This is a genomic window from Nostoc sp. DedQUE02, assembly GCF_034531035.1.
Taxonomy (GTDB): Bacteria; Cyanobacteriota; Cyanobacteriia; order Cyanobacteriales; family Nostocaceae; genus Nostoc.
The window spans coordinates 173,015-230,685 of record NZ_JAVRBY020000005.1; the positions used below are offsets into that span (position 1 = coordinate 173,015).

General features: G+C 41.9%; 49 protein-coding genes and 1 tRNA gene (2 of these 50 running past the window's edge). 27 read left to right on the forward strand and 23 right to left on the reverse strand.

Features of this window, described 5'->3' with window-relative positions:
• Positions 1 to 125, reverse strand: the 5' portion of a protein-coding gene (locus RMX98_RS07395; protein WP_322677311.1) for a 1-acyl-sn-glycerol-3-phosphate acyltransferase. 919 nt of this gene lie to the left of the window's left edge; the window shows 125 of its 1,044 coding nt (coding positions 1-125); its start codon is at positions 123 to 125; its stop codon lies off the left edge, out of view.
• 438 nt (positions 126 to 563) lie between these two features.
• On the opposite strand from RMX98_RS07395, the gene RMX98_RS07400 reads away from it, so the two are divergent.
• A complete protein-coding gene (locus RMX98_RS07400; protein ID WP_322677312.1) occupies positions 564 to 881 on the forward strand; it encodes a helix-turn-helix transcriptional regulator in 318 nt (105 codons plus the stop codon).
• 1 nt (position 882) lies between these two features.
• On the forward strand, positions 883 to 4,626 hold the full coding sequence (locus RMX98_RS07405; RefSeq protein WP_322677313.1) for a PAS domain S-box protein: 3,744 nt from the start codon (positions 883 to 885) through the stop codon (positions 4,624 to 4,626).
• Positions 4,627 to 4,661: 35 nt separating this feature from the next.
• On the opposite strand, the gene arsC is transcribed toward RMX98_RS07405, so the two are convergent.
• From arsC to RMX98_RS07460, 11 genes are all read right to left on the reverse strand, one after another.
• Positions 4,662 to 5,057: an arsenate reductase, glutathione/glutaredoxin type gene (gene arsC / locus RMX98_RS07410; RefSeq protein ID WP_322677314.1), complete on the reverse strand. Its 396-nt coding sequence runs from the start codon at positions 5,055 to 5,057 to the stop codon at positions 4,662 to 4,664.
• A gap of 78 nt (positions 5,058 to 5,135) precedes the next feature.
• Positions 5,136 to 6,200, reverse strand: a complete 1,065-nt coding sequence (gene arsB, locus RMX98_RS07415) for an ACR3 family arsenite efflux transporter (protein WP_322677315.1) — start codon at positions 6,198 to 6,200, stop codon at positions 5,136 to 5,138.
• Positions 6,201 to 6,237: 37 nt separating this feature from the next.
• A complete protein-coding gene (locus tag RMX98_RS07420) occupies positions 6,238 to 6,435 on the reverse strand; it encodes a hypothetical protein (protein ID WP_322677316.1) in 198 nt (65 codons plus the stop codon).
• Positions 6,436 to 6,581: 146 nt separating this feature from the next.
• Entirely contained in the window at positions 6,582 to 6,734 is a 153-nt protein-coding gene (locus RMX98_RS07425) for a hypothetical protein (RefSeq protein ID WP_322677317.1), read from the reverse strand.
• Positions 6,735 to 6,986: 252 nt separating this feature from the next.
• Positions 6,987 to 7,310, reverse strand: a complete 324-nt coding sequence (locus RMX98_RS07430) for a metalloregulator ArsR/SmtB family transcription factor (RefSeq protein WP_322677318.1) — start codon at positions 7,308 to 7,310, stop codon at positions 6,987 to 6,989.
• 29 nt (positions 7,311 to 7,339) lie between these two features.
• Positions 7,340 to 8,551 (reverse strand): aspartate aminotransferase, encoded by a 1,212-nt coding sequence (locus RMX98_RS07435; RefSeq protein ID WP_322677319.1) that lies wholly within the window; start codon positions 8,549 to 8,551, stop codon positions 7,340 to 7,342.
• Positions 8,548 to 9,738 (reverse strand): iron-containing alcohol dehydrogenase family protein, encoded by a 1,191-nt coding sequence (locus RMX98_RS07440; RefSeq protein WP_322677320.1) that lies wholly within the window; start codon positions 9,736 to 9,738, stop codon positions 8,548 to 8,550. The genes RMX98_RS07435 and RMX98_RS07440 overlap by 4 nt, the downstream gene beginning before the upstream one ends.
• 724 nt (positions 9,739 to 10,462) lie before the next feature.
• Positions 10,463 to 10,984 (reverse strand): Ycf51 family protein, encoded by a 522-nt coding sequence (locus tag RMX98_RS07445; protein WP_322677321.1) that lies wholly within the window; start codon positions 10,982 to 10,984, stop codon positions 10,463 to 10,465.
• Between the two features lie 113 nt (positions 10,985 to 11,097).
• A complete protein-coding gene (locus RMX98_RS07450; protein WP_322677322.1) occupies positions 11,098 to 11,616 on the reverse strand; it encodes a hypothetical protein in 519 nt (172 codons plus the stop codon).
• A gap of 287 nt (positions 11,617 to 11,903) precedes the next feature.
• Positions 11,904 to 13,262 (reverse strand): O-antigen ligase family protein, encoded by a 1,359-nt coding sequence (locus tag RMX98_RS07455; RefSeq protein WP_322677323.1) that lies wholly within the window; start codon positions 13,260 to 13,262, stop codon positions 11,904 to 11,906.
• Positions 13,244 to 14,086 (reverse strand): hypothetical protein, encoded by an 843-nt coding sequence (locus RMX98_RS07460; protein ID WP_322677324.1) that lies wholly within the window; start codon positions 14,084 to 14,086, stop codon positions 13,244 to 13,246. The genes RMX98_RS07455 and RMX98_RS07460 overlap by 19 nt, the downstream gene beginning before the upstream one ends.
• A gap of 310 nt (positions 14,087 to 14,396) precedes the next feature.
• On the opposite strand from RMX98_RS07460, the gene RMX98_RS07465 reads away from it, so the two are divergent.
• The 5 genes from RMX98_RS07465 to RMX98_RS07485 all read left to right on the forward strand — a co-directional run bounded on the left by RMX98_RS07465 (position 14,397) and on the right by RMX98_RS07485 (position 20,369).
• Positions 14,397 to 15,485 (forward strand): NAD(P)/FAD-dependent oxidoreductase, encoded by a 1,089-nt coding sequence (locus RMX98_RS07465; RefSeq protein ID WP_322677325.1) that lies wholly within the window; start codon positions 14,397 to 14,399, stop codon positions 15,483 to 15,485.
• A 506-nt stretch (positions 15,486 to 15,991) separates the two neighbouring features.
• On the forward strand, positions 15,992 to 16,369 hold the full coding sequence (locus tag RMX98_RS07470) for a hypothetical protein (RefSeq protein WP_322677326.1): 378 nt from the start codon (positions 15,992 to 15,994) through the stop codon (positions 16,367 to 16,369).
• Between the two features lie 289 nt (positions 16,370 to 16,658).
• On the forward strand, positions 16,659 to 17,558 hold the full coding sequence (locus tag RMX98_RS07475; RefSeq protein WP_322677327.1) for an SIMPL domain-containing protein: 900 nt from the start codon (positions 16,659 to 16,661) through the stop codon (positions 17,556 to 17,558).
• Positions 17,559 to 18,561: 1,003 nt separating this feature from the next.
• The gene (locus tag RMX98_RS07480; protein ID WP_322677328.1) at positions 18,562 to 18,969 is read left to right on the forward strand and encodes a VOC family protein; all 408 of its coding nucleotides are present in this window, start codon (positions 18,562 to 18,564) and stop codon (positions 18,967 to 18,969) included.
• Positions 18,970 to 19,463: 494 nt separating this feature from the next.
• Positions 19,464 to 20,369, forward strand: a complete 906-nt coding sequence (locus RMX98_RS07485; RefSeq protein WP_322677329.1) for a bestrophin family protein — start codon at positions 19,464 to 19,466, stop codon at positions 20,367 to 20,369.
• Positions 20,370 to 20,550: 181 nt separating this feature from the next.
• On the opposite strand, the gene RMX98_RS07490 is transcribed toward RMX98_RS07485, so the two are convergent.
• Positions 20,551 to 21,399, reverse strand: coding sequence for a M28 family peptidase (locus RMX98_RS07490; protein ID WP_322677330.1), 849 nt, complete (start codon positions 21,397 to 21,399; stop codon positions 20,551 to 20,553).
• Between the two features lie 317 nt (positions 21,400 to 21,716).
• Here RMX98_RS07490 and dnaK point away from each other — a divergent pair, with 317 nt between their 5' ends.
• Positions 21,717 to 23,789, forward strand: a complete 2,073-nt coding sequence (dnaK, locus tag RMX98_RS07495; RefSeq protein WP_322677331.1) for a molecular chaperone DnaK — start codon at positions 21,717 to 21,719, stop codon at positions 23,787 to 23,789.
• Between the two features lie 190 nt (positions 23,790 to 23,979).
• Positions 23,980 to 24,975 carry a J domain-containing protein gene (locus RMX98_RS07500; protein ID WP_322677332.1) on the forward strand — a complete coding sequence of 332 codons (996 nt, stop codon included), beginning with the start codon at positions 23,980 to 23,982 and terminating at the stop codon, positions 24,973 to 24,975.
• 325 nt (positions 24,976 to 25,300) lie between these two features.
• Here RMX98_RS07500 and RMX98_RS07505 read toward each other — a convergent pair whose 3' ends face one another.
• Entirely contained in the window at positions 25,301 to 26,203 is a 903-nt protein-coding gene (locus RMX98_RS07505) for a DUF3365 domain-containing protein (RefSeq protein ID WP_322677333.1), read from the reverse strand.
• Positions 26,204 to 26,645: 442 nt separating this feature from the next.
• Here RMX98_RS07505 and RMX98_RS07510 point away from each other — a divergent pair, with 442 nt between their 5' ends.
• Together RMX98_RS07510 and RMX98_RS07515 are read left to right on the forward strand one after the other, a co-directional pair.
• Positions 26,646 to 27,167 (forward strand): J domain-containing protein, encoded by a 522-nt coding sequence (locus RMX98_RS07510; protein WP_322677494.1) that lies wholly within the window; start codon positions 26,646 to 26,648, stop codon positions 27,165 to 27,167.
• A 38-nt stretch (positions 27,168 to 27,205) separates the two neighbouring features.
• Positions 27,206 to 27,478, forward strand: coding sequence for a DUF3143 domain-containing protein (locus RMX98_RS07515; RefSeq protein WP_190917285.1), 273 nt, complete (start codon positions 27,206 to 27,208; stop codon positions 27,476 to 27,478).
• A gap of 338 nt (positions 27,479 to 27,816) precedes the next feature.
• Here RMX98_RS07515 and RMX98_RS07520 read toward each other — a convergent pair whose 3' ends face one another.
• The 3 genes from RMX98_RS07520 to lysA all read right to left on the reverse strand — a co-directional run bounded on the left by RMX98_RS07520 (position 27,817) and on the right by lysA (position 30,971).
• Entirely contained in the window at positions 27,817 to 28,566 is a 750-nt protein-coding gene (locus RMX98_RS07520; RefSeq protein WP_322677334.1) for an isoprenyl transferase, read from the reverse strand.
• On the reverse strand, positions 28,563 to 29,486 hold the full coding sequence (gene cdaA, locus RMX98_RS07525) for a diadenylate cyclase CdaA (protein ID WP_322677335.1): 924 nt from the start codon (positions 29,484 to 29,486) through the stop codon (positions 28,563 to 28,565). The genes RMX98_RS07520 and cdaA overlap by 4 nt, the downstream gene beginning before the upstream one ends.
• A gap of 87 nt (positions 29,487 to 29,573) precedes the next feature.
• Positions 29,574 to 30,971, reverse strand: a complete 1,398-nt coding sequence (lysA, locus tag RMX98_RS07530; protein WP_322677336.1) for a diaminopimelate decarboxylase — start codon at positions 30,969 to 30,971, stop codon at positions 29,574 to 29,576.
• Between the two features lie 92 nt (positions 30,972 to 31,063).
• On the opposite strand from lysA, the gene rimI reads away from it, so the two are divergent.
• Together rimI and RMX98_RS07540 are read left to right on the forward strand one after the other, a co-directional pair.
• Positions 31,064 to 31,615 (forward strand): ribosomal protein S18-alanine N-acetyltransferase, encoded by a 552-nt coding sequence (gene rimI / locus RMX98_RS07535; protein ID WP_322677337.1) that lies wholly within the window; start codon positions 31,064 to 31,066, stop codon positions 31,613 to 31,615.
• A gap of 770 nt (positions 31,616 to 32,385) precedes the next feature.
• Positions 32,386 to 34,854, forward strand: a complete 2,469-nt coding sequence (locus RMX98_RS07540; protein ID WP_322648268.1) for an ATP-dependent Clp protease ATP-binding subunit — start codon at positions 32,386 to 32,388, stop codon at positions 34,852 to 34,854.
• Positions 34,855 to 34,948: 94 nt separating this feature from the next.
• Here RMX98_RS07540 and RMX98_RS07545 read toward each other — a convergent pair whose 3' ends face one another.
• Positions 34,949 to 36,337: an ATP-binding protein gene (locus RMX98_RS07545; RefSeq protein ID WP_322677338.1), complete on the reverse strand. Its 1,389-nt coding sequence runs from the start codon at positions 36,335 to 36,337 to the stop codon at positions 34,949 to 34,951.
• Between the two features lie 527 nt (positions 36,338 to 36,864).
• On the opposite strand from RMX98_RS07545, the gene RMX98_RS07550 reads away from it, so the two are divergent.
• The 3 genes from RMX98_RS07550 (at position 36,865) to RMX98_RS07560 (ending at position 37,914) form a co-directional block, all read left to right on the forward strand.
• Positions 36,865 to 37,203 carry a DUF6972 family protein gene (locus RMX98_RS07550; RefSeq protein WP_322677339.1) on the forward strand — a complete coding sequence of 113 codons (339 nt, stop codon included), beginning with the start codon at positions 36,865 to 36,867 and terminating at the stop codon, positions 37,201 to 37,203.
• A complete protein-coding gene (locus tag RMX98_RS07555) occupies positions 37,151 to 37,420 on the forward strand; it encodes a hypothetical protein (protein ID WP_322677340.1) in 270 nt (89 codons plus the stop codon). Before RMX98_RS07550 ends, RMX98_RS07555 begins: the two co-directional genes overlap by 53 nt.
• A gap of 275 nt (positions 37,421 to 37,695) precedes the next feature.
• Complete coding sequence (locus RMX98_RS07560) at positions 37,696 to 37,914, forward strand: cation transporting ATPase C-terminal domain-containing protein (RefSeq protein WP_322677341.1); 219 nt, start codon at positions 37,696 to 37,698, stop codon at positions 37,912 to 37,914.
• 547 nt (positions 37,915 to 38,461) lie between these two features.
• Here RMX98_RS07560 and RMX98_RS07565 read toward each other — a convergent pair.
• Positions 38,462 to 39,382: a DUF3365 domain-containing protein gene (locus tag RMX98_RS07565; protein WP_322677342.1), complete on the reverse strand. Its 921-nt coding sequence runs from the start codon at positions 39,380 to 39,382 to the stop codon at positions 38,462 to 38,464.
• 535 nt (positions 39,383 to 39,917) lie between these two features.
• Between RMX98_RS07565 and RMX98_RS07570 the strand changes: the two genes are divergently transcribed.
• Both RMX98_RS07570 and RMX98_RS07575 read left to right on the forward strand, forming a co-directional pair.
• Positions 39,918 to 41,810, forward strand: a complete 1,893-nt coding sequence (locus RMX98_RS07570) for a serine/threonine-protein kinase (protein ID WP_322677343.1) — start codon at positions 39,918 to 39,920, stop codon at positions 41,808 to 41,810.
• Between the two features lie 394 nt (positions 41,811 to 42,204).
• Positions 42,205 to 43,098 (forward strand): SDH family Clp fold serine proteinase, encoded by an 894-nt coding sequence (locus tag RMX98_RS07575; protein WP_322677344.1) that lies wholly within the window; start codon positions 42,205 to 42,207, stop codon positions 43,096 to 43,098.
• Positions 43,099 to 43,133: 35 nt separating this feature from the next.
• Here RMX98_RS07575 and RMX98_RS07580 read toward each other — a convergent pair whose 3' ends face one another.
• Positions 43,134 to 43,835 carry a peptidoglycan-binding protein gene (locus RMX98_RS07580; protein WP_409881281.1) on the reverse strand — a complete coding sequence of 234 codons (702 nt, stop codon included), beginning with the start codon at positions 43,833 to 43,835 and terminating at the stop codon, positions 43,134 to 43,136.
• 449 nt (positions 43,836 to 44,284) lie between these two features.
• Between RMX98_RS07580 and RMX98_RS07585 the strand changes: the two genes are divergently transcribed.
• The 7 genes from RMX98_RS07585 to RMX98_RS07615 all read left to right on the forward strand — a co-directional run bounded on the left by RMX98_RS07585 (position 44,285) and on the right by RMX98_RS07615 (position 53,324).
• On the forward strand, positions 44,285 to 45,733 hold the full coding sequence (locus RMX98_RS07585; protein WP_322677346.1) for a hypothetical protein: 1,449 nt from the start codon (positions 44,285 to 44,287) through the stop codon (positions 45,731 to 45,733).
• Positions 45,734 to 46,145: 412 nt separating this feature from the next.
• Positions 46,146 to 46,607, forward strand: coding sequence for a ribosome maturation factor RimP (rimP, locus tag RMX98_RS07590; protein ID WP_322677347.1), 462 nt, complete (start codon positions 46,146 to 46,148; stop codon positions 46,605 to 46,607).
• A gap of 225 nt (positions 46,608 to 46,832) precedes the next feature.
• Complete coding sequence (gene nusA, locus RMX98_RS07595; RefSeq protein WP_322677348.1) at positions 46,833 to 48,119, forward strand: transcription termination factor NusA; 1,287 nt, start codon at positions 46,833 to 46,835, stop codon at positions 48,117 to 48,119.
• Between the two features lie 149 nt (positions 48,120 to 48,268).
• A complete protein-coding gene (locus tag RMX98_RS07600) occupies positions 48,269 to 48,538 on the forward strand; it encodes a YlxR family protein (RefSeq protein ID WP_322677349.1) in 270 nt (89 codons plus the stop codon).
• A 483-nt stretch (positions 48,539 to 49,021) separates the two neighbouring features.
• On the forward strand, positions 49,022 to 52,192 hold the full coding sequence (infB, locus tag RMX98_RS07605) for a translation initiation factor IF-2 (protein WP_322677350.1): 3,171 nt from the start codon (positions 49,022 to 49,024) through the stop codon (positions 52,190 to 52,192).
• Between the two features lie 105 nt (positions 52,193 to 52,297).
• Positions 52,298 to 52,918, forward strand: coding sequence for a low-complexity tail membrane protein (locus RMX98_RS07610; protein WP_322677351.1), 621 nt, complete (start codon positions 52,298 to 52,300; stop codon positions 52,916 to 52,918).
• 208 nt (positions 52,919 to 53,126) lie between these two features.
• Positions 53,127 to 53,324: a hypothetical protein gene (locus tag RMX98_RS07615; protein WP_322677352.1), complete on the forward strand. Its 198-nt coding sequence runs from the start codon at positions 53,127 to 53,129 to the stop codon at positions 53,322 to 53,324.
• Here RMX98_RS07615 and RMX98_RS07620 read toward each other — a convergent pair.
• A complete protein-coding gene (locus RMX98_RS07620; RefSeq protein ID WP_322677353.1) occupies positions 53,321 to 53,857 on the reverse strand; it encodes an alpha/beta hydrolase in 537 nt (178 codons plus the stop codon). The genes RMX98_RS07615 and RMX98_RS07620 overlap by 4 nt on opposite strands.
• Before the next feature lie 295 nt (positions 53,858 to 54,152).
• Between RMX98_RS07620 and RMX98_RS07625 the strand changes: the two genes are divergently transcribed.
• Positions 54,153 to 55,844 (forward strand): DUF1565 domain-containing protein, encoded by a 1,692-nt coding sequence (locus RMX98_RS07625; protein ID WP_322677354.1) that lies wholly within the window; start codon positions 54,153 to 54,155, stop codon positions 55,842 to 55,844.
• Positions 55,845 to 56,633: 789 nt separating this feature from the next.
• Here RMX98_RS07625 and RMX98_RS07630 read toward each other — a convergent pair.
• Positions 56,634 to 56,927: a DUF3493 domain-containing protein gene (locus tag RMX98_RS07630; protein ID WP_322677355.1), complete on the reverse strand. Its 294-nt coding sequence runs from the start codon at positions 56,925 to 56,927 to the stop codon at positions 56,634 to 56,636.
• A gap of 33 nt (positions 56,928 to 56,960) precedes the next feature.
• Between RMX98_RS07630 and RMX98_RS07635 the strand changes: the two genes are divergently transcribed.
• Positions 56,961 to 57,032, forward strand: a tRNA-Thr gene (locus tag RMX98_RS07635).
• 466 nt (positions 57,033 to 57,498) lie between these two features.
• Here RMX98_RS07635 and RMX98_RS07640 read toward each other — a convergent pair.
• Positions 57,499 to 57,671 carry the final stretch of a hypothetical protein gene (locus RMX98_RS07640; protein ID WP_322677356.1) on the reverse strand. Its footprint extends 265 nt past the window's final position, so the window shows 173 of its 438 coding nt (coding positions 266-438); the start codon falls outside the window, past its right edge; its stop codon occupies positions 57,499 to 57,501.

Below are 57,671 nucleotides of genomic sequence, written 5' to 3' on the forward strand. Positions count from 1 at the left end.
AATAAAATTAGCCACCCTGGAGGATACCAAAGACAAAACCAATCAAACCAGCTAAATATATAACCTTTAACTGGTAAATTTTCCAGTTGGGTGTTTAGGAGGTTTTCGGAGCGTTGATTTATCAAAATGTTGAGTATTAGGCAAAAATATTATTAAATAAATTTTGATTTTAACTTTATAGTTTTACCATTGATATCTTACCGTAGAAGTAAAATTAACTACAGATTTTGAAACCTGTTTTAAATTGAGTTGCCAAAATTAGCAATTATCTTAGAAAATTTATCAATACAAAATCTTAAACAAAACTTATATATAGAAAGTATTTATACATAACATAAAAAATTCAATTGGGTATGAAGCGTGAGAAGATAACGCGCCACTCATTTTTGGCGTTACGTGATGGCTGAAAATTATCAAATCGCCTTAGATAATACTATTGCAGCATCACATATCAGACAAATTTAATATTTATTTTATAGATGTCTGATCCAACGAACGAGAATCAGCGAACACTGATCAGTAAATATTGATGTTTCGCCAAAAGATAAAATTGATAACAACTAATGATTATTCAAATTCTTCCGAAAGCTGGAGACAAATGGCGAGACACCTGTCTTACTCTTCCTACTATGGAACTAGGAAAGTCACTAAAAATTTCAAATTTAATCCGTGAACTTCGGCAGCAACTCGATCTCTCTCAAGAAAAGTTTGCAGCTAAGTTGGGAGTTTCCTTACGAACAATCAATCGCTGGGAAAACGGATCTACAGTGCCTTCACAGATGGCACTAAAGCTAATTGAAGAAATGTTAGAGAAGATGGGCGAACCCAAAAGACTAGTGAACGAGTATCTCCCAAAATCGGAGCAACGGAAGGACTCTTGAAATGGTGAAAGTACCCGAAAAAATTTTGATGATGCGTTCTCGGTTCGTCGCTTATGGTGTGATGATTTTAGCAGTCATAGCAGCACTGCTGTTGACAAAACTGTTACTGCCAGTCTTTGATCCGAGCGTATTTACATTATTTTATGCTGCTGTGGCAATCAGCGCTTGGTATGGCGGCATGGGGCTTGGAGTATTAGCGATCGCCTTATCTGTAACAATTGCGCTCTATTTTTTAATCGAGCCAATCTACTCCTTCAATTTACTCAGTCAAAACGTTTTGGTACGATTAACCACATTCTCATTAGTATCCTTCTTAATTACTGCACTCTCTTCAGAGTTACGAACTGCAAGACGCAAGGCAGAGACAAGCCTTAAATTGTTGCAAAATAGCGAAATGCGGTTTAGCCGACTAGCAGAATCCAACATCATTGGAGTCATCGTAACTGATATAAACAATGGCTCGATTTTGGAGGCCAATGATGCTTTTCTGAAGATGGTTGGCTATACACAAGAAGATTTGTTAGCTAAACAAATAAACTGGCGCGACATTACTCCACCTGAGTATCTTCTTTTGAGTGAGCGTTCAGTGGAAGAGCTGAAAACTATCGGAGTATGTAAGCCTTTTGAGAAAGAATATATTCGTAAAGATGGCGATCGCATTTCCGTTCTGCTCGGTTCTGTGATGTTAGGAGAGACTCAAGAAACAGTCATTGGTTTTGTTGTCGATTTGAGTAAACGCAAACAAGTAGAAGTGGCATTACAGCAAGCTAACGAGCGATTTGAGTTAGCCGCCTCTGCGGTCAATTGTCTCATTTATGACTGGAATCTAAAGCAGAATACCGTTGAAAGAACTGAGGGGTTAACCCGAATTTTGGGCTATTCCCTCGCAGAAGCTGAACCAACGGGTACGTGGTGGTGTGAGCTTGTCCATCCCGAAGATTTGCAACGTGTACAAGAGGAGGCGAAAATTGCTTTGGCAAATAGCGATCGCTATACTGCCGAGTATCGAATTCGCAACAAAAATAATCAGTACATCCATGTATTGGATCAGGTGATAGTAGTGCAACGGGATGCTGACAAAAACCCGGTACGCTTAGTTGGTAGCACTACAGATATCAGCGATGTCTACGACGAGCTTCGCTTACGCAAGCAGGCAGAAAAGGCAGTCCAAGCAAGCGAAGAACGGCTCAGAAGTTTTGTGAAAGCGAATGTAGTTGGCATCTTGTTTGGTGATGTGAATGGTTGCATCACTGAAGCTAATGACGAGTTTTTGCGAATCGTCGGCTATACCCAAGAGGATATCCAGACAGGTAGATTACGGTGGAATGATATCACACCCTCTGAGTATCTTTATTTAGATGAACTAGCTATCGCCGAGGCCAGAGCCAAGGGAACCTGTACCCCTTATGAGAAAGAATGTATTCGCAAGGATGGTTCCATTGTCCCCGTTGTAGTTGGCTACACCCTTTTAGGAGAATCTCGCGAGAAATCAGTCGCATTCGTTTTGGATATTAGCGATCTCAAACAAGCTAAAAAAGCGCTGAGTCAGAGTCAAGAGCAATTTCAAGCTTTTATGGATAATATTCCCGCCGCCGCATGGATTACCAATGCAGACGGACGTGTAGTTTACCTCAGTCCAACTTATTTGAACACATTTGATTTAGCAACAAATAAGGCGATTAATAAAAATATTTTTGAGCTATACCCAGCCCAAATCGCTCAACCCCTCCTCGATAACATTAGAATGGTTGCCGAGACGAATCAGGTTGTGCAAACGATTGAGTCTATCCCACGCACAGATCGTACCCTTGGCGAATTTTTGATCTATAAGTTTCCCATTGCCGATGCATCTGGCCAACGCCTGGTAGGAGGAGTTGCAATTGACATCACCGAACGCGAACGCATCCTTCGTGAACGTCAGCTTGCAGAACAAGCCTTACAAGAGCGCAGTGAAAGACTTAAACTACTATCGGAAACAACCAGTGATTTGCTTTCAACCGAGCGCCCCTTGGATCTAATGAACAGCTTGTTTAGCAAACTATCGGCGCAGATGGATTTGCATTTTTATTTCCACTATTTAATCGATACGCACGAAAATAAACAGAAACTTCGATTAGTCGGTTGGAATGGGATTACTGATGAAGTCTTTCAAGCAATTGAATATCTGGAATTTAATGAAGAAATGTGCGGACTAGTAGTACAAGAACGCCGTCAAATCGTCGTCAATAATGTGCCGTACTCTAGCTATTCCAAAGCCCACATTTTCCGTGCTTTGCAAATCACAGCCTACGCAGGTCAACCATTAATTGCTCAGGGCAAACTGCTTGGTGTCCTTTCTTTTGCAAGTCGCACCCGTACCTGTTTCACTTCTGAGGAAATTGCTCTATTACAAGCAACCTCCGATCAGGTAGCGGTTGCTCTGGAACGCGCTCAGTTAATGGCTTCGTTACAGCGACGCAAAGAAGAATTGATCAAAGCTAATCGGATCAAAGATGAATTTTTGGCAGTTCTTTCCCACGAACTTCGCACGCCGCTAAACCCGATTCTGGGATGGTCGAAGTTACTGCAAATGAAAAAGTATGATGAAGCAACCACTACTCGCGCTCTCGAAACTATTGAGCGTAATGCCAAGCTTCAAACTCAACTAATTGAAGATTTACTGGATGTCTCTCGCATTCTGCAAGGTAAACTTATTCTGAATATTGCTCCTGTAAATCTGGAAACTGCGATCGCCGCAGCTATAGAAACTGTACGTCTAGCTGCTGAAGCCAAATCTATCAATTTACGATTTACGATCTTAGACTTTCCTGCGGAATCCTACGCGAACGATTTGGAATTAGAAAATCCTCAGAGAAATTTAGAATCTATCGATTTTAACAAGCAACCAGATAATCTCAAATCCCAAATACAAGTTGCGCTAGAAGCACATCAAAGTCGCAACTCCAAATTTCTCGTCACAGGTGATTCTGGTCGCTTGCAGCAAGTTATTTGGAATTTACTTTCTAATGCCATTAAGTTTACACCCCAAAATGGAGAGGTAGAAATCAGTTTAGAGTCTGTTGGTTCTCAGGCTCAACTTCGAGTCAGTGATACAGGTAAGGGAATAAGCCCTGACTTTTTACCATTCGTCTTTGACTACTTCCGCCAAGCTGATGGCGCAACTACGAGAAAATTCGGGGGACTAGGATTAGGGTTAGCGATTGTTCGTCACATTGTCGAGTTACATGGCGGCACAGTTAAGGCAGAAAGTTTGGGTGAAGAACAGGGAGCAACCTTTACAGTCATGCTACCGCTAATTAAAATTCATCTAAATAGCCACCAGATTATCTCTCAACCTGATGATTTGCCCGCCTTAAATGGCTTGAAAGTTCTGCTTGTAGATGATGAGCGTGATACGCGAGAGTTAATTACTTTCATTTTAGAGCAATCTGGCGCGGTAGTAATCCAGGCTGCATCGGCGATCGAAGCACTACGAATTATGCCTCAATTCCAGCCAAATCTGCTGTTAAGCGACATTGGAATGCCGGAAGTAGACGGCTATATGCTGATTCGTCAAATTAGAGCTATGTCACCAGAACAAGGAGGGAGAATTCCTGCGATCGCAATCACCGCTTATGCTGGTGAGGTTGATTATCAACAAGCAATTGCCGCCGGATTTGGGCAGCATATTACCAAGCCAGTAGAGCCAGCTAAATTACTTCGAGCGATCGCTAACCTAATTTATAGTTGTAGTAACCTGCGTTAGATTCCCGACTTTTCGGCAAATTTTGATATTAAAAGTTAATTGAGTTTTTCAATTAACTTTACAACTCGTTCCTTAACTTCATCTCGAACGCGGCGAAAAGTTTCAATTGATTCTCCTGCTGGATCGTCAAGTTGCCAATCTTCAAACACCTCTCTCAACACCCACTCCTGGGGTAAATTAACACCACAACCACATAATGAAATCACAGCATTATAATCATTAACATTGAAATCACTTAAAGGCTTAGAAGTTTGATTGCTAATATCAATACCAATTTCCGCCATAACCTCAACAGTAACGGGATCTACTTGACTTGCTGCTAAACCTGAACTAGCAACAGCAACTTTACTTTCTCCTAATATTCGTGTAAATCCCTCTGCCATTTGCGATCGGCGCGAATTATGCTTGCAAACAAACATCACTTTTTTCATCACTTCTTACCTTTGCTCCTTGTAGGATTTTTGAAAGATTTATCAGCTAATACAGTTCAGTAATCCAAGCATATTGATTTATAAGCTTCTCGATTTAGATGTTGTAAAATAACGTTTTTCAAACCAGAAAGCAACATTCACCAGACCAATCAACACAGGCACTTCCACTAGAGGCCCGACAACAGCAGCAAAAGCAACACCTGAATTAATTCCAAACACCGCAATAGCAACTGCGATCGCCAGTTCAAAATTATTTCCGGCTGCTGTAAAAGCTACACTTGCGGCTCTAGAATAGTCTGTCTTAATTCGCCAAGCCATGTAAAAGCTGACCAGAAACATGATGACGAAGTAGACGATCATCGGAATGGCAATCTTCACCACATCCAAGGGTATGTGAACAATCAAATTGCCTTTCAAGCTAAACATAACCATGATTGTAAATAATAAAGCAATCAGAGTTATGTGGTTGATTTTAGTTATAAATTTCTCGTGATACCACTGCTTACTCTTCGCTTTCACTAAAAAGAAACGAGTGAAAAATCCAGCCAAAAAGGGAATACCAAGATAGATAAACACACTTTTGGCAATCTCGGCAATGCTGACATTTACAATGCTGCCTTTTAACCCAAATAGTGGCGGCAGTACAGTGATAAAAAACCACGCATAAGGACTATAAAAGATGACTTGAAATATACTATTAAAGGCAACCAATCCAGCCGTATACTCTGTATTGCCTCCTGCCAAATCACTCCACACAACTACCATTGCAATACAACGGGCTAATCCAATCAGAATCAATCCCGTCATGTATTCTGGATAATCATGTAAGAAAATAGTTCCCAGAGCAAACATCAAAATTGGCCCAATGATCCAATTCTGAAGTAATGACACACCAAGAACTTTTCCGTTGCGAAATACATCTCCTAACTCTTCGTATCGCACCTTGGCTAGGGGTGGGTACATCATCAGAATTAAGCCGATGGCAATTGGTATATTGGTTGTTCCTACTTGAAACTGGTTGATAAAAGCTTCTACTCCCGGAAAGAAATAGCCCAGGCTTATACCAATAGCCATTGCTAAAAAAATCCACAAAGTCAAGAAGCGATCAATAAAAGAGAGACGTTTTGAAGTCTTTTTGTTCATTACAAAGTTCATGTAGCTGACATTATTCAAAATCTCTTTAGCGATCGCCTACGTTATTCAGATACACTGTGCTAGAACCATCAATCTTAATCGTCGTCACCTTTGTCGAATCAGTGACCTGTGTAACCTTTGACGATCGCTGAGTTTCAATTGATGAATTGGTTGTAGCTGTCCAACTGCTCGCAAAAGCTAACACTCCAAAAAAGAGAGGCAATTTCTTTGCTATTGCGTTCATTGACTTCACCGTTATGGGTAATTTTGAAAGTATATTTATGTCATTTCAACAAAACTTGATGTGTCAATAACAAGCATAGCACCATATAGAAAATTCCATCAAAAAAAGTTGATGTTTTAAGTCAAGAGCGGTAGAATCCAATTTGCTTAATCTTTCTTGGAAATATCAACTAGAGCCTTAAAGCCAACCGGAGCCATTCGGGCGTAGTCATGTCTGAAATCGCTATCCTTTATTGCTAGACCAAGACCAACTACTAGAATTCCAGAAACGATCACTTGAGCAAACAATCTGTTCAGCATCACAAGGGTTCCTATTAGACAGTAAGCAATTTTTTTTAGACGGTGATATTAGCCATCACATCGTTAGTAGCTAAATAAATTCAACGCAAACGGAATCAGTCCTAGTTGACACTTCTAGGGTTTGAACGTATTACCATCGTTGATAACTAAATAAATTAATTCAGCGCAAACAAAATCAATCCTAGTTGACACTTCTAGGGTTTGAAGCTGTGAGATTCTGGTTTCAATGAATTAACTTATCTGAACTCTTTCCTAATCGCAGCAGGGACGTGCAGACGAAATTACACTATTGCGGCTAAAATCTGCCAGATATGACTCTAAAACGTTAAATTGGGGCAAATTCAAACTGTAATAAATCCAACGTCCTTCCTGACGGGAGTTAACTAAGGCAGCTTCCTTGAGGGTTTTCAGGTGAAAAGATAGTTTTGACTGACTTACCCCCAAGACCTCGCACAAATCACACACACATAATTCTCGCTTTCGTAGCAATTGCAATACACTAATCCTGAGTGGATCAGAAAGGGCATGAAAGCCAGCAGGAATTAAATGAGAAATAGTGGCAGCGGGGGTTTGCATGAATTAAATTTCGATAAGAGATTCTATCTCTATTGTGAAGCAGAGACTATGGCTTCAGACTGATAGCGGATGCCAGCTTGCTTAAAGCGATGTAAAACTTCACCCAAGCGATCGCAGTCGGCAATCAAACTGATCCTTACATAACCTTCACCCGCAACCCCAAAGGCATTACCTGGGGTAACAACTACGCCAGTTTGCTGCAATACATTCAAGGCAAAATCCGTGGAACCCATACCCACCGGACACTTCACCCAAAGATACATTGTCGCTTTGGTTCTGGGAATATCCCAACCCAACTCTCCTAACCCGTGAATGAGGAAATCGCGGCGGGTACGGTAACGTTGTTGTACCTCATGCAAATATACATCTGGCAGTTGTAAAGCGGTTTCGGCTGCTGTTTGTAATGCGGCAAAAATACCGTAATCCAAGTTAGTTTTTAGTGTCCGCAAACCTTGAATTACATGGCGATTACCTACGACAAACCCAACACGCCAACCAGCCATATTGTAGGTTTTAGATAAGGTGTGAAATTCCACACCAATATCTTTTGCACCGGGAATTTCTAGTAAGCTAGTGGGTTGATAACCATCAAAAGCTAACTCGGCGTAACACAAATCATGCACCAGCAAGATTTCATATTTGCGGGCAAAGGCGACGATTTCTTCAAAAAATTCGCGGGGGGCGGTGGCGGCAGTGGGATTACTGGGATAGTTAAAATAGAGAATTTTCGCCTGTCTTGCAACTTCGTCAGGAATGGCAGCTAAATCAATTAACCAGTCATTTTCGGGTTTGAGAATTAAACTGTGGATTTTACCACCAGCGATCGCCGGGCCGCGGAAATGTGCCGGATAAGCTGGGGAAGGAACCAGAACTAAATCACCAGGGTTAATATAGGCGATCGCTAAATGAGTTAATCCTTCTTTAGAACCCAGCAATGGCAAGGCTTCGCTATCAGGATCGAGAACCACATCATAACGGCGACGATACCAGTTAGTGATAGCACGGCGGAAACTAGCTGTGCCCTCAAAAGGTGGATAACCGTGATTGCTAGAATCTTTTAAAGCAGCGATCGCCGCTTCGACTACTGGTGCTGGTGTTGCACCATCGGGGTTTCCCATACCCAAGTCAATTAAATCTAACCCTTGTTCCCGTGCTTTAGCTTTCAGTTCATCTAAACGGGCAAATACATAAGGTGGTAGTTTTTGTATGCGTTCTGCTGGGACAATCCAATTTAAACTCATAAAACCTCGTCACTGATTCCCTTAGGCGAAACTCGATTTGTAGTGTCTTTACTATCTATAGGTGCAGTGGTAGAAACCATTGCCGCCATCAATTGTTCCAAAGCGACTTTAAACGGTAGTCGATGGATGTCAGAATTAGGAACTAAAGCCATTTCGGCGGCTGTTTGCAACTCGCCTAATGTAATATTGCCCAATCCCAAATCGCTTAATCTTTGGGGTAGTCCAATTTCTGCATAAAACTTTAATAACTGTTGTCGTGCGGATGCAGCCAGTTGATTGCCTTGTAGCATTTCTTCTAAACGCAGTTGCACTAAAATCCCAAAAGCAACTTTTTCGCCATGAATACTGCCATGTCCTGAAATATGAGTTAAACCATTATGCACGGCATGGGCGGCAACTGTGCGACACTGCGCCCCTCCAAGTCCCCCAACTACCCCGGCAAGTAAAACAGTCGCGTCTACAACTTCTCGCCAAACCTCACTACCTGGTTCTTTCAAGGCTGCGGCTGATTTTTGTAACAAGATATCTCGCAAAACTCGTGCTTGTTGCACTGCGGCAATAATTAAAGTGTCTTGCAAATGTCCACTGCTAACTGAGGCTTCGTACCACTTAGCGATCGCATCACCAATTCCAGCTATTAAAGTGTGTTGTGGTGCAGTTTTAATCAAGTCATAATCGAGTATCAGTAAATCGGGACAACGAGATAGCCCCACGTCATAGAGGAATGCCCCATCTTCCGAATAAACATTTGATAAGGCACTCCAAGCTGCACAGGTAGCCCCTGATGTCGGAATTGTCACCACTGGCAACTGTAACTGCTGCGCGACTAATTTCGCAGTATCTAGGGCTTTGCCGCCACCAACACCGATAATTACATCAGCTTTATGTTCTTTTGCCTTATTCTGTAAAGATTTCAGGCTAGCTTCACAGCAATCTGCACCATAAGAAGCTAGGACAGTATGTAATTGTTGCGCTTCTAAAACTGGTTGCAAATTTTGTTGGCTGATGGCGAGAGTAGACTTACCTGCCACAATCAAGGGACGACTTCCCAAACAGGCGATCTCTGCTGCGGCTGTTTGCAACACCCCAGAACCACGGATTACTTTTGCGGGGGAAACTGTAAGCGTAAATAATGAACTAGAGGTTTGAGTAGACAAAGAAGGTTGGGTAGAAAAATTATTGGGCATATATCTAGTTTGCCAAAACCTTGACATTTCTTAATCAATATAGACTGGTAATCGGGGATACTTGTTGCCAAGCTGGTTTTTGGATGGCTGTAACCCTGCACCCGGCTCATCTAGATTTGAGCCAAGCAATTAAACAAACAAGTTCTGCTGCCGAGTGATTGAGTACTTTGACGACATTGCTTGAATCTATAAATGCCCATTGACCTGAAATTCCGAACTATCAAAATTTTGAATAACCGTATAATTAGTTAACATTAACATTGTCAGATTCTCAAGAAAAGCAATCGAGAATTGATAATGTGTAGGCGATCGTGCTATTTCATGCCATCCTTAGCTCCAGATATATATGTAAAGGTATGCAAATATACGCTCCTACAACCGCTTTATTTGCTGCAAAGAATTTTGAAAATGGTAACAGTGGCAATTAAGACAAAAACTGACAAATCACAGATGTCAGTACCCATTACCCGCGTGCTAATTAACTTTTTCCCACAGTATAACCACTAAAGTGTGAATATCTTAATCTAAAAATAACCATTAATGTATCAGTAAATACAAAATAAATGTTGTCATCCTGATAACAGGTAAATTATTTTTGTTCTTTGGGCATTGGGCACAAGGGGCAGAGGTGCAAAGGGGCAGAGGGAAAAGACTTTCTCCTCTGCTCCCCTGCTCCCCTGCTCCCCTGCTCCCCTGCTCCTCTACTCCCCTACCCCCTTGCCTCTTAAGCAGTAGGTTTTGGCAATTGGGCAAAATTCTCTGTGTAAATTTTGACTGTTACGGGGGAATTTTGATGAGAAACTAGCGATCGCTTGACCTCACCCAAGTAAACTGGTACAGAAATCCCTGCTTCCGGGTGAATAATAGTGCGGGCGCGAACTGTCAAATTGTCATCTTCCCGTGTACCAGAGCGACCATAAGAAAACAGATTACTAGCTGCTTGACGTAAAGTTGCTTCTAATTGTGTGGGTGTAATTTGCGGTGATGTGGCAATTACTGCTTGTGTTGAGCCATTGTCATAAACTAGAGTGTACCGCGCTGCTCCTGGAATCACAGTCCGACTTAAGGGAACTATTGAGAGTCCAAATAAACCAGCAGTCAGCACCAGCATAAAGCCAGTCGTACCCACTAGCCGAAAGCGGATGCCCCATTTGAGAATAAAAGCCAAAACTGTTAAGGCAGCAAATGCCAAGGTTGCTATACCTGACCATTGGGTGTACTGAAGAAAGTTAGCTGTTGTGAGCATAAGCTTGGTTATGGAGGCGTCTTTTTTTCGTTACCGACACACCCATTTTACCGAGAGCTTACACATCTCAAGCTCACCCCACCTGCTATTACTTTTCCAAATTCCTCAGTTATTCAGAACAGTATTGGCTCACTAGAGACGATATGGGGATTTTTAGATGTCTGCAACCTAGTTTGAACACTATCAATTATTGCTAGCCAATCAGCATCTTTGTTCCATTCAGAGTAAATTTTGGTTTTAGTCGCCGCGTCGTAGAGATTACAAAAAACTACATTCTCTTCTCCAGCAGTTGCGGCAAGAATCAGAGGTCTGGAAAAGTCTTGGACTAGCGATACAGCTAAAAGGAAACTTTTAGCAAAGTTCGTTTCTATTCCAGTCCTAACAACATAAATTTCATCCGCTCTAACAACGATGTCTAATTTAATGTTGTCCTTATCTTTAAATTCTTTCGTCGTTAATTTAAGTTCTGATATATAACCAGTCAGCCCTTTCTGCTGCACAGGAATAGTCATTTTATTATTTATATCATAGTTATACCATAAGTAGGATTCTCCACTTAATTCTCCTTTTTTCACATATAAATAGATAGGTTCTGGCGGATTACAAAGACCTAGCTGAATTTTATTAATCATGTTTTATGTTCCTTGATAAAAGATAAAACTTTTTAGATATTCCGTTAAATTCAATATTTTTTAAATTGTGCTTAACTGAAGAAAAATAATAAATATACAAAAGGGCATCTACAAGAGATGCCCGTCATGCAGGAAAACCCCAAAGGGATGTCCCTACACCTTCCCAACAATCAGCAACAGTGACTAATTAGGTATTAGTCACACTCACAGTCACAGACGTGAATATAGCAATATTATTAACTGAAAACTCTAGATGTCCCCAGTGCATACACTGAAAAAACTAATAGCTAATTTTGATGAGATGCAAGCCTACCTTGTTGGTTATAACGATCTATTACTCCACAAATGGCAGCCAAAATTAACCATGAAAGCGCATTCAAACGAAAATCGAAGAGGGTTACATCTACTGTATTCAATAAAATCCATCCAACAAAAGCCAGAAGATAACTGAAAAATATCAATCTGTCTCCTGTATTTATATGTTTTGACTTTTGCAGTAATTGAACAGCTGTAATTAAAATCCAAGCGAGTAAGCCACAAAATAAAAAAGCACTGGGAAAACCAGTTTCAGCAGATAACATCAAAAACAAGTTATGGGGATGACCCAAAGGAATGTGCATCTGGGTTTTGTAAAGTGTACTAAAACTGCGTAACCCCCAGCCAGTCCAAGGATGTTGTTGAGCTAAAGACCAGGCAAACTCCCACTGAGTTTTTCGCATTAAAGCGACTGGTCTATCTGGATACATATCGTCATTTAACCTTGCCCAAAAGAATGTAGGCACTACCCAGCGAAAAATTTGAGCGACTGCTGAGGGAGCAAAAGCTGCCAAAAGCACACTAGAGACGATCGCAGCAACAGCACCTACAAGAATGCGCCAACCTTGGTAGAGTGCATAAGCTAAACAGGCAAAAATCGCGATCGCCCAGCCATTACGCGAGTTGGTAAAAATCAAGGTCATAAAATTTGCAATCACTGTCACGGTTAGAAAGAGAAAGGGAACTGGAGACTGAGCTAGCAGAGGAAAAGTTGCAGTAAGTCTTTTCCCTGTGCCCCTGTGCCCCTGTGCCCATTGTTCCAGCCACAACCCTAGAGCAAGAATGAAAACTATTACTAGATAAGCTGCGAAGGTGTTAGCGTGCAAGAAAAGTGAAGCGATACGACCTGGGGGATTTCCGCCTGGTCTGATTGTCCAACTGAATACAACCCAGACAAACTGGAACTTAAAACTCCAGCCTAAAAATAATTGTCCCAACCCCATAATTATCACTGGCATGGAACCGATCACCAAAGCCCAAGCCATTTGCCGCAATTGGGCAAATGTTTGAATCAGAGCGCTATGAGCGGCGAAAAGCAAAAAAAATGGTAAGAAATTAAATAAGCCGAGGAAAGCTGCTGTTTTGTCTTGAGCAAACCCAGCACTCACGATCAGCAATAGACTCAAAAGGGCAAATCCCCAGTTGAGGGGGCGGCGATTAATTTTGCGGGATTGTTTCAGCCAAGTTATTAATGAGACAAAACCTACAGTCACAGCCCCCACTAAAGGACTCAATGGGAAGATTAACAGTGCCCATAGAGAGTAGTTCCAAGAAGATTGCCAACGAAACTTGAAATAGTCAAAAACCTTGTTCAAGCTGGCTCCCAACATTCCTCACGGGTGAGGCGAATTTGAGCTAAGGCAAAGATGGTAGGAATGATTCGACCATAGTTAGTAGCGATCGCTCTCCACCCTAAATCCGCAAAAAACCAAGTCCACATCATTGGCCCAATCACAGCAAACATGGTGCGGGCTGCCCCATAACGAGCTGCACTCACTGTCATACCCCGTTGCGCCATTTGCATCGCCACATAGCTTTGGAATTGCGTTGCAGCTGCTTCTGAGCCTGTAATTGCCGCTTGTTTGGCTACTTCATAAGTAGCAAAGTGGATGGCAAATTGACGGGCAATTTGCTTAAGCACAAGTGGCTGGAGAAGAGAAGTAACCGCGATCGCACTACCGCCTTTGAAAAGTAACCCCAAGGGGTCAGGCTGCAATAAAAGTGGTAGCGGTTCTTTTAGCTCTGATTTGATCAGGTGACGCTGCACTCGCAGAGTCAATTTTTGTTTTTCCTGTTCAGGTAATTTTTTCCACACCTGTCCTAGCAGATGCAAAAATACTTCTGCTTCTAAATCAATAGTTGCCAGCTGATTAGAATAGGAAATTTTTAGATACTTACATACTTGAACTAAGGCTTGTCGGTAAGTTACCTGGCCTGTGCGTCCCCGTAATACCGTTATCCCATCTGCCGCCAAAAAACGAAAGCGACCCTCTAGTGAATCTAACCAAGCTTTGCGGTCTTGGCTTTGCACTTCGATGGGTTCGGGTGTGTGTACATAGTCTAGGGGATTGAACTTACGACTAAATAGAATTGCCGTTAAGTCTTGCAATTCTTCTTCGGTCGCTAACTCTAGCGCCGCCCTCATTTCATCCAATTTCCCTTCCTCCCTTCCATGCAGCTTCGTGTACCTTATTCTACTATTAGCTTTCAGCAGTCATTAGTAGTAATTTTGTCCTTTGATGATAACTAATGACTATTCAAGAGGCAGGAGGCAGAACTAACCTATGTTTAAAAGCGTGGAACTTTGGCTGTGAAAGCTTTGTATCTCGCTGTACTTTCTGCTCGATACAATTCTTCTTTCTTTTTAAACTAGGTTTTTGACCCAGAACTAAAGTTTTTATTCATACTTCTTTCCTCCTGCCTTCTCTTATAACTAATGACCAATAATTAGGGACTTTTGACTTATGACAGATATTGCAGTGATTGGTGCCGGAATTGCCGGTTTAGTCTGCGCCCAGCAGTTAACTCAAGCTGGATATTCGGTAGTAGTGGTGGAAAAGTCGCGTGGTTTGGGAGGAAGACTAGCTACACGCCGCTTGCATGGAACTTGGGCGGATCATGGGGCTTGTTATCTGAAACCAAAGGGTGAATTGTTGGGACGTTTTGTGGAAATATTGCGTGAGCGCCATATCCTTGAAGTTTGGACAGATGGGGTTTACGAACTCACAGCAGATGTTCCTTTATCTGAACCCAAAAACCGCAGTCCGCGTTATGTTGCACCTGAGGGAATGAGTGCGATCGCTAAATCCCTCGCCCCAGGTTTAGAAATATTACTGAATCAGCGTGTCATCGCTATTACTCCAACTGCTGAAAATAGTTGGTGTTTGACTCTGGAATCTAGTAATGAAGAATTAACTGCAAAAGCTATAGTCCTCGCTATTCCCGCACCCCAAGCTGTAATGCTGTTGTCACCTTTGGGTGAAAGTGTATTGGATGCAGTCTTTTTGGATAATTTGCGTTCTGTAGAATTTTATCTTTCGATTAGTGCGATCGCTGGATATCCTTCTACATTGCAACCCCTCCCTCAATGGAAAGCTCTAACTTTTGTGGATGATGCTGATTTAGCATGGATTGGTTTGGACAGTAGCAAGCGTCCTAACCCTCAACAACCACATTTTGTAGTGCAAAGTAGCGCTGATTTTGCTCAACGTCATCTAGAATCACAGGATTTACAATCTGCTGGAGAGTATATGTTGCAACGAGCAGCTGAATCTCTCTCCCTTCCTTGGCTGAATGCTCCTGAATGGATGCAAGTACATCGTTGGCGTTATGCCTTTCCTAGCCATCCTTGGCACGAAGCTTTTTTATCTGCCGGAACTTCCTCACCTTTAGTTTGCTGTGGTGATTGGTGTGGCGGCAATCTTGTCGAAGGTGCGATGCTTTCTGGATTAGCTGCTGCTGAGGAAATTAATAACCAGTTGCATCATCTATCTTTCGATAATGTGAACTTTTTAAACGTTTTTGCCCGATCATTTAATCTGTCGCTAGACTGATTTTGCACTATAGGTGAGTCGCTATTTTTCTGACTGACTAAATCAAAGTGCAACCAATAAGTTTCTTAGATGAAATAGCAAATTTTGTCGCAAACCTCAAAATTGATGTAAATTACCCAAAAAGCTTAAATTAATGAAAAACTTGTTCCTAATTCAAGTTTTTTATTGCCGTTAATCTTGATCCCCTAGCCTTAATGCTGCATTTTATGTAGATTTCTGCTACAAAAGCAGAAGTTTAAAATAATTAGGATTATAAATATAAAATGTCGGTATACCAGGTTATTGGATGCTATTTTAATAAGTCATGCTAGGAGACAGTATAAACTTTAATTAAAATAAGCCAAGCCAAATGTCTGGCATTGTACCAATAATCAAGGCTAGTTTCAGGGTCTATTGCATCTATCAGTTAAAAGTAGTTTAACTGACTTTTAATGACGACATTGCCATCTAAAAAAGTTATTTTATTCACCAAGCATTGACTTGATTAAAAAAGGAATTTAAAAACCATGAAAACGGTAGTCAATTTCACACAGCAATCAATAGTAGGAGAGATTGAAAGCGTTTTGGATACATATCCATCCCATCCATATCAACAAGCCTTTGCAATTCCTGATTTACGCCAAGAGCTAATTACTTTCGTCCTCAACCGCATTCCCTCCTTTTACAGTGTCATGTCTGATGAACAGATGCCGCTAGCAGAGGCTGAACAAGGAAGCTTGGCTTATTACAAATTGCCTCGTAAACCTTTAGAACAGCAACTACATTTACAAAATTTGATTCACCAAGGCATTTGTTTAATCGTTCAAGAAAAGTCAGATTGGATTAGCGATCATGTTTGTGAAACAGTTGAATCAGCTTGTGAACCTTCCCATTGGTTTGGTTAATAACTATAACAAGATTTGGCTTTCTGCTGAAATATAATCATGTCCGCAGTTAATTTTTGAATATTGGGCCAATCCCACGACTAAAGTCAGTATAAAAGACGTGGGATTAGCTCAATATTTTTTTCAAAGCACACCCTTCTCCTATGGTTGACACTATACGTAAGATTAGGGACGAGGATTAAAATAATTCTTCCCCAACTTTTAGTGAATTATTTAGATAAAGCATTCAGTATATTACTCTTGAGGTGTAAACTTTGACAATGACTAAGTTCAAAGGACATCCCAGGATATGAGAAAAATAAATGCTTTAATGCTGGTAAATATTACTGTGACTATCGGGGTGGTAGCATTAACATCCAAAGTCACTAATGCCCAATTATTTTACCCACCAGCAAGCGATCGCCATTCATTAATGGTAATGGGTCAAGGAGTGGTGAGAGTGCCAGCAGATACAGCAGATATTGAATTGGTATTCAGTAGCGGAGAGAGCAATGATGAGTTACAAACGCAACCATCAGCCTTCCCAGAAACCCGCCGCCTATCCTCACCCTCCAGGTATGCCTCCGGCACGCCAAGGGCGAACGGCAGTCCCTCTTTGTTGGAACAAGACCGGGCTGCCTCACCGACTCTACTTTTAAATTACAAAACAGCAGCAGAACCTTTACCAAACAAAAAATCCCTAACTAAAGCAACTCTTCAGCCTGTAGTGGATAGCCTAGTTGCTAAAGGGATTAGTGCTGATAAAATTCAAGTGCAAATTAACCCTAATTCTAGTGAAAATAACGCCAGGATATTGGTGAAACTGGAAAAACCAACACGCGATCGCGTCCAGGAAATTGTTGCTACAGCGAACAAGTCTACGAGCCAAATTGAAAACCTTTCTGTTAAGAGCGTCGGTGTTGAATACTCAGTTAATGACTGCCAAGCTTTGCAGAGTTCAGTTTATCAATCAGCGATGAAAGATGCTCAAAGCCGCGCTCAAGCTTTAGCAACTGCGATGGAAGTTAAACTTAGTACTCCTTCTGTAGCCGAGCCATTTTACACATTATTTTATCCCTCATGTAATTCTAAAACTGGAGTTCCTTTACCTTCATTTGCTAGTGTTTTATTATCACCAGCTTATAATCCAGATGCTCCGGCAGAAGTTGAAATGAAAAAGGATATTTTTGTGACATATACAACGAAATAAACATTTATATGTAGTGCGATCACACTTTGATATAGTCAAAATTGGAAGTGCGATCGCTTAATTATTTTTACGGCATTCCCACTTAATCAGCTAATTGCCTAATCTCATAATGCTAATTCTACAAATAGGGAATTTTGCTCCAAATGATATTTTGTTTGAATGGAAAAATAACCAAACTGCTGAAGTTTCTTTTAAAGTTTAAGGGAAAATATATAGTACAAAGCTTGAGTTTAAAGATGATTTTGTCGATGATTGTCGACTATTTAGTTTAATTCTACAAGTAGTTGATAAAACTGTGCCTAATGGCGGCATATTTTACCCACTTGATAATGGAAATAATTATATCACTGGGTACATTTTTCTAACCAACGAACAGCGACGATTGCTCAAATCTGAAAGATTGGTTGTACTTTCTCCACCAACTAACTGAAAAAATAGAAATTGAGGTTACTCATTTGAAGTTCTAGTATATCAGGACTTACGCTATTCACTAGAGTCTAGACTAGATTGCAGATTTAAAACTCCAATCATGAAAAAACTCCAGAAATGTTTGTGACAAATCTGGAGTCAGGAAAGATACGCATTTACCTATACCAAATTTTCACCGTGAGAGAATCCTACGTCATCAGGGTATACACTCAAATGTGGATTAAAATGTCTAGTGGCAAACCACTGTGCTTCTTGTTTACTACACCTTCTCTGTTGGAAGTAACGCAAAACAGCCCCAGATAAACTGAGGCTGTTTTGCGAGAGTTGATTGGCAGCAGGGAGGAGGGTTACATCAATAAATGATGTCTGTGTTAAATATAGATAATTCAGTATGTATCCTTATTCAGCCATGTTTTGGCATATCAGGATAATTTAGAAAATTCTGATTGCTTTTTTTAAAAAGAAACTCCAGAATGCTTAAGTGCATCTGGAGCAGTAACAGGTTTCTAACATGAATCAATTTTTACTTATGCGATCGCCCAATGTCGTTAGGGTATATACTTAAATATATTTTATGCCTATTTATCCGGAAATCAACCAACAAATTACCTTCTTTTATACCCATAACCTCAAGACATCTACAGAATTCTACGAGCAAAAACTCGGATTAGAGTTATGGCTTGACCAAGGAAGCTGTCGAATTTATACTATTATTGGTTCTGGATACTTAGGATTGTGTCAAGCAAACGAAAAATCAACTCCCCCAACCAACAAGCAATCAAGTGTCATTTTTACTCTGGTAACACAGCAGGTAGATGAATGGTTTGAATATCTCAAAGAACGTGGCATCGAATTTGAAAAGCCACCCACACTAAATGAAAAGTACAACATTTACCATTGCTTTTTCCGCGATCCTGATGGTTATTTGATTGAAATTCAACGTTTCGAGACTAACGATAAGAAAAAAGACATAACCAAATAAGTTATGTCTAAATGTTTAATTTACAGGGCAGGATTGTTACAGGTTAGAACTTTTAGATTTACTGGGGTACACGATATCAACTAATGCTGTATGGACATTATCGATAGGAATGTACCTTTTCTTCTATATATTTATCGGGATGAAATGTGGAGTTTATGCAGCCACTAAAAAATCGTTACATTTATTTATAATTGCTGTGTATGTCTAGCCAGTTGTAAGCATCGCTCTTGATTTTTATATAATTTCCACCTAATTATTGCTCACAAAAACTTTTTGGATAAGTCCTAATAATAAGTATTTAACCGGACTTGATATTGGATAACAGAAGCTAGAATACAATCACTGCCGTGAGCATATCATGTTCTTTAGCAAAATTACTTTTAAAGTATCTTCTTTACTATTAGTTACTAATTGTGCTACTTTGATAGCGATTATTTTTAAGCTAAAAAATGCTTAAAATATCGGTTCACGAAATATTTTATTAGGGTGACTACATGATAATCGAAAAAATAAAATGGATACACACAGCATTACAACCTAAAGGTTCAGTAATGAAATCAACTTTCAAACATATTTTATGGAGTGGAGCTTTCGGATTTTTAATTTCTCTGCTTTACCATTTTGACAAACCTGTATCCCAACCTATTTTAGGAAGTGTTATTCCTAGTATTGTTTTAGGTTTGTTACTTGTATTTCGGACAAATACTGCTTATGAGAGATTTTGGGAAGGAAGAAAATGCTGGGGATCTATAGTAAATAACGTCCGAAATCTAGCGCGGCAAATTTGGGTATCAGTTGATGAAATTTCACCAGAAGATAAAGCCAATAAAATCACGGCATTAAACTTATTGGCAGCTTTTGCTGTAACAACTAAATTACATTTACGAGGAGAGGCTGTCAATAGCGAATTAGAAGATTTAATGCCATCTACTAAGTATATAAAACTGAAAATTATGAATAATCCGCCTATAGAGGTTGCTTTTTGGATAGGAGATTATTTACAGGAACAGTATCATCGTAATTGCCTTAATAGCTACCAGCTAACATCTATGCAAGAATTATTGAATAATCTTGTGGATAATTTAGGTGCTTGCGAACGGATTTTAAAAACGCCTATGCCATTTGCTTATGCGATTCATTTGAAGCAATTGCTGGTTTTATATTGCTTTTTGCTACCATTTCAGATAGTACAAAGTCTTGGTTGGTGGACAGGTTTAATTTCTGCTTTGGTTGGTTTTACAGTGTTTGGTATTGAAGCCATCGGCTTAGAGATAGAAAATCCTTTTGGTTATGACGCTAATGATTTACCATTAGATACAATTTGCGAGACAATGAAACGCAATATTGACGATTTAATTACTTTGACTCCTAATGCGCGATCGCACAGAGAAAGTATATGATTAAAGTAAACAAATTTTCATTAATCATTTTTAACTACTAACTTTTTATATAGAACTCATATTTGATTTATGAAAAAATTCAGTACAACTCAAAGAGGCTTCTTGACTGTTGCCTCTTGCCTCTTGCCTCCTACGTAAATAGGCTACGCTACCCTGCGCTAACAGAAATCAAATCGGATTGCTATAGACTCCGAATCGCCATCTCTAACCCTTCACATACACGAGTAAGAAAATCTAAATCCAAAGTAGCGATCGCATCACTAACTTTGTGATAATGTGGATTTCGCAAGAATGCCGTATCTGTCACCATCATTGCCGGATAACCCAAATCCCAAAATGGAGCATGATCGCTAAGTCTGGTTTGGGGAACTATTAAACCTCGATTCGGCACGGGTAGCCATTGACTAGATACGCCAGCTTTGCGAATATTACGGCTCATCCCAATTAAGTCAGGTAATGTCCGCAAATTACCAATTAAAGCAATAAAATCACCCGTATCTGGGTAGAAGCGTTCCAGAGGAGGGGGATAACTCTGGGAACCAGGTGTAGAATCCTTGTAGCCCAGCATTTCTAAGGAGATCATTAAGCGTAGCTGTTGCTTTTCTTGATGCAACAGGGCTGCATAGTCAGCACTACCCAATAAGCCGTATTCTTCCATATCGAAAGCAACCAGTCTTAAAGGATATCTGACAGCTTCGGCAGCAAACTTTCTTGCCAATTCCAGCAACACCGCTACACCTGTAGCATTATCATCAGCCGCAGGTGTTCCCGGAACGCCATCATAATGAGCACCAATTAAAATCGGTGGCAAATCCTTTTTTTGCCCTCTAGTTCGGGAAGGTAAATTTAATATCAAGTTATTACAAGCTTTACCTCTAACTTCAAAGGTGTGGATTTCCACACTCCCCCATTGAGAAAATTGCTGGCGGATGTGTTCTTGGACAAAAAAATGTCCAGCGCTTGCGATGTAAGGATCGCGTTCTCGCGCTATCTCACTTAGGGAAGTTTGTAATCGCTCTGTTAAATTCAAATCTTTAAAATAGTGGCAATATTTAGAGTTTTCCGATACTTAAAAAAGCAGAGCAAGTATTATTAAGGTGCATTGACTAACTTGCAGATACCGTAAACAGAAGTAGGCGGATAACTAGAATTGAGGCTGCTTGGGCATAGCAACCATCTCAATGCTATCCTAGTCTTGCAACTATCTCCTCTAGCTGCACTTCTTAGCTTACTGCCTTAATGATGAGTATTATACCATTGAGGTGTTTTTATCTTGTAGCACAAAGCTAGAAGTAGTTCCGCCCAATCATAATAAATATATAAGACACTTTAGGAGAAGAGTAACGCATGGGCAAGGTAGTCGGCATCGACTTGGGTACAACCAACTCAGTAGTCGCCGTTATGGAGGGTGGCAAGCCGGTGGTGATTGCCAATGCAGAAGGAATGCGAACAACCCCCTCCGTAGTTGGCTTCAGCAAAGAAGGTGAAAGGGTGGTTGGGCAAATGGCACGGCGACAAACCGTCCTCAATCCCCAAAATACCTTTTTTGCAGTTAAACGCTTCATTGGGCGCAAGTATGGCGAACTTAATCCAGATTCCAAGCGTGTACCTTATACCATCCGCAAAGACGAAGTAGGTAATATTAAAATTGCCTGTCCTCGTCTGAATAAAGATTTTGCCCCAGAAGAAATTTCGGCAATGGTGCTAAAGAAATTGGCAGACGATGCTAGTCGCTATTTGGGTGAACCAGTCACAGGGGCAGTGATTACAGTACCCGCCTATTTTAATGATTCTCAACGGCAGGCAACCCGCGATGCTGGCAGAATTGCTGGTTTAGAAGTGTTGCGGATTCTCAATGAACCGACTGCGGCATCTTTGGCTTATGGATTAGATCGAGGTGACACGGAAACTATCTTAGTATTTGACTTGGGTGGTGGCACATTTGACGTGTCGATTTTAGAAGTAGGCGATGGGATTTTTGAAGTCAAAGCTACCAGTGGAGATACGCAACTTGGTGGGAATGACTTTGACAAAATAATCGTAGATTGGTTAGCAGAGCAATTTCTGGAAACAGAAGAGGTAGACTTAAGACGCGATCGCCAAGCTTTGCAACGTCTAATGGAAGCGGCGGAAAAAGCCAAAATTGAACTTTCTGCTGTCAGCGTCACCGATATTAACTTACCCTTCATCACTGCCACGGAAGATGGCCCCAAACATCTAGAAACTCGTCTGACTCGTTCCGAGTTTGAAGGTTTGTGTGGTGATTTGGTGGGGCGATTGCGGACACCAGTAAAACGAGCGCTCAAAGATGCCGGACTTTCACCTAGAGACATTGAAGAAGTTGTATTAGTTGGCGGTTCTACACGGATGCCAATGGTGAAGCAGCTGGTGCGGGACTTGATTGGCACAGAACCCAACGAAAATGTCAACCCCGATGAAGTCGTGGGAGTAGGTGCAGCAATTCAAGCAGGTATTCTCGCTGGCGAACTCAAAGATGTGCTGCTTTTGGATGTCACGCCCCTTTCTCTGGGATTGGAAACCATCGGCGGCGTGATGAAAAAACTTATTCCCCGCAACACCACCATTCCAGTCCGTCGTTCTGACATTTTTTCCACGTCTGAAAATAACCAAAATACTGTGGAAATTCACGTAGTCCAGGGCGAACGGGATATGGCAGCAAATAACAAGTCTTTAGGGCGTTTCAAGCTCTATGGTATCCCACCAGCGCCACGAGGAATTCCCCAAGTTCAGGTGTCATTTGATATCGATGCTAATGGGATTTTACAGGTAACAGCTTTAGATAGAACCACTGGGCGAGAACAAAGTATTACCATTCAAGGCGCTTCCACCTTGAACGAGTCGGAAGTGAATCGGATGATTCAGGATGCTCAAAAATATGCCGATGTCGATCGCGAACGTAAAGAGAGAGTAGAAAAGCGGACTCGTTCTGAGGCGTTGATTTTCCAAGCAGAACGACAACTTAGAGAAGTAGCACTGGAATTTGGTATGCAGTTTGCCCGCAGCCGCCGCCAAAGAATTGATAATATTTGCCGACAACTAAAAGAGAGTCTGAAGGAAAATAGCGATCGCGGGATCGATCAAGCCTACGCCGACTTGCAAGATGCTCTCTATGAGCTAAATCGGGAAGTCCGCGAGTCTTATGCTGAAGATGAAGACGACGACTTATTTGGTACTATCCGTGACATCTTTACTGGCGGTGAGAAAGAACGAGAATCTCCCAGAGATACATATCGGGAACGCGACTCATACGGTAAAGATTATGGCAAAGATTACGGTAGAGACTATGGCAGAGACTATAACCGGGATAGTCGTTCCTCTTATGAAAACCGTCCTCCACGCAAATCACGTCCCAGCTACCAAGATAACTGGGATGATGAAGAAGATAATGATTGGTTGTAAGTAGGAGGCAGGAGACAGGAGGTAAAAGCTGCTCAGAAAGCTGATTTCACTGGTTGGCATTTTATGTTAATTCTGTCTACCTGATTAATATTTCTGATAAGAGTTAAGAGTAGAAGTTAAAAATTAAATCTTTCAACTCCTAACTCCTAATTAATCCAAAATCTAAAATCTAAAATTTAAACAACTGACTATGCAAAATTTGCCGAACTTTCGCGATTACTATGAGATTTTAGGAGTATCTAAAGATGCCTCTGGTGAGGAAATTAAAAAGGTTTATCGGCGGTTAGCAAGGCAATATCACCCCGATCTCAATCCGGGTAACAAAGAATCTGAGGAAAAATTTAAAGATATTGGCGAGGCTTATGAAGTTCTTTCCGATCCAGCCAAGCGATCGCAGTACGATCAGTTTAGCCGCTACTGGAAGCAAAAAGGCTTCGCAGGCAACAAACAAACACCCAAAGCTAAAACTTGGCAGAGTGGCGCTAGCGATCGCAACGACAATCAAGACGTAGATCCCAGCCAATTCTCCGACTTTGAAAGCTTTATTAATCAAGTTATCGGTGTCAAAAATAAGGGTGGGGCAAGTAAGCCTAGTAATGGCAATAATAGCGATCCGTTTCGTTCCCCCAGAACAAAAGTTGCTTACACAGTTAATCCCCCACCTCGCGCTACTCGTCGAGATATAGAAGCCAGACTAACGCTACCACTAGAAAAAGCTTATCAAGGTGGTAATGAACGCATTCGTTTAGAAGATGGGCGATCGCTAGAAGTTAATATGCCTCCAGGTATGGTAACAGGTCAAACCATCCGTTTGCGAAACCAAGGTGTTGGTGGTGGCGATCTATACTTAAAAATTACCGTTCAACCTCATCCATTATTTAAGCTAGAAGGTTTAAATATCGTCTGCCAAGTACCAGTTACTCCCAGCGAGGCAGTTTTAGGAGGACAGGTAGAAGCACCTACTCTTGATGGCCCTGTGAAAATGACCACCCCTCCTGGAGTTAGGTCTGGTCAAAAATTTCGATTAGGTAATAAAGGCTACCCCAGCGATGACGGCAAACGTGGCGATCAATTAGTAGAAATTCAAATAGTTACACCGAAAAATATTACTCAAGAAGAACGGGAACTGTACGAAAAATTGCGGCAAATTGAAACCTTTAAACCCCGTGCTGATTTAATCCGTTAAGGATATAGCCCACATTTCATACTTCATTTTTTACTATAAAAATCGATACGAAAATCTGGAAATATCTACTGATTTTTCAGAGTATAAATACTTAATACAAATGATACATTGAAGTTGACAAACAACGCCAAAAGTATCAATAACTACTCTAAAGTTGGAATTTTTTACATCCTATATTTTAGAGTAATACAGTTCAGATAAGCCCAAAACACTTGTAGAGACGGCGATTTATCGCGTCTCGAAAACCCAAAATTTTGCCAGTGGCCCTTAACCCAAGTGCATTGTATTTTAAAGGAAAAAAATGAGAATATTTAGCGCAGCTTTATTAAGAATTGGGATGAGACCTAATTCTTTTCATTGCCATTTCTAAACTTAATTTCATTCGTCTAAAAGCTTTGATAAGATTCCCAATTTCATCATTAGAAGAAACCTGCTCAAAATCAATTTCTAAATGTCCTGTACTCACTTCTTCAGCAATACGAGTTATCCGCTTAAGAGGAAGAATAACTTGTCGATTCAAAAAGATATTGACCAAAAGGATTACCACTATAAAAATAGCAGAGACAAGTCCTACTATTAATAAAGAAGATTGATGAGCTTTTTCGATGATTTTACTTGCTGGTAGAGACACAAATTGAGCTGCTACAATTTCATTTAAGTGCCAACCAAATCCATTGACTGCTCCAAAAAGGTTAATCATAGTTTTTGGAGCAGTCTCAGGAGTACTATGACACTGAAGACAAGCTTGTTGTCTAATTGATAACGGACGGGAAATGTAAAATATGTCGCCACTAGGAAGTGAGCGAAATCCATTCACCTCTTTTAAATCTTTTTCTTTTCTAAAACGCTCTAAAATGTTTGCTTCAAAACTATCAGCTTTATCCCGAAGATTTGTAGGATTTGTTGCTGCTTCTTTATAGAAGAAGTCCTGATATTCTGGTTTTTTTCGTAGAATTTCAAAAACTTCTCGTGCTGAGTATGCGGATACAACTTGGGGCAGAAACTTCTCTTCTAGTTTCAAAGAGAGTTCTGGATAGATTTGGATAAGTGTGTACTCACGTATAGAAGTCATTGTATCAATGAGTGTTAAAGCTCTTGAGGCTATTTCATTTGTCGCATTCTGCCTCAGCAATGCAGAAAGAGCTAACCCACTTGAACTCATAGCTACTATAAGAATTACAAGTAGCAAAATTGTAAATTTTTGTCCCAATTTTAAGTTTTTTAACATACTCCTAGAGTAGGGGGAAATAAAAGTACAAGAGTTATGTCTTATCTATAAGGGCAGGTTGAGGTGGATTTTCATCGAGGAATGTAAATAACTACAAAATAACTTTGTAAAGTTCCAGATTCAGGTTCACATTTTTTTTAAAAAATAGATGCCTTGCGGGGAGACAAAATACCGTGAAAGGGGTCACTGTGCCGAAACGGAAAAATTGTACGTTAAGGAATTGGGTAAACCACGACCAGGCAGATTTGTTGCGCGGATTTCAAAAATCAAATATTAGTCCTATATTTCCACGTATCCTCAATATCTCGCGCTGCTTAAGTAGAAATCCGAAATCGACTCATAGAGAATCGCTGTTAGCCAAATTCCAATTCACAAAGGATTTAAAATATAAAAAATATCTTTGAGCAAAGTGACTCAAACAGATGTGAATCAAAACGGCGCAATGTCACAAAGCAGCGAACCAACTTATTACTCCCTGCTAGGACTGCATCCCTGGGCATCGGTAATTGACATTCGTCGTGCTTATCGGCAACTGAGCAAGCTTTATCATCCTGATACTACAGACTTGCCGACTGCGATCGCTACTCCCAAATTTCAGCAAATCAACGAAGCTTACGCGACCCTTAGCCATCCAGAACGCCGATTAAGCTACGATCTGAAAATTGGCTATTCCCGGTTTGGAGTGATTCAACCACCCCCTGATTTGAATCATCCCGTCTCGCGTCATGACTGGTCAAAATCAGCTTACCTCGATCCTAGCGATCGCCCCCTCTCATCTGGCGAAATTTTTGCTTTATTTATGCTGGTGTTAACATTTGTAGGTTGTCTGATCCTAGCAATTGCCATTGGCTTAACTCGTGGTGAGGCTGCGATCCATTCGCCTTTGCTACAGCCAACTCCATCTGTACAACAGCAAATTAAGCATGTATTGCAACTAATTACCCCTATAGTAATTAAAAACTAAAAAATTTCCTAATCCAAAATCTCAAATCCAAAATTCCTATGCCTCTTCTTCCCTCTGATACCCCGTTATATAATCATCCCCTGCCACAAATTGAACAGTGGTTAAAAGATCAAGGCTGTCAACAAGACGACACACAGAGGCATTGCTGGCACATACAGCGCCCTAGTTGGAAAGCTGAACTATGGCTCGATGTTGAGCAAATCGTAGTGCGATATGTTCAATCTGGGGAAAATGGGCAAGATATCCAACGTTCATTTAAGTATTCTCTCAGTCGAGATGATGTAGAACAAGCGGTGTTTTCTGGGCCATAAATGAAGTGCTGAGCCCAGTTAACCGCCCTAATACCTGCTAAGTTTACCGCGATCGCTATGACTGCTGAATGCGATCGCTAGCCTTGTCTTAACTCCCCATCAAGGACGTACCATTCTTCCAAAGCTCATACTCGCTAAGATCAATCCCCTCATTCCACACAATCCCATAACCCCCTAGCTCTACTTTAAAGTTCTAAAAAAAAGCAGGTTGTCGAACTGAACTGGTTGATTATACCAAAATGTGTAGTTTACCGCCGCAGGCATCGCTCATTGTTTGAGTGCGATCGCCAATCTTGTAGCTTCGCTAACGTATCCTATATACTTTGTAAAGTATTATTTTATACTTTTCCAAATCGCCGTTCGCGTTGTTGGTAGGCACATAAGGCGCGGTGAAACTCAGCCCGGTCAAAATCGGGCCAGAGAGCATCGGTAATGTAAATTTCTCCATAAGCCATTTGCCAGAGCAGGAAATTTGAGAGGCGCATTTCTCCACTGGTGCGGATTAATAAATCTGGGTCAGTAATTCCGGCTGTGTACAAGTGGCTTTCAAATACCTGTTCATCAATTTCATTGGGTTGTAGTAGACCTTGCTGGACTTGTTTTGCGATCGCCTGACAAGCTTGTAATATCTCTTGTCGTCCGCCATAATTAGTTGCTACTGAAAACCGGATACCACCATTATCCTTGGTTGCTTCCATTGAACGGGATATTTCTTGTTGAAGCGATCGCGGCAGGTCTTGCAAATTTCCCACAAACTTGATTTGAACATTCTCTTCGACCATTTCCCGCAGTTCTTGGCGCAAAACTCTTTGAAACAGAGTCATCAAAAAATCTACTTCTTCCTGCGGTCTTTTCCAGTTCTCCGTTGAAAAAGCATAAGCTGTTAGTGCCTGAATTCCCCAATCCTGACAACAGCGAAGTAAATCCTTGAGCGCATCTACTCCTCGCTTATGACCCATAATTCGGGGTAGACCCTGACGTTTAGCCCATCGACCATTGCCATCCATAATCACCGCAACGTGTTGCGGCAATAGTTCTCGTTTTAAGTCAGTAGGCAAATCTTGCAGTTTAGTTTGTTGTGCTGTCATTTTTTATCTCGAGAAGCGGTCGATGGTAATCTGAGTAAACGTGAAACCAGTGCTAGTGTCTTCCCACCTATCCGACGAACAAAACTCAACAGACCAGGAGCAACAGCTTCCCTATCCACGTTTGGGGACAAAAGAGCCTCTAATGACTCTTTCAGTTTCCGAATCGTCAGTGGTCTATTTAGGGTTCCCCGTTCCGCTAAGGAAATAGAACCCGTTTCTTCAGAGACAACAACACAAATGCAATTTTCGACCCGCTCAGTAATTCCCATTGCTGCCCGGTGGCGTGTTCCCAACTGGCGCGAGGCTGTGCGTCCCGAAAGTGGTAAAATTATACCCGATGACACGATCCGTGAACCACGAATCAATGTTGCCCCATCGTGTAACAAAGTTTTCGGCTGAAAAATTGTCTGGATCAGTTCTTTAGAAACTTCCGCATTTAGCTTTACTCCTGGCACAGAAAAATCTCGCTCATCAATTGGCCCTGTGGTTTCCACAATTAGTAAAGCTCCAATGCGGTTTTTTGACAATTCTTTAACAGCCTCAACAATTTCATCAATTACACTATCAGATTTAGGGATTGCCAGACGGTCGGGTTGAAACAGCTGGCGGAATTCGCCACGTCCCAATTGTTCTAAAAACCGTCGAAACTCTGACTGTAGAGCAACTGCCATCGCCACAGCACAACCAATCACTAACTTTTCTAATACAAAACTGAGCAGAGGTAGTCCTAATCTGCCACTTAGGGCTGAAGCTAGCATTAAGATAATGAATCCCCTCACCATCCACAGTGTCCGGCGCTCACTAATAATAACCAGTATCATGTACGTCAGCGCCAGCACTAACACAATATCCAGAGTCCCAAGCAGCAAGGACTGTGACCATCCCAGGTTTGTCAGCCATTGCTTCCACCAATCTCTCATGACATCTGGATTACACTTTTGCCTCTAATTACAGTTAGTCATTAGTCATTAGTCATTAGTTACTAGCTAATGACCAAAGACAAATGACTATTTCTTTAGTCTTTGTGGTAGGCGATCTTGTCGAATTAAATCTTGATAAGTTTCACGTTGCAAAATTAAATTTGCTTCGCCATTAGCGACTACGACTGCTGCCGGTCGGGGCAAGCGGTTGTAGTTAGATGCCATACTGTAATTGTACGCACCAGTTCCCATAACTACGAGAATATCCCCTGGTTCAGTCTTTGGGAGGAGAGCATTTTTAATCAGAATATCTCCTGATTCACAATGTTTACCAGCAATTGTGACTGTTTGGGTTAAAGGTGAAGACATTTTATTAGCAACTACTGCCCGATAAACTGATTGGTAAGTAATCGGGCGGGGATTATCAGACATTCCTCCATCGATCGCTACATAGGTACGAATTTCTGGGATAACTTTGGATGAACCAATAGTATAGGCAGTGACGCAAGCCGTGGCAATTAGCGATCGCCCTGGTTCACTCAGTAATTTCGGCAAAGGCAGATTTTCGGCTGCACAAGCTGCTTGAATTACTTCACAAATCGCCTTCACCCACTCTTCAATACTAGGGGGATCGTCTGATTCTATATATTTAATCCCTAAACCGCCACCAACATTTAACTCTGTAATATTTAAACCATACTTCCCGGCATCCCGGAGCCACTGAACCATAACAGCCGCCAAATCTTGATGCGGTTGGCGCTCAAAAATTTGGGAACCAATATGAGCGTGTACTCCTACGCAATTAAGGGCAGGTTGTTGACTGACAAAGGTAAAAACTTCATCTAAATCATTGGGATCAAAGCCAAATTTACTATCTAAGTGTCCCGTGCGAATATATTCGTGGGTGTGACACTCGATACCGGGAGTAAGCCGTAGCATGATGCGGATTGATTGACCAGGTTGGGCAATTTCCACAAGGGTATGCAACTCATACCAGTTATCCGCCACAACGGTAACACCAGACTCGATCGCTAAAATTAATTCTTCACGAGATTTATTATTTCCGTGAAGGTAGATTTTTTCGGGACTAACACCAGCTTGCAAGGCGGTGTAAAGTTCGCCCCCAGAAACGACATCGATTCCTAAACCTTCGGAGGCGGCGATCGCGCAAACTGCTAAACAATTCCAAGCTTTTGAGGCATACAATACTTGAGATTCACCCTTGTAGTATTGCTTAAAAGCATCTCGATATTGCTGACAAGCCGAACGCAGGGTTTCTTCATCTAAAATATATAAAGGTGAACCAAAGTGCTCAACTAGGGTCGTGACATCACACCCACCAATTTCCAAGAGGTCATGATGATGAACTCTGGCAGTCAAGGGTAAAAGTTCTTGATTAGGTGATGGATTTGTGTTGGTGTCCCAACTTTGAGGTAAATATTGACTTCCAGAATGTTGAACCCCTGTGGGGTGAGTCGATACCATAACTATAAAAGTTTTCCTTGTTCAAATTACGGGCTTTGAGTTTGTCTCCCGATTCCCAGTGTACAAAGGGTTTGTAACGTTATTCAATAAATGTGATCGCATTAGACTTAGAAATTAAATTACTGACACTAGAAAATCTCAGTGCTATTCTGGAACTCGATCAAGCTTGTTTTGGCGGACTTTGGACTCTGGAGGGCTACAAGCGAGAATTGGATAGTCCCAATAGCGATATACTCGGTTTATTTTCCCCCTCTTCCAGCACAAGTTTGCTAGGAATGGGTTGTTTTTGGTCAATTTTAGATGAAGCCCACATTACAATTTTGGCGGTTCATCCTCAATATCACCGTCAAGGTTTGGGTGCGGCTTTATTATATTCACTCATTAAGACAGCTTGCGATCGCAAAATGGAGCGAGCTACCCTCGAAGTCCGAGCTTCCAACTTAGCGGCAATATCTTTATATCAAAAATTTGGCTTTAAAACAGCTGGACGGCGGCGGCGTTACTACCAAGATAACGATGAAGATGCTTTAATCCTTTGGCTTCCAGATTTACAACACCGCAAATTTAAAGCAACTTTAGACCAATGGTATTCCATTGTCAGCGATCGCCTCGAAAAATCCTCTTGGCACTTGCTTTTTAAGTAAGTACATAGGCGAGAAAATTTATAACTATGTCTAAAAATGAATTTAGAGACGTTGCAATGCAACGTCTCTACAAGGGTTTAAGGTAACGCATAATTAATTTCTGGAGATGTCTATTCAATCCGGTTCGGATAAGCATTTTTCATTTTCCTTGTGGTCTGGGGAAAGGGTAAGGGGTAAAGGGTAAAGGATGTATTCAAAACCTTTCCCCTTTTCCCTTTCCCCTTTAACCGAATCGTATTGGATGTCTATTGCGAAAACAGCAAAGCAAAGTCAAGCAATCACACGAATTTTGAAATTTTTACATTTTGTTATATAGTTAGGTTTATTTGCGCCTATCTATTTAGTTAGGTTGAGTTGGGTATGAGTAATTTTGAATTATTGGGGCTTGCGATCGGCTTCAGCAAAAAAATGTAACTTTGCCGCGCCTATTTGTATTCAAATGTTTTATAAAAAATATAAAAGATATAACAAAATTTTATATTAATTATTTTTACTTGATATTAAAAAATATATATGTTAAATATAAATGTTTGGGATTGAGTGAAGAAACTCTCAATGTAAAGTGAACTGTTTGTAATAAATCCCAAAAAGGCTGGTGAACTAAAGCTCCTCAGTACACTAGCCAGATAAGAGTAGTCAATAGTTAACAATTAGCCCATCAACTCAAGTCATAGCTTCAGGATGTCTATAATCTGTTATACAGGCATCCAAAAGCTTTGCCTGTGCTAAAATCAGCATACCGGCACGACCGCAGATGATGGGATAAAGCCATGTTTGAGCGCTTCACAGAAAAAGCCATTAAGGTAATCATGCTGGCCCAAGAAGAGGCCCGCCGTTTAGGTCACAACTTTGTCGGAACCGAGCAGATCCTCCTGGGTCTGATTGGCGAAGGCACTGGAGTGGCTGCTAAGGTGCTGAAATCAATGGGCGTCAATCTCAAAGATGCCCGAATTGAAGTTGAAAAAATTATAGGACGGGGATCGGGCTTTGTTGCCGTGGAAATTCCGTTTACGCCACGGGCGAAGCGAGTTTTAGAACTTTCCTTGGAAGAAGCACGCCAACTGGGGCATAACTACATTGGCACCGAGCATCTGCTGTTGGGCCTAATCCGCGAAGGGGAAGGCGTCGCAGCCAGGGTGCTAGAAAACCTCGGTGTGGATCTATCTAAGGTAAGAACCCAAGTCATCCGCATGTTGGGAGAAACTGCCGAAGTTTCACCAGGCGGTTCATCCGGGCGCACAAAAACCCCGACTCTGGATGAATTTGGCTCAAACCTGACTCAGATGGCAATAGATAATAAGCTCGATCCAGTGGTGGGACGGGCTAAAGAAATTGAGCGGGTGATCCAGATATTGGGTCGCCGAACAAAAAATAACCCAGTACTGATTGGGGAACCAGGGGTTGGTAAAACTGCGATCGCTGAAGGTTTAGCTTCACGCATTGCCACCAAAGATGTCCCTGACATCCTCGAAGATAAGCGCGTCGTCACCTTGGATATTGGTTTGCTCGTAGCAGGAACCAAATACCGGGGTGAATTTGAAGAACGCTTGAAAAAAATCATGGATGAAATCCGCTCGGCGGGTAATGTCATTCTCGTGATTGATGAGGTACACACCTTAATTGGTGCGGGTGCAGCAGAAGGTGCGATTGACGCAGCAAATATCCTCAAGCCAGCTTTGGCTAGAGGTGAGTTGCAGTGCATCGGTGCTACCACCTTGGATGAATACCGGAAGCACATCGAGCGAGATGCAGCGCTAGAGCGACGTTTCCAGCCAGTAATGGTTGGCGAACCTACAGTTGATGAAACAATTGAAATTTTATATGGTCTGCGCGAGCGCTACGAGCAACACCATAAACTGAAAATCTCCGACGAAGCATTAGTAGCGGCGGCGAAATTATCAGACCGTTACATTAGCGATCGCTACCTCCCAGATAAAGCCATCGACTTAGTTGATGAAGCTGGTTCTAGAGTGCGCTTGATTAACTCCCAACTGCCACCCGCAGCCAAAGAGTTAGACAAAGAACTGCGTCAGATATTAAAAGAAAAAGATGACGCGGTGCGCTCTCAAGACTTTGACAAAGCTGGAGAATTGCGTGATCGCGAAATGGAAATCAAAGCCGAAATCCGGGCGATCGCTCAAAGCAAGACCAATGCAACTGGCACAGAACATGAAGAACCTGTAGTTACAGAAGAAGACATTGCTCACATTGTCGCTTCTTGGACAGGTGTACCGGTGAACAAACTCACCGAATCTGAATCTGAAAAGCTGTTGCACATGGAAGATACCTTGCATCAGCGTTTAATCGGTCAAGATGAAGCTGTGAAAGCAGTTTCACGGGCAATTCGTCGCGCTCGTGTCGGTTTGAAGAATCCCAATCGACCCATAGCTAGCTTTGTCTTCTCTGGGCCTACTGGTGTAGGTAAAACCGAGTTGGCGAAATCCTTAGCAGCTTACTTCTTCGGTTCCGAAGAAGCGATGATCCGCTTAGATATGTCCGAATACATGGAGCGTCACACCGTCAGCAAGCTGATTGGTTCGCCTCCAGGTTATGTTGGTTATAACGAAGGTGGTCAGCTAACCGAAGCCGTGCGGCGGCGACCTTACACCGTGGTGTTGTTCGACGAAATCGAAAAAGCACACCCCGATGTATTCAACATGCTGTTGCAAATTTTGGAAGACGGACGGTTAACTGATGCCAAAGGTCGCACGGTGGACTTCAAGAACACCTTGCTGATTTTAACTTCCAATATTGGTTCTAAGGTAATTGAAAAAGGCGGTAGCGGTATCGGCTTTGAATTCTCTGAAGATGCCAGCGAGTCAACTTATAACCGGATTCGCTCCTTGGTGAACGAAGAATTGAAGCAATACTTCCGTCCAGAATTCCTCAACCGACTCGATGAAATTATCGTCTTCCGTCAGTTGAGCAAGCCCGAAGTGACCCAAATCGCCGAAATTATGCTCAAGGAAGTATTTGGTCGTCTAACTGAAAAGGGTATCACCTTAGAAGTCAGCGATCGCTTCAAGGATCGATTGATTCAAGAAGGTTACAGTCCCAGCTACGGCGCAAGGCCATTACGTCGCGCAATTATGCGCCTGTTAGAAGATAGCCTAGCAGAAGAAATTCTGTCTGGCCGCATTAAAGATGGCGATACAGCTTTAGTTGATGTGGATGAAAATGGCGTTGTCCAAGTTAGTTCTCAACAGCGCCGGGAATTGTTACCCCAAGGTGTTGAGTAAGATTTAGAGTTTGGGATTTAAATCTCAAATAGAAAATTAGAAAACGGTAGAGTATTTATTGCTCTACCGTTTTTTGTGTTATTTGATAATTTGCTTATCGAACTTTACGCCAAGCCGAAGTAACAGTTTTAGTTCCTGGTACTAGTTCAATCAGACCCTGCTCTCTAAGTCTATTAAAAGCCGCTTTGATAGTACTTTCAGAATCTACACTGGCGATTTGTCGTGCAATTTTGTTAGTTACATTTTCATGATCATTTAAGTATTCCATAATTGTTGATTCAATGGAAGCAAGGGGTTCATGTCGAATGTAGACAATTACTGAGTTTTCTTGTTCAAGAATAACAGGAACCTTAAGTCTTAAACGAGTCATCGCATCAAAAGCTGTGTTTAAACCCTCACCCACGTCTTTATTGGGTGCTTCAGGAAATCTGTTAATAAGGCGTACTATTACACCATTCCTTGCAAACTGTTCTTTCAAAATGTTATCTATTGTGATATGTCCGGGTAATCTACCGGGACTTTCAACTTCTACACGATTATCAAAGATGCGAATTTGCACGTCTTTTAAAATGCTATAGTCCCTATGAAGCACTGCATTAGTAATAATTTCATGTAAAACCTCATCAGGATATTCAATATGTTGTAACCTTCCTGCTTCCAATTTTGGGATTTCTTCAACTATATTCTTTGTCTTCTTTACTGCCTCAATAATTTGCTCATACAAGCAGCCTTCAATGGTTATCGGATCAAAAGCCAAATTCTCCCTCCGACCTTCTTCATCAGCAGTCTTGTATCTATAGACTTTAACTCCGCATCTTTTCGGTAGTAAAGCTTGTGGTTCCTCAGAGAAAAGAAGAACACCAGCAACAGTTGGCTTTCCATTAATAATCAATTGTTGTTTTTTTAACCACTGTTCTGGCTCTGCTGACGGTATCACACGAAGCATAAAATCAAGAATAGGAAGAGAGTTTGTAATAACTTCCATATCAGCCTTGACTGTAGATGTCTCGAAAGAATCTATACCCTTGTCAAGCTTGAGGCGTGCAAGTTTTTCTTCTGTATCCTGTGGGAGATTTTGTGCTCCAAGTCGCAAATATGGAATAGGCTTGTCTAAAGCTTTAACGATTTCTCGGGTTTTGTTAATGTCTACTTGAAGAACTAGCCCAAAACAACCATCACAGGACAAGAAGGTATAGCTATAGTACTGACCTAGTGGGAATAGTTCCTGAAAAACCTGCAAATGAGCATTTGCATCTTCTTGATCAGCAAAGCCACGCCAAGTACGTTGATTTTTCTTATCAATTTCAGTTTCATCAATTCCAATATAAACTTCACCACCACTAGCATTTGCAAATGCAGATAGAGAGCGAGTTAGTTTTGCTGGCTTTATGTCTATTGATTTCAAGTCTAAAAAGTGGCTTTCCTCAGATGAAAGAATTTGACTAACCTGCTCATAATTAATCTTTTCAACTTTAATTGACATAAGAATTTTTCGGTTACGACTTTAGTCTTAAGCAAGAGTTATAGTACTTGACTATGAGTGTAGTTACTCAGCTGTCGTGTTAGTCTAATACCACAATCAATATTTATGTCAGTTTTATCACATGCTCCTATGCATGTCTTTATCTTCAATCAATCAACCGATTCTGAATCAGATCTGAAGTGCTTTTAAAATGGGATAATATAAAGAATTATTAGGAGGAATCAATCATCATGACTGTGATAGTTGCTAAGTGGACGATTGACGAATATCACCGCATGATTGAGGCTGGCATTTTGAGCGATCGCCTTTTATAAGTAATTTCAGGTAGTATTCACCACTATAATCAGTAAGTAAATCAAGTAAAGTGGATATGAAGCCTACAAACGAACAACGGTAGAGTATTTATTGCTCTACCGTTTTTTGTGTGAAAATATCTGAGTTTGTGATCGTTATATTTTGATCATAATTATGGAATCTAACTATTTTCAGTCTAAATCCTGGAAATACAAAAAACTTAACCCTTAATCATGAGTGGAATTAATCGTCAAATTACCCTTGACGTTAGACAAGTTGCCAAGCACATAGCAGGTACACCTGAAAGTCAAAGGCTTCTCAAACGAGGACTTGCGGCTCATGTATTTAACGATGAACCTACAATGAATAGAGTTACTCAAGCCATAATAGAAAATGGGCAGTTCACCAGAATGATTCGAGGATATGACCGTTATGGGATGTTTTTTAATGAACCTATAGGTTATAGAATCAGTCCAGATGGTAGCCGTATTCTACTTTACTATGGGGAGATAAAAATCAATGCAGACGACCAATACCACGTCATCCCCCGCACAAGACCAAGTGAAGAATAACTGGGAATTTACAGAAGTATGGATAGATCCCATGTTATCCCCTCCATATATTCTTTTATTGCTTTGCAACAGTGAAGATAACTGTCAAATTTATGATCCGGCGCAGGGTTATAAAATTGTATTTTCTAGTAATGACTATAATGCAGCCAAGTTATGGTTACTAGAAGATGAGTATGAACCAATTGAAGGAAGGCTTTTCGCTACGGAATTAGCTTAAGTTACTAGAGAGAATATCACCGCATGATTGACGCAGGCATTTTGAGCGATCGCCTTTCGCAGTGATTTCAGCTATTATTCACCTATATAATGAGTAGGTAAATCAAGTTAAGTGGATATGAAGCCCACAAATGAACAAACTCAGGGACTCTACAGGCTTTGTTATCGACTTACTAATATGAGCTTTCTGTGTTCTTCAGCGTGTTCGTAATGTTACAGTTATGGAATCTGTTCAATGCTCAATGCTTGGGGTTAAAGTAGTCTGCCTTCAAAGGTTTGTCTAAGAATAAAGGATTTGTAGCAATCGCTATCACCATTTTTTTAGGACAGATATTAATTATTCAGTTTGGTGGTAGCGTTTTTAAAACAGTACCTTTGTCCTTGGTGGACTGGATAAGTGTGATTGTTGCAACATTTACAGTGCTTTGGATTGGTGAGCTATGGCGTTTCCTAATGCGGTTGAAATTGAAAAACTATCTGCGAAAATCCTATTAGCTACTGCAAATTTTGGCGATGCTTGGTAAAGCGATGTCAAAAATAGCATAAATAATTTCAATCATAAGGGTTTGAGTAAAATTTATAACTTGGGATTAAATCTCAAATATAAAATTACAAAACGGTAGAGTATCTTAGATACTCTACCGTTTTAGTTAATTGAAGAACCAGAACAAACCCATCAAAATTGGCGACAAAGATTGAGGTATAATCAAGCATTATAATTTTGCCAGGATTTCAGGCGATCGCAACATTGACAAATTGATACTATCTAAGAGTAATTTTCTAACCTAGAAAATCCCAGAATTGCTCCTACTCAACAACATCAATTGTCATGTTATCAGTGCTTCGCAAGCGAACATCTACTAGTGTTAGGTCAACTTAAATTTGATTCCAAATCGAATGAAATAGCCGCAAGAAATTATTGGAGTTGCTAGATATTGTTGGATGTATCATTATTACGTTAGCGAGTTCGTGTACCCTTACAGGTAAGCAAGCTACGCGCAGCGTGTCGCAGATAGACGCTGCGCGAACTTAGAGAACGTCATTAAAAATTATTTGAATCTCCTGTACCTCCCTGAGTACGTTTGATTCTTTTCATTGCCATTTCTAAACTTAACTGCATCCGTTTAAAGGCTTTAGCTAAATTACCAATTTCATCGTTAGACATCTGCTCAAATTCAACTTCCATATGTCCTGTGCTGACTTCTTCAGCAATGCGAGTCATACGTTTGAGAGGTCTCACAACTTGTCGATTCAAGAACAAGTTCACTAACAGGATAGTCGCTATAAATATAGCTGAGACGATCAAAATAATTATTAAGGAAGAGTGATTAGCCTTGCTGATGACACTACTTGCAGGTACTGATACGATCTGAGCGCCAACAATTTCATTAAGCTTCCACCCAAATCCATTAGCTGCACCATAAAGAGAAATCATACTTTGAGGTGCTGCTTCAGGTACACTATGACACTTCAGACAGCTTTCTTCAGAAACTGCTAAGGGACGGGCAATATAAAAGGTATCCCCACCAGGAATTGAGCGAAATCCACTAACTTCTTTAAGGTCTGATTTATTTCTGAACCTTTCTACAATTTCCGTCTCAAAAGCGTCAGCCTTATCCCGAAGATTTGTAGGATTGAGTGTTGCTTCTTTGTAAAAGAAATCACGGTAGTCTGTTGTTTTCCGTAAAATTTCAAATACCTCTCGTGCTGAATATCCAGGCACAGTTTGTGGCAAAAATTCCGTCGCCAATTTATCAACTAGCTGTGGATTCACTTGAGTACTGGTGTATTTACGAACAGAACTCATTGTTTGGATGAGCATGAGACCAGTTGAGCTAATATCTTGTTTTGCATTCTCCCTGAGTAAAGAAGAAAGAGCAAATCCACTCAAGCTCAAACCAAATGTCAAAATTACCAGTAGCAGAATTGTAAACTTTTGTTTCAGATTTAGATTCTTTAGCATAATTTTAGATTACCTACAAGTCAAATTATTATGAGCAAATATAGCTAAAGTTATCGTTTAATCTAACATGAGGAATCAACTCTTATATTTTTCATATTTTGGTGTCAAATAATAGTTTAGCTAAAACTATTAGGGTATATCTCAATACGCTTGAGTTCAGAAAAATTGCTTTGTTGGGTTAAGCAAAATGCAACCCAACAAAGTCCTGGAAATGTTGGGTTTCGTTCCTCAAAGCCACTTACTTCTCCCAGAAGGAGACGCTGCGCCAAGCTAAATCCCGGAAGGGAAGTCGGAAAACTGCAAGGGCGCAGTGGCTCCTCAACCCACATAGTTAAAGGTTTTTGGCGATAACTAGGCTGTCTTTAGGTATATCCAACTTTATACTATTAGTAATTATTGAGGTTAATGGAAATGTTCTCTAAGTAACTAAGATTCCAAAAGCTACAACAGCAATTCCAATGAAATTCCCAAAAATTCGTGTGGGCTGCTCTGATACCGTGCCAAAATAAATACCAGCAATTGTCAAATATTACTAATGGTGTGGAATGCAGGAAAGTCTTTATTCGGGGGACGCTACATTATCGAAAGCCAACTAGGTGAAGGCGGAATTGGCATTACTTATCTTGCCAGAAATCAACGGAATCAACAGCGAGTGATTAAAACCCTCAAAGAAGAAATCCTGAATCACCCCGCCTGGATACTTCACCGAAACAAGTTACGGCAAGACTTTCGTGATGAAGCAGTTCGGCTGGCTGTGTGCCACCATCCTCATATAGTACAGATAGAAACCATCTTTGATGAGGGAAATTTACCCTGCATGGTGATGGATTATATCGAAGGCGAAGACTTAGGACAGCGCTTGAGGCGGATAGGCGTGCTATCAGAAGCAGAAGCACTACTGTACATCCGGCAAATTGGTAGCGCTTTGACCCTAATCCATTCTAAAGGACTACTGCATCGGGATCTCAAACCACGCAACATCATGATCCGCATTGAGAAATCAGAAGCAGTGCTAATAGACTTTGGCATCGCCAGAGAATTTATTCCGAATGTGATTCAAAGGCATACTGTATATCGCACTCCTGGGTTTGCCCCTCCTGAGCAGTATGAAGCAGAAGCGCCACGAGGAGAATACATTGATATCTACGCCCTAGCCGCTACTTTGTATAATTTACTCACCGCAGTTGTACCAACAAGTGCAGATGATAGACGTCACAATATTAATTTAGAACCACCACAATATTTTAATCCCAATATCAGCAACAGGGTAAATCAGGCTATTATGTGCGGCATGGATTTGGAGTCAACCTATCGTCCGCAATCTGTGCAGGAGTGGTTAGATTTATTGGGCACTGATACTGGAGAAAATGTCACAGAAGTATCATCTACTGTAGCGATCAAGCCTAAACGGCAACCATCTCCACCCGTTGTATTAGATCGACAGAACTGGCAATGCGTACATACCCTTAAAGGTCATTCTAGTATGGTTCATGCGATCGCCATTAGCCCAGATGGACAATTTATTGCTAGTGGTAGTAATGACATGACTATCAAGCTTTGGCAAGTGGGTACTGGCAAGCTAGTGCGTCAAATGGGTCGTTGGTTTTCTAGTCATTCCAGTATGGTTGATGCCGTCGCCTTTAGCCCAATGTCTCTAAACTTTCCTTATCAAGGGGATTCTGGCAAATCTGGGGGGGGTGGAAACCTGAACCGAGGAATTTTAGCTAGCGGTAGTTGGGATAACACCATTAAATTTTGGGATGTCAATACAGGCAAAGAAATTCGCACTCTCACTGGTCATACCAACTGGGTGAATTCCGTTGCCTTTAGTCCAGATGGCAAGTTTCTAGCTAGCGGCAGTGCTGACTGCACAATCAAGCTGTGGCAGGTACACACAGGTATAGAAATCCAAACTCTCATTGGTCATTCCGACCCAGTTTCCTCAGTTGCTTACTCTCCGAGAATGCTTGCAACCAATAGTCTGGATAGACATCTGGTGGCTAGTGGTAGTCATGATTACACAATTAAATTGTGGCAGGTATATACCGCGAGAAACATCTATACACTTACAGGTCATTCCTTCTTTGTCAATTGCATTGCCTTCAGCAAGGATGGGGAAATTATCGCTAGTGGCAGTGGTGACAACACGATTAAACTCTGGTATGTAAATACAGGCAAAGAAATTCGTACACTTATTGGTCATTCTGATTCAGTTTGGTCAGTCGCCTTTAGCCAGGATGGACAATTTCTCGCTAGTGGCAGTTGGGACAACACTATCAAACTGTGGCACGTACACAGTGGCAGAGAAATTAGTACGCTTACAGGGCATTCCAATTATGTTAGATGTGTTGCCTTCAGTCCCGATGGCCAAACCTTAGTTAGCGGTAGTGATGACGACACTATCAAGATTTGGCGAAGGGGGTCATAATTTGTAATTCGTAATACTTCGGCTACGCGGTAGTTGAATCTCGACTCACAACGACTGCGCGATAGTTGAATCTCGACTTCGCTCGATTACCGCGTAGTCGAAACTCAGTACAAGTCGCTCGATTACCGCCAAGCGATGCACTGAGCGTAGTCGTTGTGTCGAAACTCAGTACAAGTTCGTAATTCGTAATTTATAATTCATAATTTGTAATTTGTGATGGCGTTCTCTACGTTCGCGCAGGGGTACGCGGACTCGTTAACATAACCTTGAATTGACATCTCTTTGTGGTTAGTGTAATCAGTAACTTTTAAACCTACAGATAGAACTGCGATCGCCTCAAATTTGTGACAATAATGACGGCAACCGTGATTTTTGAACAATAAATTATAATTATATGGGCTTTGGTATTGGTGATATATTCTGGATTTTTCTCCTTCTAACTTCTTTGCAGCCCCTTTGGCAAAAACGTCAAATAGAATATCGGCGTTTGCGTGCTTTACAAGAATTCCAGCAGGAACGCAAAAGCCGAGTAATTTTGCTGATTCACCGCCAAGAGTCCATTAGCTTTCTGGGAATTCCTATATCTCGCTACATTACTATTGAAGACTCAGAACAAATATTGCGTGCAATTCGCCTCACACCTCCAGATGTGCCCATTGACTTAATTTTGCACACTCCTGGTGGTTTAGTTTTGGCTACAGAACAAATTGCCAGAGCATTGATTCGCCACCAAGCAAAAGTCACAGTCTTTGTACCCCACTACGCCATGAGTGGCGGTACCATGCTTGCTCTCGCCTCTGATGAAATTATTATGGATGCTAACGCTGTCTTAGGGCCAGTTGATCCTCAATTGGGTAATTACCCAGCAGCAAGTATCCTGAAAGTAGTTGAAGATAAACCCATCGGTGAGATTGATGACCAAACCCTAATTATGGCTGACCTCTCACGCAAAGCAATACAGCAGGTACAGCGTTTTGTACGAACTCTGCTTAAAGACAGTATACCCAAACAAAAAGTTATGCCAGAAAATATCGAATCGATTATCGAGGCCTTAACAACTGGGCGCGTCACCCATGACTATCCTATCACTATTGAAGAAGCTACAGAAATGGGGCTGCCCGTAACCGTCGGACTGCCCCATTCTATTTATGATCTCATGGATCTGTACCCACAGTCCCAAGGAGGGCGACCCAGCGTACAGTACATTCCTATGCCTTACAATGACCTCCGTCCAATTCTACCTACACCCAAGGGCAGACCCTTAGAAGAACCAAATCAAACGGCTTGAGAGGCTTTGCTTTGGCGTAGGAGTTTTTCTAACGACTAGGGTGTAGCTGTTGGTGTAGCTGTTGGCGTAGCTGTTGGTGTAGCTGTTGGTGTAGCTGTTGGCGTAGCTGTCGGTGTAGCTGTTGGTGTAGCTGTTGGCGTAGCTGTTGGCGTAGCTGTCGGTTTAGCTGTCGGTTTAGCTGTTGGTTTAGCTGTTGGTTTAGCTGTTGGTTTAGCTGTCGGTTTAGCTGTTGGTGTAGCTGTTGGTTTAGCCGTCGGCTGACTCACAACTGTCTTTGCTTCTTCATTCAGCTTTTGGCGGAGTGCTAAATTAGCAATTCCAGTTTCTTGCAACTGATATTTCTTCTGATACTCCTTTACCAATGTTTCCGTGCGGGAACCATAAAAATGATCGCGCGGTAGGGGAGGATTTGGCTTTAGCACTGCATTCAAATTTGTATGCAGAATTTTAACGATATTAGCTGCAAAATCTTGGGTTTTTGGCCCTGCTATCCCATCAACTGGTTTTAGCTTATAACCCGTCTGAAATTCTCGAATTGCCTTTTTAGTTTCCTCGTCCGTCAAAGCAGTATTTGTTACCTTGACGTTATAACCTAATCCCCGCAATACCTCACGGAATTGCTGGGGCGTGTAGCTACGCCCAGGAGCTGCAAAACCAGTATCTGCAATTACTACGCTAGCAGTCATCAGGCAAGTAACAGCAAAAGTTGCGCTTGATTTTCCAAACCCACACCACATACTTAAAACTCCTTTGGATTAAATCAGCAGGATTATAAAGGTTAACAGCTGCATTTTAAGTTTGTTTAATAACTTTTTTCACGATGATTTAATGATTTTTGAATAATTTGTGACTTATTTTTATGAAATTTAATTAAATACACAAAAAGAAGTTTTTGTCATCTATGAAAAGAAGTATCTTATACTAGCAGAGATCCTGCGGCGATCGTTTGAATCGAATACACCCTTAGAACTGGCGATTGATAATTGGGCACTGGAGACTGAACAGATTTGCATAGGGATTAATACCCACAGAAGTCGGTAAAGCCTCGTATAGCTGTGGTTTATGCACTTTGAGCGGGAGTCTACTCAACTGCAAATAGCTGTAATTTTTGGGAAATAGCCGAAAATTAATAAATGAAAGAGCTTATATTCCAAATTATCTCAAAATGTATAATATATGACAAAAAATGAAAAATATAAAATCTTCTAAGCAGCGTAATCTTTGGTTTGAAAGATTTATGGCAATTGTTGCCACCGTAAACTTAGGTTTAGTTTTGTTCGATTTAAGTTACGTACCTTGGCGAGATTTTTATTTGCGAAAACTTCCCCAAATTACCAAGATTTATGACCCAATAAAAGGTATTGAAGCCCATCGAGATACAGAAAACTATCTGAAAACTGTAAACGCATTAAAAGAACAAGTTAGGCAAACCGGGTTACAGTCGCCTCAGGTAAATGGCAGGCTAATACAGATAAGTCGTCTGAGCAGCGAGATGATTGACAGTAACCCGTTTGCGGGAGTGAATAAGAGTGGTACTCTGGAAAAAATCAAAAAGCGGATGCGATCGCACATCGGAAACGAATCTGCAAAACAGTCCTTTGCCACTTTTTGGAGTCAGCCATATCTCTCACGAAATGGCTGGGATCAAGAAATTAATTTTTTTAACGAGAGAATCCGCCCTTTGATTGCCTCTAACTACTACCGCCAAATCGGTGAAAATGGGGAATTTGTTGATAATTTCTGGATTATTGACTTACCTTTTGTCATTTTATTTGGCGTAGAATTGCTGGGGCGTACCTTCATTCTCAGACGGCAGCATCCTGGTTTAAGCTGGTTTGAAGCAGTATTGTGGCGTTGGTACGATCTATTTTTACTACTGCCATTTTGGCGGTGGTTGCGAATCTTACCTGTAGTAGTCCGCCTCGATCAAGCGCAGTTATTGAATTTGCATCCAGTGCGGCGGCAACTTAATCAGGGGATTGTTGCAAATTTTGCCGAAGAACTCACAGAAATCGTCGTGGTGAGGGTAATTAATCAGGTTCAGGGTTCAATTCAGCGAGGTGAGTTAACACGCTGGCTCTCGCAACAGGAAAATTTACGTCCCTACATAGATATTAATAATGTGAATGAAGTGGAAGCGATCGCAGGTCTTTTGGTAAAAACAATTGTCTACCAAGTGCTACCCGAAATCCAACCTGCGATCGTTGCCATTCTGCGCCACAACATCGAAACCGTCTTCCATCAAGTCCCCGTTTACCGCAACCTCCAGAATCTCCCTGGCGTGGGACAGGCCCAAACCCAGTTAAGCGAACAACTGGCGACTCAAATCACAACTAATCTTTACAAAACTTTAGTTAGTGCTGTTGAAGACCCTGTAGGAGCCAAACTCACCAGTCAACTAGTAGAAAGCTTTACTAAAGTATTGGGATCTCAAATCAAGGAAAGACATGTACTCTCAGAAATTCAGAGTTTACTTTTTGACTTCTTAGAGGAAATCAAACTCAACTACGTCCAGCGTTTATCTCAAGAAGACATAGACCAAATTATCGAGCAAACCAGGCAGCTACGAACACAAGCATCTGTTCCGGTGGTAGTGGATAAAGGCACTACTCTCCCAAAAATACGCGAAGGGTAGAGGGATTGGGGATTAAGGATAGACGAGAATTCAGTTCCCACTGCCTGGTAAAAGCTTTGCGTAAAATCATGGTGAATTGAGGATTAAAATTTAAACGCATAGGCGCTTCTCTACGAAACGCTACGCGTAGCTTGCTTCCACGAAGTGGTACGTTTTGCCGTAGGGTAGGGGCGCAGAGGTATAGAGAGAATTATGCTACGAATTAATTGTACTTAGTCCCCAGTCCCCATAACCCCTTATCCCCAGAGGGGGCCCCACCTTCCCCAATCCCCAATCCCCAATGTACGACTATAAAAGAAATGCGCTAAACTCGAATTAGGCGAATCATAATTTGGTTCGTCACAAGACTTCTTGGAAGATATACCTATCGCAGGAAGTGGGTCGAAGCCCACTTTTTTTATTGAATTCTCTCATGGCTCATCCTTTAGTTCCACAAATTATTGATTTGGCGACACCAGTGGCAGAAGAACTGGGATTGGAAGTGGTTGGCGTAGTTTTTCACACTAACCAAAGTCCACCAGTGTTGCGGGTAGATATTCGTAATCCTGAGCAAGACACCGGTTTGAATGATTGTGAGAGGATGAGCCGTGCTTTAGAAGCCTCCTTAGATGCTGCGGAAATCATTCCAGATAAATACGTCTTGGAAGTGTCTAGTCCTGGTATTTCGCGGCAACTGGTAACAGACAGGGAGTTTATTTCCTTTAAAGGATTTCCTGTCATCATCTCCACAACGCCCCCCTACGACGGACAACAAGAGTGGACTGGTCAGTTAATTCGCCGGGATGAGACAGCACTTTACTTAAACCAAAAAGGTCGTGTAGTCGAAATTCCCCGCTCCCTAATTACTAAGGTGCAGCTAGACGAGCGCCGATAAACAAAGGGTTAAGGCTTAGGAGTTAGAGACTAGAGCGCTTTGCTCAAGGCTAGAGATTAGGAACCAAGAGCTAAAGGTTAGAGGCTACGGGCTAGAGATTAGAGATTAGTGTAAAGCTATTCTCTAATCCCTGGCTTTAATGCGTAGTTTTCAGTCCTCAGTCCCCAGTACAGATGCGATTAATCGCGTCTCTCCCCACTCCCTAATTTTTAAAGGAGATTGCTTATGTCAATGGTTACTTTACCTGGATTAAAAGAATTAATTGAAAGTATTAGTCGAGAGCGAAATTTACCCCGGCTTGCAGTTCAATCAGCTATTAGAGAAGCACTACTCAAAGGCTACGAACGTTATCGTCGCGCCCAGAATTTAGAGCGCAAACAGTTTGATGAAGATTATTTTGAGAATTTTGAAGTAGAACTCGATATTGAAGGAGAAGGGTTTCGCGTTCTTTCTACCAAAACCATTGTCGAAGAAGTCAATAACACAGACCACCAAATTTCCCTAGACGAAGTTCAACAAGTCGCTCCCGAAGCGCAGTTAGGGGACTCTGTGGTACTAGATGTGACCCCCGACCAAGGAGAATTTGGTCGGATGGCGGCGATGCAAACTAAACAGGTATTGGCGCAAAAATTACGAGATCAACAGCGCCAAATGGTGCAAGAGGAGTTCCAAGATTTAGAAGGAACTGTTCTGCAAGCAAGAGTCCTGCGGTTTGAGCGGCAATCAGTGGTTTTGGCAGTTAGCAGTGGCTTTGGTCAGCCAGAAGTAGAAGCCGAATTACCCAAGCGGGAACAGCTACCCAACGATAATTATCGAGCAAATGCCACCTTTAAGGTCTACCTGAAAAAAGTCTCTCAAGGTCAGCAAAGAGGGCCACAGTTGCTTGTGTCTCGTGCTGATGCTGGTTTGGTAGTTTATCTCTTCGCCAACGAAGTCCCAGAAATCGAAGATGAAGTGGTACGGATTGTTGCCGTAGCTAGGGAGGCAAACCCCCCTTCTCGTTATGTCGGTCCCCGGACTAAAATAGCAGTAGATACTCTTGATCGCGATGTAGACCCAGTAGGCGCTTGTATCGGAGCCAGGGGATCGCGAATTCAAGTAGTAGTCAACGAATTACGTGGTGAAAAAATAGATGTAATTCGTTGGTCGCCAGACCCAGCAACATATATCGCTAATGCCTTAAGTCCAGCACGGGTGGATGAAGTACGCCTAATGGACCCAGAATCGCGGCAAACTCATGTACTTGTGGCTGAAGATCAATTGAGTTTGGCTATAGGTAAAGAAGGGCAAAACGTCCGTTTAGCAGCCCGCCTGACTGGTTGGAAAATAGACATCAAAGACAAAGCTAAGTATGACTTTGCAGGAGAGGATGCCAAATTTGCAGCCGTCAGAACAAAATATCAATCAGAGGAATCAGAGCAAGACGATTTGGAATATGAGGAAGAATTCGAGGATGAAAACCAGGACGAATTAGAAGAGGGGGATAATTTTGACAATAACGATGACGAATAATTGATTAATTTTGTAAAGTTTTGATACTGTAGATTGTAGTCTCAGTCTCAAGGATTATTTTCTCAAAAGCTAGTTGGTATAGGTAAAAAATAGTAATAATAAACTTCTTTTTACTTCCATTATCCGGAGACTGAGATCATAGAAAACCGATGAAACCAAATTATCGGCGCTGTATTAGTTGCCGTAAAGTAGGCTCAAAAGATGAGTTTTGGCGGATTGTCCGCGTCTTTCCATCGGGAAAGGTACAATTAGATCAGGGCATGGGGCGTTCTGCCTATATTTGTCCAGAAATGAGTTGCTTACAAGCGGCTCAAAAAAAAAATCGACTAGGGCGATCGCTACATGCATCAGTGCCAGAAACACTGTATCAAAGCTTGTCGCAACGTCTAGCCCGCAGTAATACCCAAAACCAAATTTAGTTGGAACAACTTTGTGACGTAATCATTAGAGGAATTGTGTCGAAAGCCGAAGTCGCGCTTTCATCACACCCTCTGTTGATTGTTAAGGTTAGTGCCAAAATAGTAAATGGGTGTAAAAGGCATTCGGCTCTTTAATAATCAAGAGGGACGAGGCCAGATTCCCAGAATCAAGATGTAATCGATTGTGTTGTGGAAGACTCAGAATCAACAAAACAAGAAACTACAAAATGGCAACCTGGTAGCGCTCAGGCGCAGTTCGGCGTCAAGGGTTCCTATAAAAATCTTTTATTTAAGAAATTTTTATGGGTATCCCTCAACCATCATTTCTGGTGGGGATGCCATTATTAAACCGAAACATCTCTCTTTCCTGATTGGAGGCACCGGCAAAAACTGAACGGCAGTCTAAAAACAGTAATCCAAGGATGGAGATGTCGCAAACCAGGCAACCATCCGCTAAAACTGTAAATTAAAGGGGAAGAGTGGATGAACAACGGCAAAGTTAGAATCTATGAATTATCAAAGGAATTGAATTTGGATAACAAAGAGCTACTAGCAATTTGCGACCAGCTCGATATTGCGGTCAAAAGTCATAGCAGCACGATTTCAGAATCCGAGGCAGAAAACATCCGGGCGGCAGCAGAAAAGCTTGCAGCTACGAATGTGTCAGCTAAAAAGGAACTAGGTACAACCAGCCATAAGCCAAATTCACCACCCAACGGCGGACGTAACCGACCTGCTGCACCCCACAAACAGCAAATTTTGGAAATACGCAAACCCAAAATATTGAGAAATACTACTCCCAACGCCCCAGAGGCGTCACTTGCTAACAATACCCAAGCTGCCTTGTCTGAAGCTAATCCTCCCTCTCCTCCACGGCCTTTCGCTACCCCAGTCTCACCCCTGAAACCGGCAGCACCAACTCGACCTGTGCCCCGAATTCAATCTGAGACTCAAGAGCAACCTCCGATCGCTGGCTTGGAACAAACGCCTAATCCAAATCCGGCACCGGAAAAAATAGCATCCCAAAAACCGGAAAAAACAGTTCCGCCTAGACCGAAATCGGAAAAACCGATCAAACCGCAACTAGTTGCTCCTCCAGCCAGACCGGCGGCGGAAGAAGCCCAGGTGGTGGCAGATGAGCCATCAGTATCTCAGGCAGATAAACCGATCCTCAAACGCGACCAACGGCAACGACCCGCAGAAGGCGATCGCGAGCAAATTAAGCCGAGAGTCGCGAAACTGCCAACTGACCAGTCTCCACCCTCACCAAGTGCGCCACAAAGGACAAGTCGTCCAACCCCTGCACCCAGCAGACCAGAGCAGAGGGGCAATAGACCATCTGCTCCATCACAACTGGGAGAGGGACAACGACCCAGGCCAGCACGTCCAGGTGAAGCTGTAGCAGCCGCAATGCCGATTGCTACTCCACCCAGACAGATGTCAGGCATAGCGGGTAAATCTCAAGGACTGGGTGATGAACCAGTCCCACCGGATATCCTCGATTTGAAACGCCCAAGTCCGCCTCGGCCAACCAAAGGCGGCAAAAAGTGGGTAGAAGAGGAAATCATTGATGAAGTTAAAGAAAAGGCAAAAACTGGCGTCAAAGGTAAGCGGATCAAGCCCATACTTGATGATGAGTTTGAAGAAGATTTGCTCGATGATGACGATATAGACTCACCAGCAACCGTCCAAGTCAGCCTTTCTATCGCTCGTCCTCCCAAACCCAAAGCGACTCGACCTGTACAGATGCCAGGTGCAACCCTTGCTAGCGCCCCAACTACAAGAGGGAGAAAGTCTGGTTCTAGGTCTGGTTCCAAGGCTTCGGGCCGCGATAATCACCAAAACCGTCGCCAAGAAGCCGAGACAAAGCGCGAGCGCCCCGAAAAAGTGACGATCACAGGGCCGTTGACTGTGCAAGAACTGGCTGACGTATTAGCCGTTCCCGATACAGAGATTGTCAAAATCCTCTTCCTTAAAGGTATGGCGGTGAGTATCACCCAAAATCTGGATATTCCCACAATTACCCTGGTAGGAAAAGAACTAGAAATAGAAGTCGAAACCGCCGAGCGAGAAGCAGAAGCTCGGAAAATAACGGAAATGGTCAGTGCAGAAGACCTAGAATATCTCCACCGCCGTCCGCCTGTCGTGACAATCATGGGTCACGTAGACCACGGTAAAACAACCCTGCTCGACTCAATCCGCAAAACAAAAGTGGCTGCTGGCGAAGCTGGTGGGATCACTCAACACATTGGTGCATACCATGTGGATGTGGTACACGAGGGCAAACCACAGCAGATAGTCTTCCTGGATACTCCTGGTCACGAAGCCTTTACGGCGATGCGGGCACGAGGAGCGCGGGTAACAGACATTGCCGTGTTAGTAGTGGCTGCTGATGATGGTGTCCGTCCCCAAACCATTGAAGCTATTAGCCATGCCCAAGCTGCGGGAGTGCCAATTGTTGTTGCAATCAACAAAATTGACAAAGAAGGGGCACAGCCAGAACGCGTTAAACAAGAACTCACTCAGTATGGTCTGACCGCAGAAGACTGGGGTGGTGAGACAATCATGGTTCCCGTGAGCGCTATCAGAGGTGAAAATCTGGATACGCTCTTAGAGATGATTCTCTTAGTAGCAGAGGTTGCAGAACTATCTGCCAACCCAGATCGTACCGCCAAAGGAACTGTCATTGAAGCACATCTGGATAAAGCTAAAGGAGCAGTTGCTACCCTGCTAATTCAGAATGGTACCCTGCATGTGGGAGATATCTTAGTAGCTGGCTCGGCCTTTGGTAAAGTCCGGGCGATGGTAGATGACAGAGGCAAGAGAGTAGACATTGCTTCTCCTTCCTTTGCTGTCGAGGTACTAGGTTTAAGTGATGTGCCAGCAGCCGGCGACGAGTTTGAGGTCTTCCAAAACGAGAAAGAAGCCAGAGCACTCGCTAGCGATCGCGCAGACAGACAACGCCTATCCCGTTTGTTACAGGGTCGTGTTACCCTTACAACCCTGTCGGCTCAAGCACAAGAAGGCGAGTTGAAAGAACTCAACTTAATCTTGAAAGGAGACGTACAAGGTTCAGTAGAAGCCATTGTGGGAGCGCTCAAGCAAATCCCCCAAAACGAAGTCCAAATTCGGATGCTGTTGGCTACTGCTGGGGAAATTACCGAGACAGATATCGACTTAGCAGCTGCCAGTAACGCTGTAATTATCGGCTTCAACACCACCTTTGCCAGTGGCGCTAGACAAGCCGCCGATGAAGCAGGTGTGGATGTCCGAGAATACAACGTGATCTACAAACTCCTAGAAGATATCCAAGATGCCTTAGAAGGTCTTTTGGAACCAGAGTTGGTGGAAGAACCCTTGGGTCAAACCGAAGTACGTGCCGTCTTCCCAGTCGGTCGTGGTGCGGTTGCCGGTTGCTACGTTCAATCTGGCAAACTAGTTCGCAACTGCAAAGTCAGAGTGCGACGTGGCGGTAAGGTGATCTATGAAGGCGTGCTTGATTCCCTAAAACGGATGAAAGAAGATGCTCGTGAGGTCAACGCCGGCTATGAATGCGGTGTCGGTATGGATAAATTCAATGATTGGGTTGAAGGTGACATCATCGAAGCCTATCAAATGGTTACGAAGCGCCGCACTCTCACCTTAACGAGATAGTGTTGAGGGTAAAATGGTTAGAAGTTAGGAGTAATACATTAGGAGTTAGGAGTTAAACGCTGCTAATTCTTAACTCCTAACTCTTAACTCACACCTTTTTATAATATGCATTCATTTCGCTCTGAACCTATTTTGTGGATTCACGTCGCTGGATTAGCGACGTTGCCTATCTTTTTAGTACTCTGTTTATTTTTCTTATCTGTAGGCGAACCATTTTTACCAGTGTGGATGGAGCTATTCTTAGTTGCCGCCATTGGTGTTCTGCCCCTGCTATGGATGCAGTTGCGTCGCCCTTTTTATATATTTGCTCTTTTAGGAATAGCCCAAAAACCAGAAAATCTGACTGAGCGGCAGCGAAAAATTCTCTGTTTAATTAATACAAAGGTAAATCGTATTCTGGCATTGGTGGCAGCAGCCTTGTCGGTTTGCATACTGTGGTATCTTTTTCAAATTGCCCCACTAGTAGCAAATTCAGCTAAATTTCTCCCACAATGGCGCAGTGTTGCACTAGTGCTGGCGGGATTAGCATTTTTGGGTGGCAATCTATTTTTACAAGTACCTGTGAGTGTAATGCGAGTTTTGGTGACTAATGACACAGAATTTGCTGGCATAGAACCATTATCTTTAGAAAAGATTAAGCAAGATTTCACAATTTTAGGAGTGCGAGTTAATCAAATCGTGCCTCGATTATTACAATCCTTGTTTAAGATAAATACAGATTCGTAGCAGCCCGTAAAGTATATTATTTAACTTTAAAGGGCTAGAAATAAGTGGCAGAGGAGCAGGGGAGGCAGAGGAAGCAGAGGAGAATAGATTAATAATCAATGCCCAATACTTCGGCTACGCGGTAGTTGAGCGTAGTCGAAACTCAGTACAAGTGCCCCATGTCCCATGCCCAATTACCGTTGAAGTTAAAATAAAGGAATGAGGAATTATGGCTCAAATTCCAGCTTCTAGCGATCGCCAATTTTCTGCCGATACTGAAATTTGGTATAGCCTCAAATATGCGATCTCCACTAGTTCCGGTTTTCAACGCTGGCAACTAGAACGCGATGCTCAATTAGAGGGAATTCGCTTGGAACATCAGGTACAACGGTATTTAAGAGAAACTTTAGAAACTTTAGCTTACTAAAGACCAAATAAATCTTGTAGGTTTGTTTGCAAACGACGGAGTTGACGGTATGCACCCTGCAAGCGATCGCCATCAACTTCCACTTCATTTGTGGGATAATTCTTAATAATTTCAATTAGCGACACTTGTCCGTCTTGATTCGCAGCAAGTACCAAAGCGGCTCGTAAAGCTTGCCGATTTGCTTTTTGAGACGGTGTAGAAATAACTTGACTAATTTGATCCAAAATAATATTACCAATCTGGCTATTGAGCACTTTATCTAAAAATTCAGAGTTTACCTTTATTGGCTGTGTTAAATACTGACGAATGGCTTTGGGGTCTTGTCGCGCCAAAGCTACATTAACTTTTAGTAAACCTGAGAGTTCACCTGTTTGGGCAAACGTGGATATTTCCTCTACAGAAATTGATTCACGGAGAATACCATACTTCAGGACTACTCGTTCTGCCGCAAAGGCAGGAGTGGACAAAAACAGAATCCAGATAATGCTTACTAAAACTAAGACGCGACGCAGCCATAAAAAATTAAAATGCATTTCTCTCGATTTCCAATAAGTTTGCTTTTTTTCTGATGATATTCCAGCAGAAGTAGTTGCAGCATCTAGCTTTAGGGAATACTAAAAAATCGCTTCATCCCCATAGTGCCCCTAAGAAAATTTTCTGAATAACACAATATAACTAATGTATAAGTTCTGTAACCTCTCTAAGGAATTTAGCTGAATCAGTGCTAATCATCCAGTATAGTTTTGCATGGGTTTTAGAGCAGCTACAACGGTGTTATCTTTAACCTTGTTCGACATACCGTAATTCAGCACATCACAGACTCAAAAAATGAAATATCGGGGCTTTCACATTTCTTTAGCAAAAAATTTCCGCTTTCTTTCTAGCAGTCATCTTAGATATACTTTACGCGTGGGAGCCGGACTCACGGCAATGCTTGTTGTTTCTAGTGGTTCAATACTACTATCGGGTGAGGTTAATGCTGGTGCTAGTCACTCAGAAAGTATCGCCCCAATCACAGCACAAGCTCCCGTAACAGCCGCAACGATCTACGTTAATCCAGCAACTGGTGCAGATAGGACTGGTGCTGGTGCAACCTCAGCAGCACCCTATAAAAGCATCAGTTTTGCTCTCAGTCAAGCCCAAACAGGTGCAGTGATTCAATTAGCACCTGGGAACTATAACCAAGAAAGTGGCGAAACCTTCCCCCTGTTACTTAAAGCAGGGGTGACACTGCGGGGTGATGAAGCTACTAAAGGTCAGGCGATATTAATTACTGGTGGAGGTTTCTACACTAGTCGCACTTTTGCCAGACAAGACATTACCATCCTGGCCGAGCAAGATACCACGATCGCAGGTGTCAGCGTCACCAACCCAAATAGCCGGGGTACGGCTGTGTGGGTAGAGTCAACTAATCCAACTATCAAAAACAGTACTTTTACTAACAGTGTTAGAGAAGGCGTTTTTGTTACGGGTACAGGCAATCCCAGAATCGAAGGTAATCTCTTTGTGCAAAACAAAGGGAATGGGATTTCAGTTGCGAGAACTGCCCAAGGAGAAATTCGCAATAATTTATTTCAGGATACTGGTTTTGGTCTGGCGATTGGTGGCACTTCCACACCTCTAGTTGTAGAAAACCAAATTATCGAAAACCAAGACGGTCTTTTTATCTCAGAGTCAGCGAAGCCCGTATTGCGTAAGAATGTCATTCAAAATAATAAGCGGGATGGAGTAGTAGCGACTGTCAACGCTTCACCCGACCTTGGCACCAACGAAAGTCCTGGTGGCAATCTTATTCGCAATAACACTCGTTATGATGTGAACAACGCCACCAAAACCAGTAAAATTGTCGCTGTTGGCAACGATATCGATCAGAAAAAGATTTTTGGCTCAGTAGATTTTGTTGCCGCCAGTGTTGATGTACCGCCTGGAGGAGCTGTTGCTTTTAAAGATGTACCAGCAAATTACTGGGCAAAAACCTACATCGAAGCTCTAGCTTCCCAAAATATTATTGCAGGCTTTCCTGATGGCAGCTTTAAACCCAATGAACCTGTAACTCGCGCTCAATTCGCCACTATTGTCACTAAAGCTCTAACGCCAGCAGTTAAACGCCCAGCAATTAAATTTAAGGATGTAGCAAGCAATTTCTGGGCTTACGCTGCCATTCAATCTGCTTACCAGAGTCAATTTGTTTCTGGTTATCCCGATGGCACTTTTAAGCCACAGCAGCAAATTCCTAGAGTGCAGGCGTTAGTCTCTTTAGCTAATGGTTTGGGCTTAACTGCGAATAATCAGAATATCATTTCCTTTTACACCGATGCTGCCCAAATTCCTAATTATGCGATCGCTCCTGTTGCGGCGGCAACTGCACGGCAACTAGTGATCAACTATCCCACAGCGAAGCAACTCAATCCTAATCGTCAAGCGACTAGAGCCGAAGTTGCTGCCTTTGTTTACCAGGCACTTGTCAATGCTGGACGTGCTCAACCAATTCCTTCATCCTATTTGGTAACAGTTCAGTAAATGCCTAGTTAGCAAATTGAAAGCGCCAGACTAACAAATTATTAGTCTGGCGCTTACAATATAATGGTTTTTTACTTTTAGGGTTTTTTAAAGATAAAATTTGGGGTCTTTAAATATAGATGACCCCATTTGAATGTGATTTGTTTTATGGTCAGGGTCTTTATATTGGCTGACCCCGTTTCAACGATTTCTAGTTTCTCAGAAATTTTTGCTTTTTGGAATTTCCTAATAATTTTTTTATTTTTTCTCTTTTGATATTTTATTCTTCATCAAAGCATTAATAAATTTGACGATATGATATATAGCAATCCTAAATGAGTCGTAAAAAATATAGATAAGGAAACGAACCGCCATCTCTACCAAAGGCTTCCGCCAAAGCGTAGCGTCTCCTTAGAGAAGGACGCAAAAGACGCAAAGACAAGAAAAAAGAAAGAGATATATAATTTTCACAAATGATTTAGGACTGCTATAGGAATAATATTTGATTTCTGAAAAAATTCAGTACAACTCAAAGAGACTTCTTCCCTATTGCCTATTGCCTCTTCCCTATCTACGCAAATAAATTTAGAAATCAAATCGGATTGCTATATAAGTAGAAGGACTAAATTAAACCTAACTTGACATTGCCGGGTTTCGACTCCCTTCGACTCCGCTCAGGGCAAGTCGCTCAACCCTCTTTAAGTCAAGCTATCGAGCATTGAGCGAAGTCGAAATGCGTCTTATAAATAATTGTGTCCACTTACTTATCAAAAGAAAGCAGTAAGAAATTAACAGCTAAAGTTTCTCCCTTCAGAAATTAGGATTTTTACCCGATTGGGAGCGTTCTTGCCGACGCTGTTCCCAGCGCCAGAGAAAGACCATTAGCGCAACTATTCCTAATTGGAGAGCTAAACTAGGCAAAGCACTCTCAACATTGCGTCCGGCAAGCACTTGGAAGAAAAAGACGAATGCACCGAGTGACCCAGAAGCACCGAAAGCAATGTAGAAAAATTGTCGTAAGCCGCGATAAGGAGCGGCTATTTCTGCTTTGAGGCTGGCATACTGTTCAGGATTAAGGCGATTTTTAGAATTTTGATCTACCATGACTAAATCATGTTATACTCTTAGATTGTGTACGCCGATGTGGCTCAGTGGTAGAGCAGCTGATTCGTAATCAGCAGGCCGTGGGTTCAAATCCCATCATCGGCTTTGATAAAAGTATTGCTCAATAATCTAGTTTGACATAAGTTGTACAGTGATTAATTATCTGTCGTCGGTAACACATTACTGACTGGGGTATTGTTATAGGTCGATTTTATAGTAATGCTTGCGATCGCTGTTGCTGGAGTTGGTGTTACCTAATTTGGTTGAGCTAAGACAGTCTCAGTGCGGCTTGGACATTTGCCGATATTGCTTGGGAAGAGGATTTATAATCTTCAATGTGGTGTTAGAGCAACAAAACCAAGACTGCTGTAAAGTAAGTAGCGATGCTTGGGTTGGGCTACGCCTACGCGTCTTTTTGAAAATCAAGCGGATCGCAGGTTATTGACAGAGGGCGATCGCTTAATTTTCTCAATTATACTGAGATAGATTTACTAAATAATTCACTAAATCACTCTGACTGTTTACTGTTGACTGATTTAACACCTCTACTCCTATTTTCAAGCCAGGTGGATTATTGCAGCAAAGGAGTTGTGCCGTTACCGTTAGTTGACGCATTGGCAATTGCAGCTTGAGTAGGTTGAGTAGTAAGAACCGCTACAACTGGAGTAACTTTTGAACTAGATTGTTTACTTCGTCTTCGATTAGAGCCGCCAGCCTTAGAATACTCTATACTGTTTTTGCCGT

Excerpts from the sequence above, each read along its gene's own strand:
- RMX98_RS07400 (WP_322677312.1), top strand. The coding sequence starts at position 564 with ATGATTATTCAAATTCTTCCGAAAGCTGGAGACAAATGGCGAGACACC.
- RMX98_RS07405 (WP_322677313.1), top strand. The coding sequence starts at position 883 with ATGGTGAAAGTACCCGAAAAAATTTTGATGATGCGTTCTCGGTTCGTC.
- arsC (WP_322677314.1), bottom strand. The coding sequence starts at position 5,057 with ATGAAAAAAGTGATGTTTGTTTGCAAGCATAATTCGCGCCGATCGCAA.
- arsB (WP_322677315.1), bottom strand. The coding sequence starts at position 6,200 with ATGAACAAAAAGACTTCAAAACGTCTCTCTTTTATTGATCGCTTCTTG.
- RMX98_RS07420 (WP_322677316.1), bottom strand. The coding sequence starts at position 6,435 with ATGAACGCAATAGCAAAGAAATTGCCTCTCTTTTTTGGAGTGTTAGCT.
- RMX98_RS07425 (WP_322677317.1), bottom strand. The coding sequence starts at position 6,734 with ATGCTGAACAGATTGTTTGCTCAAGTGATCGTTTCTGGAATTCTAGTA.
- RMX98_RS07430 (WP_322677318.1), bottom strand. The coding sequence starts at position 7,310 with ATGCAAACCCCCGCTGCCACTATTTCTCATTTAATTCCTGCTGGCTTT.
- RMX98_RS07435 (WP_322677319.1), bottom strand. The coding sequence starts at position 8,551 with ATGAGTTTAAATTGGATTGTCCCAGCAGAACGCATACAAAAACTACCA.
- RMX98_RS07440 (WP_322677320.1), bottom strand. The coding sequence starts at position 9,738 with ATGCCCAATAATTTTTCTACCCAACCTTCTTTGTCTACTCAAACCTCT.
- RMX98_RS07445 (WP_322677321.1), bottom strand. The coding sequence starts at position 10,984 with ATGCTCACAACAGCTAACTTTCTTCAGTACACCCAATGGTCAGGTATA.
- RMX98_RS07450 (WP_322677322.1), bottom strand. The coding sequence starts at position 11,616 with ATGATTAATAAAATTCAGCTAGGTCTTTGTAATCCGCCAGAACCTATC.
- RMX98_RS07455 (WP_322677323.1), bottom strand. The coding sequence starts at position 13,262 with ATGTTGGGAGCCAGCTTGAACAAGGTTTTTGACTATTTCAAGTTTCGT.
- RMX98_RS07465 (WP_322677325.1), top strand. The coding sequence starts at position 14,397 with ATGACAGATATTGCAGTGATTGGTGCCGGAATTGCCGGTTTAGTCTGC.
- RMX98_RS07470 (WP_322677326.1), top strand. The coding sequence starts at position 15,992 with ATGAAAACGGTAGTCAATTTCACACAGCAATCAATAGTAGGAGAGATT.
- RMX98_RS07475 (WP_322677327.1), top strand. The coding sequence starts at position 16,659 with ATGAGAAAAATAAATGCTTTAATGCTGGTAAATATTACTGTGACTATC.
- RMX98_RS07480 (WP_322677328.1), top strand. The coding sequence starts at position 18,562 with ATGCCTATTTATCCGGAAATCAACCAACAAATTACCTTCTTTTATACC.
- RMX98_RS07485 (WP_322677329.1), top strand. The coding sequence starts at position 19,464 with ATGATAATCGAAAAAATAAAATGGATACACACAGCATTACAACCTAAA.
- dnaK (WP_322677331.1), top strand. The coding sequence starts at position 21,717 with ATGGGCAAGGTAGTCGGCATCGACTTGGGTACAACCAACTCAGTAGTC.
- RMX98_RS07500 (WP_322677332.1), top strand. The coding sequence starts at position 23,980 with ATGCAAAATTTGCCGAACTTTCGCGATTACTATGAGATTTTAGGAGTA.
- RMX98_RS07505 (WP_322677333.1), bottom strand. The coding sequence starts at position 26,203 with ATGTTAAAAAACTTAAAATTGGGACAAAAATTTACAATTTTGCTACTT.
- RMX98_RS07510 (WP_322677494.1), top strand. The coding sequence starts at position 26,646 with ATGTCACAAAGCAGCGAACCAACTTATTACTCCCTGCTAGGACTGCAT.
- RMX98_RS07515 (WP_190917285.1), top strand. The coding sequence starts at position 27,206 with ATGCCTCTTCTTCCCTCTGATACCCCGTTATATAATCATCCCCTGCCA.
- RMX98_RS07520 (WP_322677334.1), bottom strand. The coding sequence starts at position 28,566 with ATGACAGCACAACAAACTAAACTGCAAGATTTGCCTACTGACTTAAAA.
- cdaA (WP_322677335.1), bottom strand. The coding sequence starts at position 29,486 with ATGAGAGATTGGTGGAAGCAATGGCTGACAAACCTGGGATGGTCACAG.
- lysA (WP_322677336.1), bottom strand. The coding sequence starts at position 30,971 with ATGGTATCGACTCACCCCACAGGGGTTCAACATTCTGGAAGTCAATAT.
- RMX98_RS07540 (WP_322648268.1), top strand. The coding sequence starts at position 32,386 with ATGTTTGAGCGCTTCACAGAAAAAGCCATTAAGGTAATCATGCTGGCC.
- RMX98_RS07545 (WP_322677338.1), bottom strand. The coding sequence starts at position 36,337 with ATGTCAATTAAAGTTGAAAAGATTAATTATGAGCAGGTTAGTCAAATT.
- RMX98_RS07550 (WP_322677339.1), top strand. The coding sequence starts at position 36,865 with ATGAGTGGAATTAATCGTCAAATTACCCTTGACGTTAGACAAGTTGCC.
- RMX98_RS07555 (WP_322677340.1), top strand. The coding sequence starts at position 37,151 with ATGCAGACGACCAATACCACGTCATCCCCCGCACAAGACCAAGTGAAG.
- RMX98_RS07565 (WP_322677342.1), bottom strand. The coding sequence starts at position 39,382 with ATGCTAAAGAATCTAAATCTGAAACAAAAGTTTACAATTCTGCTACTG.
- RMX98_RS07570 (WP_322677343.1), top strand. The coding sequence starts at position 39,918 with ATGGTGTGGAATGCAGGAAAGTCTTTATTCGGGGGACGCTACATTATC.
- RMX98_RS07575 (WP_322677344.1), top strand. The coding sequence starts at position 42,205 with ATGGGCTTTGGTATTGGTGATATATTCTGGATTTTTCTCCTTCTAACT.
- RMX98_RS07580 (WP_409881281.1), bottom strand. The coding sequence starts at position 43,835 with ATGTGGTGTGGGTTTGGAAAATCAAGCGCAACTTTTGCTGTTACTTGC.
- RMX98_RS07585 (WP_322677346.1), top strand. The coding sequence starts at position 44,285 with ATGAAAAATATAAAATCTTCTAAGCAGCGTAATCTTTGGTTTGAAAGA.
- rimP (WP_322677347.1), top strand. The coding sequence starts at position 46,146 with ATGGCTCATCCTTTAGTTCCACAAATTATTGATTTGGCGACACCAGTG.
- nusA (WP_322677348.1), top strand. The coding sequence starts at position 46,833 with ATGTCAATGGTTACTTTACCTGGATTAAAAGAATTAATTGAAAGTATT.
- RMX98_RS07600 (WP_322677349.1), top strand. The coding sequence starts at position 48,269 with ATGAAACCAAATTATCGGCGCTGTATTAGTTGCCGTAAAGTAGGCTCA.
- infB (WP_322677350.1), top strand. The coding sequence starts at position 49,022 with ATGAACAACGGCAAAGTTAGAATCTATGAATTATCAAAGGAATTGAAT.
- RMX98_RS07610 (WP_322677351.1), top strand. The coding sequence starts at position 52,298 with ATGCATTCATTTCGCTCTGAACCTATTTTGTGGATTCACGTCGCTGGA.
- RMX98_RS07615 (WP_322677352.1), top strand. The coding sequence starts at position 53,127 with ATGGCTCAAATTCCAGCTTCTAGCGATCGCCAATTTTCTGCCGATACT.
- RMX98_RS07620 (WP_322677353.1), bottom strand. The coding sequence starts at position 53,857 with ATGCATTTTAATTTTTTATGGCTGCGTCGCGTCTTAGTTTTAGTAAGC.
- RMX98_RS07625 (WP_322677354.1), top strand. The coding sequence starts at position 54,153 with ATGAAATATCGGGGCTTTCACATTTCTTTAGCAAAAAATTTCCGCTTT.
- RMX98_RS07630 (WP_322677355.1), bottom strand. The coding sequence starts at position 56,927 with ATGGTAGATCAAAATTCTAAAAATCGCCTTAATCCTGAACAGTATGCC.